Consider the following 57,671-nt stretch of genomic DNA (forward strand, 5'->3'; position numbering starts at 1 on the left):
GCTTATAATCGAGTTTCTGCGTTGCGTCAGGCTCATGGATATAGTAATGAAATATTAAATCGTCATCTTGTTTTTTCTGGAAACCCAGGGACTGGTAAAACAGTAGTTGCTAGGCTTTTTTCAGAAATTTTATACAACAATAAGATAATTCAAGAGAATAAGTTAGTAGAAGTAGGTCGAACGGATCTTGTTGGTGAATATGTTGGCCAAACTGCTCCAAAAGTAAGAAAAGCTTTTGATGATGCAAGGGGAGGGGTGCTCTTTATAGATGAGGCTTATAGTCTTATCCCTAGTAGTGAGAGAGATTTTGGACATGAAGCTATTTCAGCGCTTATACAAGAAATGGAAAATCGTCGGGATGAGGTGTTGGTTATTTTTGCTGGGTATGAAGAATTGATGGCCCAATTCATTGAAACTAACCCGGGACTTTCCTCTAGAATTTCTAGAGAAATAAAATTTTTGGATTATACAATTGAACAACTAATTGCTATTTTGGAATTGATGGTAAATAAGAGATATTATCAATTAACCGATGATTGTAAGATGGTACTACGTCAGCATTTTTCAGAAGTTGTCAATTGTAGAAACTTTGGAAATGCTAGATACGTCCGAAAATTAGTAGATGAGATTGTCTTCAGTCAAGCGCAACGAGTGATTGAAGGTGATAAGAATCAGTTAGAAGATGACACCTTTTTAAATCAAATTACTTTGACCGATATCAATAAGGCTATTGTAGCTATTGAAGCAAAATCATCAAAATCAATATCGTTGATAGGATTCGGAAGATAGAAGGAACCTATAATAGACTTTAAAAGAAAAAATAGGTACTTGTCAAATAGTAGTATCGGTAGAAGATTTGAACTAGGAAATTGATTGAATCTAATCCATTGGAAATGTTATAATATTGTTAAAGGATTTAGGATTATATGAACGACCAAGAACGCTTATTAACTATATTTTTACGATTACAGTCTGGCGCACATTTAGCTAAGACTCAGCTTGCAGATGAATTTGGTGTTAGTGAAAAGACTATACAACGAGATTTTTCTCTCCTGTCCGGTTTCTTAGATACACAACCGATGGTTGCAGCAGAACTTGCCTACGATACGAGGCACCATACTAGGTATCTAAAAGGAAAATCTTTATTTAATAAAAAGGATATTCTTGTAATTTCAAAGATTTTACTAGAAAATCGTTCTTTGAATAAGGAAGAAAACAAGTCATTACTTGATAGTTTATTGGCACTTATTTCAAAAGATGAGCAAAAAGAAGTTTCCAGTATTATTGCAAGTGAGTTGCTAAATTATGAACCATTATCAGACACACAAAATCGTATTGATAAGGTTTGGGAATGGTCTGAACTGATTCGTAAGGAGTTGGTCTTAGACATTGATTATCAATCTCCTTATAATACTAAAAAGAGACATACAATTTTTCCAGTTTCTCTTTACTATGATACTCATTATTTTTACATAGTAGCCTATAATTTACTATTTGATTCTTATATGACTTTAAAATTAGATAGAATACTTGGTTGGGTAGAATCTAAAAAAGAAAAACCTTCTCTTTCATATGGAAGAAAATTTCGCGATGGAGAAATTCGTAATAAACGTGTAGATCCATTCATAGGAAAAGAGTTAAAGATCAGAGTCCTATTCGTCAATGATCCAGCAATTGTTGTTGATCAATTCCCAACAGCAAAAATTATTGAAAAAACATCAAATCGCAATATTATTGAATTTGTGAGTCAAGATACACCAGGGCTGAAGAGGTGGTTGTTGAGTCAAGCGGAATCCCTAACGGTATTGTCTCCTCAATCATTAATCGATGATGTAAAAACTCTTATTAAGAGAATGCAAGAAAATTATATTGACTAGATGTTTGAGAGCGACTAAGAGAAATTGATAACTCGAGAAAAGCAGTAGTTCAAGTGAAATGCAAGAAGGCAAAGGAACTTGACGCTTTAGAATTTAAACAATATGTAGATGAAGGTTATCTAGTATATTTATATGCTCCTAGAGTGATAAATTTAGATAAGATTGAAAATGTAGTTAGCATAGGGGACAACGATTTGTTAGATTTCTATAAGAAGTATAAGCTAATTCTTACAGACCTAAACTATTCATATGTTTAAAAAATACTGATTCAAATTTTATGAAATTAATAAGTAAAATTAGTTCTAAGAAAACGTGGTTTACTCTATCTTTAAAACAACTGTGAACTGTTTTTTCAAAACCAGGCATTAAGAACGATAGTAAAGCATCAAATAATAGAAGAATAAAAACTAATATAAAAAAATCCCATCAGAATATTTCTGGTGGGATTTTTGGTGGGGAACCAATCAATTTTGATTGATTTTTAACCTTTTATAATAACTGAAAATGCTGTTAAATCAACCATTTCACTTCAAATCATGTTTATAAATCATTCCCACTCTACAGTTGCAGGTGGTTTGCTTGTGATATCGTAGACGATGCGGTTGACGTGGTCAACTTCGTTTACGATACGGACTGAGATTTTTTGGAGAACTTCCCATGGAATCTTCGCAAAGTCAGCCGTCATTCCATCGATAGAAGTGATAGCACGAATGGCGATAGTGTAGTCGTAGGTACGGCCGTCACCCATAACACCTACTGAACGAACGCCTGTGTTAACCGTGAAGTATTGCCAAATATCGCGGTCGAGACCTGCTTTAGCGATTTCTTCACGGAGGATAGCATCAGATTCACGAACGGTTTCGAGTTTTTCTTCAGTGATTTCTCCCATAACACGGATGGCAAGACCTGGTCCTGGGAATGGTTGGCGCCATACGATGTGGTCTGGCATACCAAGCTCAGTACCAAGGGCACGAACTTCATCTTTATAAAGAGTATTCAGTGGCTCGATCAGTTCAAACTGCATGTCTTCTGGAAGTCCACCCACATTGTGGTGAGACTTGATGGTTTGAGCAGTATCCGTACCAGACTCGATCACATCAGTGTAGAGAGTTCCTTGCGCCAAGAATTTCACATCTTTGAGTTTACTTGCTTCATCATCAAAGACATAAACAAATTCATTACCGATGATCTTCCGTTTTTTCTCAGGATCAGACACACCAGCCAATTTATCAAGGAAACGTTTAGCAGCATCTGCTTTAACGATGTTCAAACCAAACTTACCACCAAGCATATCCATCACTTGATCAGCTTCGCCTTTACGAAGAAGACCGTGGTCTACAAAGATACAGATCAATTGATCGCCGATGGCTTTTTGAAGGAGAACCCCAACAACGGAAGAGTCAACACCACCTGAAAGACCAAGAAGGACACGTTTGTCTCCGACGGTTTCACGGATTTTTTTGATCTGCATGTCAATGAAGTTGTCCATGGTCCAGTCACCTTTAGCCCCACAGATGTTCAAGGCAAAGTTACGCAAGATGTCATAACCGTGAACAGAGTGACGAACCTCAGGGTGGAATTGGATTCCGTAGATTTTCTTGTCTGGATTTTCAATCGATGCAAATGGACAGTCAGCAGAAGTACCAGTGCGGATAAAGTCAGCCGGAATTTCTGTAACAGCATCCCCGTGGCTCATCAAGACCAATTGTTTGTCTGGTGTGCCGGCAAAAAGAGCAGAAGATTCTGTCAAAGTCAGTTCAGATTGACCATATTCGCGGTTACCAGCATCACCTGCAGGAACGACCTTCCCACCCAATTTATGGGTTAACAATTGCATCCCGTAACAGATTCCAAGGATTGGAATACCGAGTTCAAAAATTTCAGGATCGATATCAAAAGAACCTTCCTCGTATACAGAGTTTGGTCCACCTGAAAGAACGATCCCAACTGGATTGATTGCACGAACTTCATCAGCAGAAATCTTGTGGCTCTTCAACTCTGAGAAGACTCCAATTTCACGAATCCGACGTGAAATAAGCTGATTGTATTGGCTACCGTAGTCAAGCACGATGATTTTTTCAACATCATGCAAATCAGTTGATAGGTTTGTCATCTTATCCCCTTCTTAAAGAAATTTACTTTCCTCTATTCTAACACAAAAGCCTTGTCTTTACCAATCTCTGATTGAAGAATTAGGAATTTTACGCTACAATAGAGATAACACAGAGAAAGAGCAAGGTTATGATTCCAGCTTACATTCAAATTCATGATCAGATTAAGTCTGAGATTGATCAAAAAATATGGAAAATCGGGGAGCGTCTTCCCAGCGAACGCGATCTAGCTGAGAAATTTCAAGTGAGTCGGATGACTCTTAGGCAAGCTATTACCCTTCTGGTCGAAGAAGGAGTGCTTGAAAGACGGGTTGGAAGTGGTACCTTTATCACTAGCACGCGCGTCCAAGAAAAAATGCGGGGGACAACCAGTTTTACAGAAATTATGAAATCGCAAGGCAAGGAACCTTCTAGCCAAGTGATTTCATACCGGAAAACCATTCCTAGCCTCCAAGAAGTGGACAAATTGGGCATTGATAAGACAGAGACCATCATTCGGATGGAGCGGGTCCGGTATGCCGATGGGATCCCTGTCGTTTATGAAGTAGCCTCTATTCCAGAGAAATTTATAAAGAATTTCAATCGCGAAGAGGTTACCAGCCATTTCTTCCAAACCTTAGAACGTCATGGTTATAAGATTGGAAAGTCGCACCAGACCATCTATGCGCGATTGGCCAAGGATAAGATTGCGGACTATTTACAGATTTCAAAAGGGCAGGCTATTTTAGGTCTGACACAGGTTTCCTATTTTGAAGATGGGACGGCTTTTGAGTATGTAAAAAGTCAGTATGTCGGCGAGCGGTTCGAATTTTATTTAGAAAATAACTAAGCTCGCAAATCGTAAAAATAGAAAACTCTTCAAATGTGTGAGAGCTCACTCTCTTTGGCATTTGGGAGCTTTTTTTGGTTGAAATCATTCTTTCTAAATAGTGATAGTACGGTCAAAAATAAAAGATTTAAAAAAATTTTATTTTTTCTTCAATTTTTGATTTTTTTTACGAATTAATAGATAGAAGCAGGTTTTAAAGCTTAATAAGAGATATAAGGCAGGAAAAAATGAAAAAAATTAAAATAGATGTGGTAGCTGTTCCCTTGAGCGGGCATCTGTACCCAACTTTAAATCTCGTTAAACCCTTGTTAGATGATCCTTCGATGGAGATCCGGGTTTTCACAGGACCTCAGAAAAAGGCCGTTGCAGAAAGTCTTGGCTTCACTGTCGTTCCAATTCTAGAGGACAAAGTAGAAGAATTTGAACGCGCGGCGAATAACGATAAGAAACTCAATCTTTTTTCAGCTTATCGGCAATTATCCAAGAGTCTGGATTTGATTAATCATGTATCAGATCAATTGCTAGAGGAGTGGCGTGTCAACCGTCCAGATATTGTCATTGCTGACTTTATCACTCTATCAGCAGGCTTTGTGGCAGAAGAGTTAGAAATTCCTTGGATTACCACCATGGCAACACAATTTGCAATCGAAACTCCTTATGGTCCTCCTTGCTTCTTCGGAGGGATGGGAGTCGCGCGTACGAAGAAGGAAGAGAAGATCCAAGCACTATGCCGTAAACTCACGCGCATTGGAAAATACTGTGGGGCTTTCCTCTTACGCAAACGCTTAAAACGTTACAATTTCAAGTTGTACAATCAAAATGGAGTGGAGACCATCTACTCTCCTTATGCCATCTTTGGAATTGGGATGATGGAGCTAGAGTTGAAGACACACTTCCCTCATCAATATGCGTGGCTTGGCCCTTTGGGGACTTCTCTTGAAAAAGCAGAAGATTATCCTTTAGACATCAGTTCTTACGAGGACAAGACGAAGGTACTCGTGACATGTGGAACCCAGTTGCCTTGGGCAAAGGAGAATTTGCTAGAACAAACCAAGCAGTTGGCCAAAGAGCATCCAGAATGTCACTTTTTCGTCACCTTAGGAGATGGGGCAAAAGACTTTTCTGAAGAAGATGTAGCACCAAATGTGACGCTCGTCTCTTATCTGCCTTACAAAGAATATATTCCGCAGATGGACTATGTCATTCACCATGGAGGAGCTGGAATCTTTTATCAGTGTATCGAATTTAAAAAACCAGCCTTGATCTTGCCACATGATTATGACCAATTTGACTATGCGATTCGAGGAGTAGAAGCAGGAATTGCCTTTCAAGCTCATCGCAATCGCACCGAAGAGATTCAAGCAGGTTTTAATGCCCTATTAGAAAAAGAATCTTGGGAAAAGTTAGAAAGACTAAACAAACTTTCAAAAACCTACAAGCCGTTGGATACCTTGGAGTTTGAAATTCAACGATTATTAAGACGTGGAACGGATGGGAAACTATGAAAATACTTGTAACAGGTGCGACTGGCTTCCTTGGAAAATATGTGATCGATGAGTTGTTGGCTCACGATTATACCATTGTAGCCTTTGGCCGAAATGAAAAAATTGGGAAGACTCTGGAAAATGATCGCGTCCAATTTATCAAAGGGGATTTGAGCGCTATTGAGGAATTAAGACAAGCCTTTCAGTCTGTTGATGCTGTGGTTCACGCTGGAGCTTTATCCACTACCTGGGGACCTTGGAAGGCCTTCTATCAGGCTAATGTAGTTGGCACTAAAAATGTCCTTGACTTGTGCCGTGAATATGCGGTAAAACGCTTGGTTTACGTATCTTCTCCCAGTATTTACGCAGCTGGAAAAGACCAATTAAACATTAAGGAAAGCGATGCTCCAAAAGAAAATCACCTCAACAATTATATCCGAAGCAAATTGGCGTCTGAAAAACTTTTTTCTGACTATCCGGATGTGCCAAGTATCATCTTGCGTCCTAGAGGATTATTTGGTGTGGGGGATACCAGCATTTTGCCTCGTGTCTTACGCCTCAGTCGAAAAATTGGAATTCCTTTGATTCGAGGAGGAGAGCAGCTGATGGATATGACCTGTGTGGAAAATGTTGCCCTAGCCATTCGCTTGGCTCTGGAAGCAAAAGAAGCACACGGACAAGTTTATAATATTACAAATGGAGAACCAAAGACCTTTAAGTATTTGATCGAAACAACATTAAAGGGATTAGGAGAGCCGATTCGCTATCGGAAAATTCCGGCAGGTCTTATAGCAGGTGCGGCCTATAGCCTTGAAGGAGTGTATCGATTATTCCATCTGAAAGCTGAACCTCCATTGACTCGCTATACCTATTATCTCCTTCGATATAGCCAAACCCTCGATATTCAAAAGGCCCAAACCGAACTTGGCTACTATCCAAAAATGACCATTGAAGAAGGGATTGACAACTATGTCCAACATGATCAAGCGCATTGATTATTTTCCAGCAGGCTATTGTAGCAGTCATTCTGGTCTCTTATTTAAAGGGATTCCGAATGAAAAAATGCAATTTCCAGCAGGTGTCTTTTTGATTCATCATCGTGAAAAAGGCTATATTTTGTATGATACCGGCTATCACTTCGAGATTAAGAAAAAAGCACGGTATTTCTGGTACCGTCTAGCCACCCCAATGCAGATGAAAAAAGAAGACCAGATCGATTATTTATTGCAAGAGCGTGGGATTGATCCAGCAGAAATTACTTATGTGATTCTTTCGCATCTGCACCCTGACCATCTCGGCGGAGCAGCACTTTTTCCAAATGCTCATTTCTTTGTTACCCGGGAAGTCTATGAGGTGTACCAAAAACCGAAATTTAAAGATCTGATTTTTAAAGAGTTTTTGCCAGCTGATTTCAAAGATCGGGTGACTTGTCTCAAAGCAGATCAAAGGCATCCTGCTTTCCCCTATCGCCCGACTGCGGATCTTTTTGGTGATGGGAGCATTCTTGTATCGTCTATTGATGGACATGCGAGAGGGCAAGGTTGTCTTTATCTGGATGAGCTCAAACTCTTCATCGGAGCAGATCTTTCTTGGGGAGTAGACCTCTTGCCTTTCACACGGCAAATGCGTCTCATTCCTTCCTTGGTTCAGGATGATAAGAAGGCTTATTTAAAAGGAGCTGATTTGCTGGAAACACTCTTGCAAGATGGCATTCAAGTTGTGGTCAGCCACGACCCGCAAGATCGGATTGAAAGGATTTTAAATGAAAAAAATAGTCTTTCTGAAAACCTTTATTGAAACCAGATGGTGCCACCGATTCCGTTCAAAAGAGGCCTTGAAGCGATATCAATATAAGCAATTGGCGCGCTACCATGCTTTTATCACTTCTCAGTCTCCCTATTTTCAAACCCATTCTCCCGAATCCTTTGGAACCATGGATAAATCGTTTATGATGACACATTTCAATGAACTCAATACCCTAGGGGTGGATCGAGATCAGGCTTTAGAGATGGCGATTCGCGGAGAACAGACGCGAGATTTTACTGAGATGAATGGAGAAGTAGCAGTAGGCTTGTCTTCTGGGACTTCAGGCCACCGAGGAGTTTTTGTCACCACAGAAAAAGAGAGAAGTATGTGGGCTGCAGCGATCTTAGCCAAGATGCTTCCGAAAGGAAAACTATTTGGTCATCGCATTGCCTTTTTCTTACGAGCGGACAATGAACTTTATCAAACCATTAACTCAGGCCTTATCCGCTTGGAATATTTTGATATTTTCAAGGATAGCAAGGAGCATTTAGAGCGTCTCAAAGACTATCAACCAACTATTGTGGTCGCACCAGCTTCAACCTCGATTGAGTTAGCCAACTATGTCAGCAATCAGCAACTTGCGATCCAACCCGTCAAGGTTGTCTCTGTCGCAGAAATCCTAGAGGAACGAGATGCTGAGACAATCGCCAAAGCCTTTCAACTAGACACGGTTGATCAGGTCTACCAAGCGACAGAGGGATTTTTAGCTTGTACCTGTTCAGAAGGCAATCTACATCTTAACGAAGATATTTTGTATGTCGAAAAAGAGTACCTAGATGATAGCCGCTTTTATCCGATTATTACGGATTTCAAACGAACCAGTCAACCGATCTATCGCTACCGCCTCAATGATATTTTGGTAGAAGAAAAATCTCCTTGCCCTTGTGGTTCCGTCTTTACTCGAATCGCAAAGATCGAAGGACGATCAGATGATATCTTCTATTTCAAAAAAGAAGATGGCAGTAGCCAGATGATCTATCCGGATTTTATTCGACGGTGTATTCTCTTTGTCGAAAATATTCAGGACTATCAAGTAACTCAGTTGGCAGATAGATCCATTACCATTGCCTTGAGTCACCGGACAGAGTCTATTGAGCAAGCGATTTTTGCTCAATTCGAACTCTTAGCTCAGCAAAAACAATTCATTCTTCCAAGTATTCAATTTATCGATTACCAATGGGACCCAACACGTAAATTAAAACGTGTTCAACGACTTCAATAAAAGGAGAATCCTATGACTACTGTAAAAAGACATTTGCAAATTAAAGGCTATGGAACAGCGCTTCCAGCTCATACAGTTTCTTTCAAAGACCAGACTCGTTACCGCGTGAAAGAAGGAGAAGAAACACAGATTGATCTTGCAGCCCGTGCGATCGAAGCTGCTTTAAACCATGCGGGTCTTGAAATGGCAGACATCGACTGCCTGGTTTCGGCTAGTGCAGTTGGTGTTCAGCCCATCCCTTGTACAGCTGCTTTGATCCATGAGCGCGTGGCCAAGGGACTGACGATTCCTGCCATGGATATCAATACTACCTGTACCAGTTTTGTATCAGCCTTAAGCACCATTTCTTATCTGATTGAAGGTGGAGAATACCAACGGGTGCTGATTGTATCCAGTGAAGTAGGAAGCCTAGGGCTTAATCCCAAACAAAAAGAAAGCTTTGAACTGTTTAGCGATGGAGCCGCAGCTTTTATTTTTGAAGCAACAAAAGAAGATAAAGGAATCATTGCTAGCATGCAACGTACCTGGTCAGAGGGAGCCCATGACACCGAAATTCGTGGTGGTTTGACAGCGTATCATCCGAAATTGTACTCTGACTCAACAAAGACTGATTTCATGTTTGACATGAAAGGGAAGAAAATCCTTTTGCTTTCTGCCCGTGTTATTCCAGAAATGTTCCAAGAATTCGAAGAGAAATCAGGCGTTTCTAAAGATGCTGTAGACTATATTATTCCTCACCAAGCAAGTCGTGCCTTACCACTCGTCATGGACAAATTGGGCGTTGGCAAAGACAAGTACCTCAATATTGTCAGTGATTATGGAAATATGGTTTCGGTAGCCGTTCCTTTCGGCCTAGCCTATGCACTGGATCATGGCTATGTGAAGGAAGGAGATACCATCTTCTTGATGGGAACTGCAGCAGGGATGACGGTCAATATGTTGGCACTGAAACTCTGATGATGAATCCTCTCATTTCAAGCTCAAAAAGCTTCAAGTCCCGCTAGTCTTTAGCGGGCTTTTTTGATATAATGAAAGGTATGGAAATTGAGAAAACCAACCGAATGAATGCGCTCTTTGAGTTTTATGCAGCGCTCTTGACGGACAAGCAGATGAACTACATCGAGCTCTACTACGCAGATGACTACAGCTTGGCTGAGATTGCAGAAGAGTTTGGAGTGAGCCGTCAAGCGGTCTATGACAATATTAAACGTACAGAAAAGATTTTGGAAGACTACGAAATGAAACTCCATATGTATTCCGATTACATTGTTCGTAGTCAGATTTTGGATCAGATTTCTGAAAAATACCCTGAAGATCCTTTTTTACAGGAACAAATTTCTGTACTTTCCAGTATCGATAATCGAGACTAATGATTAAATACAAGACAGAACTAGGAGAAAGAGTATGGCATTTGAAAGTTTAACCGAACGTTTACAAAACGTCTTTAAAAATCTTCGTAAGAAAGGGAAAATCTCTGAAGCGGATGTCCAAGAGGCAACCAAAGAGATTCGTCTAGCCCTCTTAGAGGCCGACGTTGCCCTTCCTGTTGTAAAAGACTTCATCAAACGGGTCCGCGAGCGGGCTGTAGGTCATGAAGTCATCGAAACCTTGAACCCTGCCCAACAAATCGTGAAGATTGTCGATGAAGAATTGACTGCGATTTTGGGTTCAGAAACAGCAGAAATTATCAAATCTCCAAAGATTCCAACCATTATCATGATGGTCGGTCTTCAAGGGGCTGGTAAAACAACTTTTGCTGGGAAATTAGCTAATAAATTAGTCAAGGAAGAAAAAGCGCGTCCTTTGATGATTGCGGCCGATATTTATCGTCCAGCGGCCATCGACCAGTTGAAGACCCTTGGTCAACAGATCAATGTCCCTGTCTTCTCACTTGGTACAGAAGTCCCTGCAGTAGAGATCGTTCGTCAAGGTTTGGAGCAAGCAAGAGCCAACCACAATGACTATGTCTTGATCGATACGGCTGGTCGTCTTCAAATCGATGAAAAACTCATGGGCGAGTTGCGGGATGTCAAAGCCCTTGCCGAGCCAAATGAAATCCTCTTGGTTGTCGATGCTATGATTGGTCAAGAAGCAGCCAATGTGGCGCGTGAGTTCAATGAACAACTCGAAGTAACCGGGGTCATTTTGACCAAGATCGATGGGGATACCCGTGGTGGTGCAGCCCTTTCTGTCCGTCAGATTACTGGGAAACCAATCAAGTTCACTGGTACTGGTGAAAAAATCACTGATATCGAAACCTTCCACCCAGACCGTATGTCTGGTCGGATCCTCGGTATGGGGGATATGCTGACGCTGATCGAGAAGGCTTCTCAAGAATACGATGAGAAACGCTCTCTTGAACTCGCTGAGAAGATGCGGGAAAATACCTTTGACTTCAACGATTTCATCGATCAGTTAGACCAAGTTCAAAACATGGGACCGATGGAAGATCTGCTCAAGATGCTTCCAGGTATGGCTAACAATCCAGCCATGAAGAACCTCAAGGTCGACGAACGAGAAATTGCTCGGAAACGCGCGATTGTATCTTCTATGACCCCAGCTGAACGCGAAAATCCAGATTTGTTGAACCCTAGCCGTCGCCGTCGGATTGCCGCTGGTTCAGGAAACAGCTTTGTCGAAGTCAACAAATTCATCAAGGACTTTAACCAAGCCAAACAGATGATGCAAGGCGTCCTCTCTGGCGATATGAACAAGATGATGAAGCAAATGGGGCTGAATCCAAATAATATGCCGAAGAATATGCCTGGCGGAATGCCCGATATGTCTGCCCTCGAAGGGATGATGGGACAAGGTGGGATGCCTGACTTATCAGCTCTTGGCGGAGGCGCTGGAATGCCTGATATGAGCCAAATGTTTGGTGGCGGTCTCAAAGGAAAAGCCGGTGAATTTATGATGAAACGGGCGATGAACAAGATGGCCAAACAAATGCGCAAAAATAAGAAAAAACGGAAATAATCGTTTTCTAATAAGGGCCTGGAACACACTGTTCTGGGTTCTTTTAGAAACTACTACTAGAGGAAACATGTTAAAAAAACTATTTCAACAAGTCATTCGTTTCTTTGCAAGATTGTTTTCTTCGCACAGCAAGCCCTTTGAATTTCCTAAAGGGTCGAAGAAACCACCGATCAGACCAATCATCTTTGTCCCCGGGAGTTCAGCAAGTATCCAGCGATTCAATGGAACCATTCGCATGCTCCATCGCTTTTCTAGAAAAAAGCAAAGTCTCTTAAAAATAAAGGTCAATAAAGATGATTCTATAGAGATGGAAGGAAGACTAAATACAAAAGAGCCGAATCCGATGATTGTGATTGGCTTCGAGAACAATCGAGATGGCTACAGCAATATCAAGCAGCAAATCGAATCCCTTAAGATCGCCATCACCTACCTCCTTGATCACTATTATTTTACAGAGTTCAAGGCAGTCGGGCACTCCAATGGTGGACTAGTTTTGACTGGCTTATTGGAAAGTGGCTTTTTAGAAAAGAAAAAACTGACCGTGAGCAAGCTGGTTATTATTGGTAGTCCTTACCAATTCAATCAAGAAATGTTTAACGATTTTCAAAAATGGAAGCACCGCTTAGAAAAAGAAGTAGAAGTTCTTAATTTTGTTGGTAGCTTTGCTGGAAAATCAGATGGCATCGTTCCTCTCTCTAGTGCACAAGCAGCACAATCTATTTTTGAGAAACAAGCCTATACAGAAGTGAATTTAAACGGTCGCAAGGCTCATCATTCAGCTTTACCCACTAATCCAGATCTAGTGAAACAATTAAGTCTATTTTTGAATCTATAGTGAAATTACATAATTTCGGTTATGTAATTTTTATTTGTCTCTTGCAATCCTTAGGTAAATATGGTACATTTTTGGTAGCGATTACACATACCTAAGGAGGATTTTATGAAAGATCCTAAGTTACTAGAGACAATGAAAGTTTACAAGGGATGGGATGATGTTCCCGCAGATTTTGATGCTTTTTGGAATCAAGCCCTAGCAAAGATTACTGAACTGCCAGAATACAAGCTCGAAGAACGAGATTTCAGCATTCCAAATGTGATTTGATATGAATTAACCTTTAAAGGAACACGAGATGGACTCGTTTATGCGCGGGTTGTTCTCCCCAAAACAGATCAAAAAGTTCCCGTTATTTTCCATTTTCATGGCTATATGGGTCGTTGTTGGGATTGGGCTGATATGTTAGCTTATACAGTAGCCGGCTATGGTGTTGTGTCTATGGACGTGAGAGGGCAGTCAGGCTATTCAACAGACGGTGACCGCTCACCACTTGGAAATACGGTAAAAGGACAGATTATCCGTGGAGCCGTGGAAGGCCCTGATGAGCTCTTTTATAAGGATGTCTACTTGGATCTTTACCAGTTAATTGAAATTGTAGCCAGCCTCCCTCAAGTTGACGACAGCAAACTTGCCAGCTACGGAGCCTCACAAGGCGGTGCCTTAGCCCTGGTTGCTGCTGGATTGAATCCCCGAATCCAACGAACGGTAGCCATTTATCCATTCTTATCAGATTTCAGACGAGTATTAGAAATTGGAAACACCAGCGAGGCCTATGACGAGCTTTTCCGTTATTTCAAGTTCCATGATCCATTCCATGAAACGGAAGATCGTTTGATGCAGACTTTAGCCTATATTGATGTGAAAAATTTTGCTCATCGGATCAAAGGACAGGTTCACATGATTACAGGGCTAGATGATGATGTCTGTTATCCTGAAACGCAGTTTGCTATTTATAATCGCTTAGAATGTCCAAAAGAGCATTTAATCATGCCAGAATATGCTCATGAAGCTATGAACGTTCAAGTCAATGATCGAGTCTATAATTGGCTCTGTGGTAGCATGATTCCATTTCGATATGTAGAAAAATAAGTTAGAGAAGAAAATAATCAGTAGATCCATGAGGTTTGCTGATTTTATTGTGTTTAAAAGGAATCTAGTATAGAAAGAGATACAAAACAGTCCTATAGAACCCCTATAACATCTTTCCGAAAAACTATAATTTTCTTGAAAAATATGTCTAGCTATGCTATACTACTAGTATAGAAAGATTTGGAGAAAAACATGAAACGCGAGATCTTATTAGAACGGATTGATAAACTCAAACAAGTCATGCCCTGGTACGTATTGGAGTATTACCAATCGAAACTGGCTGTTCCATACAGTTTTACGACCTTGTACGAATACTTAAAGGAATACGATCGATTTTTTACCTGGGTCTTGGAATCTGGTATATCGGATGCTGATACCATGTCCGAGATCCCTTTAGACGTTCTGGAGCACATGACCAAGAAAGACATGGAATCCTTTATTCTTTACTTACGTGAACGTCCTCTGCTCAATGCCAATACGACAAAAAACGGGGTTTCCCAAACAACCATTAACCGTACCCTTTCTGCACTATCTAGTCTCTATAAGTATTTGACCGAGGAAGTTGAAAACGAGCAAGGGGAACCTTATTTCTACCGTAATGTCATGAAGAAAGTTGCTACCAAGAAAAAGAAAGAAACCTTGGCTGCTCGAGCTGAAAATATCAAGCAAAAACTCTTTTTAGGGGATGAAACAGAAGGTTTTCTTAACTATATCGACCAGGAGTACCCTCAAACACTCTCAAATCGCGCCTTATCCTCCTTTAATAAGAATAAAGAGAGAGATTTAGCCATTATAGCACTCCTTCTTGCCTCTGGCGTCCGTCTCTCTGAAGCCGTTAACCTAGACCTTCGTGACCTCAATCTTAAGATGATGGTCATTGACGTCACTCGAAAAGGTGGAAAACGAGACTCAGTCAATGTTGCTGCCTTTGCTAAGCCTTATCTCGAGCAATATCTTGCTATTCGAGACAAACGTTACAAGACAGAAAAGACTGATACAGCTTTATTCTTAACCTTGTATCGAGGTGTTCCAAACCGTATTGATGCTTCTAGTGTTGAAAAGATGGTCGCCAAGTATTCTGAAGACTTCAAAGTCCGCGTGACACCCCATAAGCTTCGCCATACATTAGCAACACGTCTTTATGATGCAACCAAATCACAGGTTTTGGTCAGTCACCAGCTGGGACATGCTAGCACACAAGTTACTGACTTGTATACGCATATCGTTAATGATGAGCAGAAAAATGCCTTGGATAGTTTATAAAATTACATAACGTAAATTATGTAACAGCTATTCTATTAGAAAAAGAGCGTAAGATTTTTTATGGAATCTTACGCTCTTTTATACTTTCTATAAAAACTCGATCCAATAGTTACGGTGTGGCTCAATAATGACTGGTTTTCCCCAAAATGATTTTAGATAGGCCAAGTTTGCAGCGGTGACCGGTCTTTTTTCACCATTGTACTTCTCTGCACTTTCTTCCGTTAAAAAGCATTTCACTGCTTCATATGGTGTTCCGTCACTCGCTATTCGATCAATTCCTAAATAAGCAATTTCATCACCGGCCTTCGGAAAATCTGTAAATAGTTTACCAATAAAATAAACCGTCTTATCTTTCATTAATTCATAAGCTTTACTATTTTCCAATCTGTTATTCGCTGCAGCGTACATAATACAAAAGCTATCCACTATATCTTTCAAAGGCATTAATTCTTCTTTGCTAACGATTATTTCCTCAGGAGCAAGACCACCAATGATTAAGTTTTCATAATGAGGTTGCTGGATGACGTTATCTAAAGCCATTCCTAATGGTAGTTGGACAGCTTGATAACCTAATGGTTCTAACTCCTGCTTTTTCTGGTCAAGGTGTTCTTGTGTAATACTGACATTCAAATCATAAGGACTTAAAGATTGTTGCTTTCTAAAAAAAGCCACTACTATACGATCTAACTGTTCAAATAGACCAAGATTTTCCACTGGAATTTTCATCATCGAATATAATCCCCTTTTGTGTTCAGATTTCTTCTATATTGTACACTCATGGTATTTAAATATCAAGTTTAAGATAAAAGATATCCATGTTAAATGGATATCCTTTACTTTATTCCACCACCGCTTCAGCAATTTCCTCTGCAGTGATACCTGCAAAATAACGGCCTAGATTAATGGTTTGAAGGGCTTTGAGGACGTCTTCACGTTCGTATTTGACACCACGAAGAACATCTTCTACTGCTGCAACATCTTCGATACCGAAGAAGTCACCGTAGATCTTGATGTCTTGGATTTTGGATTCAATGACATTAGCGAAGATTTCAACCTTACCGCTTGGGAATTTAGTGCCACGACGGATATTGTATTCAGGAGACTTTCCATAGTTCCAATCCCAGGTACCGAACTTGGTTTCCTTGATACGATTGATTTCAGCCAATTCTTCATCCGAGAAAACATATTCTGTCATCTCAGGATATTCTTTCTTCATGTAGTCCAAAAGCAAGTCACGGAACTCTTCAACCGTGATTTTTTCTGGCAATTCATCGATGATATTGGTCACACGTGCACGAACCGATTTAACCCCTTTAGACTCAAACTTGTCTTTAGAGACCTTGAGAGCATTAGCAAGGACTGACAAATCAACGTCAAAAAGAAGGCAACCATGGTGCATGATCCGACCATTGATGTAAGCTTGGGCATTTCCACAGAATTTCTTGCCATCAATCTCTAAGTCGTTACGACCCGTGAATTCAGCCTTAACCCCAAGTTGAGCCAAGGTGTTGATCACAGGAGTTGAGAAGCTCTTGAAGTCAAAGGCCTTGTTTTCATCTTCTTTTGAAATGATAGTATAGTTTAGGTTGTTCAAATCATGGTAAACAGCTCCACCACCACTAATTCGACGGACTACTTCAATACCGTTTTCGCGTACATAGTCACGGTTAATTTCTTCGATGGTATTTTGGTGACGACCTACAATGATAGATGGTTTGTTGATCCAAAGAAGGAAGATTTGATCTTCATCAAGAAGATGCTTAAAAGCATATTCCTCTAAAGCAATATTAAAAGCAGTGTCGTTTGAATGATTGATAATGTATTTCATAAGATACCTTCTAATACGATAGAGACTGGAAAATAATTCCAGTCTAATCTATCTATTCTTATTTCTTCTTAGGTGAATGGATGGCCATTCCAAGTACATCCGCAAAGGCTTCGTACATCACTTCTGAGAAGGTTGGGTGCCCATGGATGGTCTTGAGCATTTCTTCTACAGTGATTTCCATCTCAATGATAGTTGAAGCTTCGTTGATCAATTCAGCTGCTGCTGGACCAATGATGTGAACTCCAAGAACTTCACCATATTTCTTGTCAGCAATGACTTTAACAAATCCTTGAGCCGCATCTGATGCAATGGCACGTCCGTTTGCGGCAAAATTAAATTTACCGATTTGCACATCATATTTCTCACGAGCTTGTTCTTCTGTCAAACCAACAGCCGCAACTTCAGGAAGTGTGTAAATAGCTGCAGGAGTCAAGTTCAATTTAGCAACATGGTGATTTCCTTTAAGGGCATTTTCAGCAGCAACTTCACCCATACGGAAGGCAGCGTGAGCCAACATCTTAGTACCATTGATATCACCTGGCGCATAGATACCTGAAACAGATGTTTCCATGTATTCATTGACCTTGATACGACCACGATCCAATTCAAACTCCACTTCACCGATTCCTTCAAGATCTGGAACACGACCGATTGAAAGAAGAGCTTTGTTTGCAATGATATCGTCTTTTCCTTCAACCTTGATACGGAGTTTGCCATCTTCTTCAATGATTTCTTGCAGTTTAGTATCTGTCAAGATAGTCATACCCTTGCGCTCAAGGATCAAACGAAGGTTCTTAGATACTTCTGCATCCATGGCTGGCACGATGCGGTCCATCATTTCAATAACCGTTACTTTTGAACCAAAGGTCATGAAGGCTTGACCAAGTTCGATACCAACAACCCCACCACCAATGATCACAAGGCTTTCTGGGACTTCATTCATATCCAAGATGTCATCACTGGTCATTACAAGGGATGATTCCATGCCAGGAACGTTAATCTTGCTGACTTTTGAACCACCAGCAAGGATGATTTTCTTAGTTTCAAGTAATTCAGAGCCATTGACCAAGACATTCTTATCCTTCGTAATGGTACCAATCCCCTTATGAACATCAACTCCGTAGCTACGAAGAAGTCCTGCAACACCACCAACCAAAGTATTTACGACCTTGTTCTTAGTTTCAAGAACCTTGTCCATATCCACTGTGAAGCTAGGATTGTCAATGATGATCCCACGGTTTGCCGCATGACCGATATTTTCAATGATTTCAGCATTATGTAGGTAAGTCTTAGTTGGGATACATCCGCGGTTCAAACATGTTCCACCAAGTTCAGATTTCTCAACAAGGGCAACCTTACCACCCAATTGAGCTGCTTTAATGGCAGAAACATAACCAGCAGGTCCACCACCAATAACAACGATATCATAAGCATCATCGCTCTTATTGTCATCATTTGAAGCACTTGCTGCAGCTGGCACTGGACTCGCTTCTGGTGTTGCTGCTCCAGCTGTTGGGATGTTCTCCCCTTCTTCACCAAGATAACCAATCACTTCTGTTACAGGAACAGTCTCGCCATCCCCTTTCAAGATAGCAATCAGGTAGCCATCTTCTTCAGCTTCCAATTCCATGCTGACTTTATCTGTCATGATTTCAAGGAGAATTTCTCCTTCTTTTACAAATTCGCCGACTTTTTTATTCCACTGAACGATTTGTCCTTCGGTCATATCTACGCCGGCTTTTGGCATAATTACTTCTAAGGCCATTTTATTTCCCTCTTTTTTCTTGTTTCTATTCTCTCTCGTTGATTAGACCAACATTGAAATCGGGTCTTCAATCAAGGCTTTCAAGTCTTTCATGAATTTGGCACCAGCCATCCCATCGACAACGCGGTGGTCAATGGTCAAGCCCAAGCTCATGATTGGACGAATGACAATTTCACCATTAACTACAACTGGTTTTTCAACAGTTGCGCTAACCCCAAGAATGGCAGAGTTCGGCTGGTTGATAATCGGTCCAAAAGATTGAACACCAAACATCCCCAAGTTACTGATAGTAAAGGTTGAATTTTGCAATTCGCTTGGTGCTAATTTACCGTCCAAGGTCCGTCCGATAACGTCCTTGAAGGCTACCACCAACTCTGATAAAGTCATCTTTTCTGCGTTATAGACAACCGGTGTCATCAGTCCATTGTCCATCCCAACCGCCATAGCCAAGTTGACATAGTTGTGAGTGATGATGGTTTTGCCATCTTCCGTTAATGACGCGTTAATGTATGGATGTTTCATCAAGGTCTTAACCACTGCAAGTGAAAGCAAATCTGTTACAGTGACTTTCTTGCCAGTTGCCTCCATGATTGGATCCAATACCTTCTTACGAAGGGCCAACATTTGAGACATATCGACGTCATAGTTCAATGTAAAGGTTGGTGCTGTCAAATAAGATTCCACCATCCGTTGAGCAATCACCTTACGCATTGGTGTCATCGGAATTCGCTCGATTTCACCATAAGGTGTTACATTATCTGGAGCTTCCTCCACCTTCTCGATTTCAGCAGGTGACTTAATGGTCTCATTCTCAATATTTTCAGGAAGGAAAGCAAGGACGTCCTTCTTCATGATCTTGCCACGATGACCAGTTCCTTGAATCTCTTGCCAAGCAATATTGTGTTCTAAAGCAATTCGTTTTGCAAGTGGTGAAATGCGAACCACATTTGTGTCTTTATAGGTTTCCACGTCTTCTTTGTGGACACGACCGTTTGCGCCTGAACCAGAAACATCATAGAGGTTGATCCCTAGATCATCCGCTAATTTTCTAGCCGCAGGAGTCGCTCTTAGCTTATCATCAGCCATGACCTCTCCTATTCTATTACAAGATATTAAGGACGTAGAGGACAAAGAAAAAATAGAAGATTGACGCTGTGTTCCATGAACACGAGAAAATCTATCTTTTTTTCACAGTCCTCCGTCCGGATTCAGTTACAAGATGCAAAGGGCGTTTAAAAGCGACCGAAAAATAGGAAATCAACGCAGACTTCGATGAAGTCAAGGAGATTTATCTTTTTTCCTAGCTTTTAGCCCGTGCTCTAATTTAAATGACATTACATAATTTATGTTATGTATTATTCTTTATTGTACGTTTTACGAATAGCATCTTTGATGCTTTCAACTGTTGGAATCATTGCATTTTCAAGGTTTTGTGCGTAAGGCATTGGCACATCTTCCCCCGCACAACGGCGGATTGGTGCATCCAAGTAATCAAATGCTTCTGATTCAGAAATAATAGCTGAAATTTCACCAATATAGCCACTTGTTTTGTGGGCATCATTGACAAGGACTACTTTTCCTGTCTTCTTGACAGAATTAATGATGATCTCTTTATCAAGTGGAACCAAGGTACGTGGGTCTACTACTTCTACTGAGATCCCTTCTTCTGCTAATTCTTCAGCAGCTTGCATCACGCGACGAAGCATTTTTCCGTAGGTTACGACAGTGATGTCAGTTCCTTCACGTTTGATTTCTCCGACACCAAGTGGAATCGTGTAGTCTGGATCAACTGGCACTTCCCCTTTTTGGTTGAATTCTGATTTATATTCAAGAATGATAACGGGGTTGTTGTCGCGAATAGAAGACTTAAGCAGTCCCTTCATATCCGCTGGCGTACCAGGAGCAACAACTTTCAAACCAGGAATATGAGTAAACCATGATTCTAACGATTGGGAGTGTTGGGCTGCAGAACCAACTCCATTCCCAGCAGCACAGCGAATAGTCATCGGCACTTGACCTTTACCACCAAACATGTAGCGAGTTTTAGCAGCTTGGTTGACAATAGCATCCATGGCAATCACTGAGAAATCCATGAAGGTCATATCAACGATTGGGCGAAGTCCGGTCATGGCTGCACCAGCTGCTGCTCCTGAAATCGCAGCCTCAGAAATCGGACAGTCACGAACACGTTCTGGACCGAATTCCTCCAGCATCCCTACAGAAGTACCGAAGTCTCCACCGAACACTCCGACATCTTCTCCCATCAACAATACATTTTCGTCGCGACGCATTTCCTCAGACATAGCAAGGATAATGGTATCGCGGAAAGACATTAATTTAGTTTCCATAATTCTCTACTCCCCCTTAGTCTGCGTAAATATCTTCGAAAGCTGATTCGAGTGGAGGGAATGGGCTTTCTTCCGCAAATTTCACTGAAGCTTCAACTGCTTCTTTTACTTCTTCTTGGATCTGATCCAATTCTTCTGCGCTCGCAATCTCATTTTCAAGGAGATACTTGCGAAGGTTTTCGATTGGATCTTTCTTCTTCCACTCTTCGACTTCTTCACGGGTCCGGTATTTACCAGGGTCTGAAGATGAGTGACCAAGCCAACGATAGGTGACACTCTCGATCAAGACAGGGCCTTTACCAGAGCGGACGTGATCGACTGCCTTCTTAAATCCTTCATAGACATCAATAACGTTGTTCCCATCAGGAATAAACATTCCAGGAATGCCATAAGCAGCACTACGCTCATGAATATGCTGGACATTGGTCATTTTCTTAATGTCAGCAGAGATTCCATAACCGTTATTGATACAGTAGAAAATAACTGGGAGGTTCCAGATGGAAGCCATATTGACCGCTTCGTGGAAGACACCTTCATTGGTTGCACCATCGCCAAAGAAGCAGACGACAATCTTACCAGTCTTTTTCATTTGTTGAGTAAGGGCAGCACCTACTGCAATTCCCATACCACCACCAACGATCCCGTTAGCACCAAGGTTACCAGCATCGAGGTCAGCGATATGCATGGAGCCGCCTTTCCCCTTACAAGTACCCGTATATTTCCCCAGGATTTCAGCCATCATGCCATTCAAATCGATTCCTTTAGCAATGGCTTGTCCGTGTCCACGGTGGTTAGATGTCAGCAAATCATCATTGTTTAAAGCCAACATAGCGCCAACGTTAGCCGCTTCTTCCCCAACAGAAAAGTGCGTCATTCCTGGCACTTTCCCTTTTTTTACTAACTGTGCAATTTTTAAGTCCATGCGACGGATTTCTTCCATTTTACGGAACATTTCCAATAAGAGACTTTTATCTAATGTTGCCATCATTTCGCCTTTCTTAGCATTTATTCATTCTCTTTCATTCTAGCCAAAAATGAAAGCACTGTCAAAAATAATGCTCAAATGATTTCACAAACTTTATTCCTTGGAAGAAGGTTTTATAAGCTTTTTAAAATCCAAATACAATATTTCACAATCTTTTCTCTTCTTCCTTTGCTATACATATAAAAAAACCGATAGGATCCTATCCTACCGGTCGTTATCTTATGATTGGCGTTGACCAAAGTCATGAATCATTTGTTCCATTACTTCACGACTAGGTGTTGTAAGCATATAGAGGTAATCTCCCTGAAGTTCCGCAAAAGCTGCTGGCATGTCTTTCTTGACACGGAATTGATCATGGTATTTAGCCAAAACTTCTTCCTCTGACAGAGCATAGGCCGCATTGGCACGACGAGAAGTTGCCAAGCAATATAAAGGCTCAAACTCAGAAGCTGGGAAAGGTTCTCCAGCTACGATGGCAGCATAGCCACGGTACAAATCAATCGAGTGAGCATAGTTGTAGACGTCGATGGTAAAGCCACCTGCAGGGCGATTATTGTACTCGATCGCAATATAGTCATCCCCATCGCGGAAGAACTCAATGTGGAAGAAACGTTCTTTCATACCAAAGGCTTTGACAATCGCTTCCCCGTATTGACGCAATTTTGGATCCATCTCTTTAAGAACATAATAAGAGTTGTCCATCTTGTAGAGCATCAAATCGAGTGGCGTATAGGCATAGTCGAAGGTCGTTGAAAAAACAATGTTGCCGTCACGATCCACTAGACCATCAAAGGTACAAATCTCGCTAGAAGTGACAAATTTCTCAAAGAAGTACTCTGTGTGGCCATCCCATTCTGCCTTGAAATGGTCCACATCTTCTGGCGTTTCGATCTTGAAGGTCGCTGCTGCTCCTACCCCATTGTCAGGCTTAGCAATCAATGGTAACCCAATCTTCTTCACGGCCTTATCAATGTCTTTTTCTGTTTTAACTACTGCACCAGGTACGACTGGGACTCCAGCCTTCTTGAAGAGTTTCTTCATTTCTGATTTGAACTTGGTTTTCTTCAGATCTTTTGGCTTAGCCCCGAAGACATTGAATTGCTCCCGAAGCGCCGCATCCAATTCCAACCAATACTCATTGTGGGATTCGATACGATCAATTGGGCCATGTTTGTAAAAGAGAAAGGCTACTGCACGCTTCACTTCATCCAGATTTTCCAAGTTTTCAACACGGAAATATTCTGTTAAGCTGTTGCGCAAAGGCTCATCTAACTGTTCATATGGCTCTTGACCAATTCCCAAGACAGTGATCCCTTTATTAGCCAGTTCGATGGTAAATTGTTGGAAGTTTTGTGGGTAATATGGTGAAATAACGATATAATTCATTGAGGTCTCCTCCCTTTTTACTTATAGATACATTTGGCCTAGGAAATATGGCATTTGTTTGCGCCACCATTCCCAATCGTGGGCGACATCATGTCCCCATTCAGCGAACCATGCAGGAATATTTTTGTGATCAAAGGCTTCTTTCAGTTTGTAGAAAGATGGAAGTCCATCTTGTTCCCAAGCCCCTAAACCAGTACAAACAACGATTTCAGCCTGACGGTAACGATCGATAAACCAGCCATCGTTTTGGTTCCAAATATAATCAGATGGCGAGTTTTGGTAAATTGCTTCATCGCCTCCAAAGTCACCAACAAAGAAACGAGCGTCATAGACACCACTCAAGGCAATCACTTTGTTAAAGACATCTGGATGTTGCAAGAAGAAGTTGAGCGCGTGGTAGGCTCCCATAGAGCAACCAGTTGTCATCATCGGATCAAACCAGCCTGTTTTGTGTTTGATAAAAGGAATGGCTTCTTCAATCACATAGCGTTCATAAGCTCGGTGCATTTCTGCTCGATCGTGAGGATTCTTCCAATTACAAAGCCAGCTATCACTATCCACACTCGAAAGGGTAAAGAATTGAACCCGTCCTTCTTCGATAAATTGAGCACAAGCATCAATCATACCAAAGTCATAGTACTCGTTATGGCTGCCACCTGAGGAGGCAAAGACCACAACAGGAATCCCTGCATGTCCATAGCGGTTCAGATACATTTCACGGTTGAGTTGGCCACTCCAGTGGCTTAAATGTTCAATATTCATAAGTTCCCTCTTTCCTTTATTTCTTCAATTTACAGTCTATTAATCCCATTTTTCTGCCAAAAAGCGAAGGCATTCAGGTAAATGTTCAGCCCAAGCTTCTTCGTGGTGAATAGCCCCAGATTGAATCCGAATGGCAATATGATTGAGATCCACCCCTTGTTGAATGACGTCGTGATAATAACGAAGTGATGAATCGATATAGGCTTGCTTGATGTTTCCTGCCATTAGGGTTTTATCCGTATCATCCGCCTCTTCAGTACCTACATAGATGTAGATCCGTTGATCTGCATATAATTTTTTGCGTTCGATATAATGATTGAAGGCATCTTGGTGTAGCCAGTTAGCAGATGAAAAGACACCTAAACAACCAATTTGATCTTGGTACTCTAAGCCCAAGAATTGGGTAATATTCCCACCCAAGGAAGATCCAATCATGGCCGTATGTTCTCGATCAGCAAGAGTCCGGTATTCTTGGTCGATAAAAGGTTTCACCACCTCCATGACAAATTCGCCGTACTCAACTCCCTTGCCACCAAATTGCATGCCAGGAATATTAGATTCCTTGTACTTCCAGGCAGAGTATTCATTCATGCGTTGGAAACCATCATTATCGATCGCAACAACAATCATGCGACTAATATCTGGATTCCGCTTAATGGCTGGAATCACCTTCCAGGAATGACCCGCATAAGCTTCCTTGCTATACAAGACATTTTGCCCATCGTGGAAATAAACAACAGGGTAACGTCTATCTGTATCCGTTTCATAATTCTTAGGTAATAAGACTCGCACACGACGGAGTTTTCCGGTATAAGGCACTTTCAACTCGTGTGTCTTCATATCTAAATAAAAATAGGATTTGTTCATTGTCAGAAAACTCTCTATATTCTAAATTTTATTCATTATACCATTTTTAGAAGAAAAAGTCTGGATTTTCTCCAAACTTTTTCCTTTCTTGGGTTATTTTTCCATAAACTGAGCCAAATCTTGTAAAGAACGTTCGGCAATTTTCTCATAACGTTCCTTTTTATCCCGAATGCGTGGTCCTTCTAGCTCTTTGATAATCCCGAAGTTGACATTCATGGGTTGGAAATGCTTGCTATCTGCATGGGTGATATAGTGAGCCAGGCTTCCGATAGCTGTCGTTTCAGGGAAAATCGCTGCTTCTTCTCCTTTGAAAAGGCGAGCGGCATTGATTCCAGCTACCAAACCTGAGGCCGCTGACTCAACATAGCCTTCTACACCTGTCATTTGACCTGCAAAGAAGAGATTTGGTTGTTTCTTCGAGCGGTAGGTTTGTTCCAGCAGATTTGGAGAATCCATGTAGGAATTGCGGTGCATGACGCCGTATCTGACAAACTCCGCATGTTCCAAACCTGGAATCATTTGGAAGACCCGTTTTTGTTCGCCCCATTTAAGGTGAGTTTGAAAGCCGACGATATTGTAGAGGCTGGCAGCCGCATTGTCTTGGCGCAACTGAACGACTGCGTAGGGTGTCTTAAACTCCCCATCACGTGGCCCTTTGTAATCATCTGGATACTCGAGTCCAACTGGCTTCATAGGACCATAGAGCATGGTTTTGATACCACGTTTGGCCATGACTTCAATGGGCATACAGCCTTCGAAATACTTTTCTTTTTCAAAAGAGTTGAGCGGGGCTTCTTCAGCATTGACCAAGGCCTCGTGGAAGTCCATAAATTCTTGTTTGGTCATTGGGCAGTTGAGATAAGCTGCTTCTCCCTTGTCATAGCGTGACTTGAGATAGACCTTGTTCATATCAACGGTATTGACATCGATAATCGGAGCTGCTGCATCATAGAAATAGAAACCATCGCCACCATTGAGAGCATGGATCTTTTCTGCCAAGGCATCGCTGGTTAGAGGCCCCGTTGCGACCACTGTGATAGCATCTGTCGGCAATTCCGTAATTTCATCACGAATGACTTCAATGAGAGGGTGTTGGGACACCTTCTCCGTCACCCGGCTAGCAAAACCTTCTCGGTCCACAGCCAGTGCTCCACCGGCAGGTACACGAGTCGCTTCCGCTGCTTCAAGGATGACAGAACCCAGACGGCGCATTTCTTCTTTGAGGAGCCCGACAGCATTGGTGAGAGAATCCCCACGAAGAGAGTTGGAACACACTAACTCAGCAAAGTTGTCTGTTTTATGTTGCGGAGTGGATTTGACTCCACGCATTTCATAAAGCTTGACCGGAATTCCCTGTTGGGCAATCTGGTAAGCTGCTTCCGAGCCTGCAAGGCCCGCACCGATCACATTGATATAAGATTGAGACATGACACTAATACCTCTTTGGGTATCAAAACACCTCACTGAACTGTTAGACACCCACAAATCTTTCTAATTTTCTACTTGGTCCATTATACCAAAAAGCCAAGTAAAAAGACAGGGAAGCTTTTCCTTCCTGTCTTAGACTTTACTATTTATTTTCTTATAGACACAACCAAGCTGCTAAGAGGGCAGATAGGATACTGAACAAGGACCCGATCAAGTAATACTCCGCAAAGGCTGGATTCTCCGAAATTTTATTATAGCGGGCGATGGACTTGGCTGTAAATACTAGGCCGATAGAAGCAAATTGCCCATAGACCAGACAGGCACCAATCACCAAACGCTCTAAAAAGCCAATCATAGAACCAGCCCCAGTGATCGTATCCATTTTCTTCTTGCTAGTGGGTTGATACTTGGTAAACAGAATTTTAAAGGCAATATTGCTCGGTTTCCCAACTAGTAGGACATAAAAGATTAGATTTAAAATGTCCAAAGGCAGATAGGTCGAACCATTCTTCGCTCCTAAAAGGACTAGACAGCTAATGATGCAGATATGCAAGACTTGATCCAAGGCAAAGGTCCATGCGGTTGGTAATTTCAATTGCTTCTGCACGATCGGTTTTAAGAAATCTATTCCAGCATGAGTCAGTAAAATGACCAAGCAAATCCACCACAAGTCTAGATGACAGAGAGAAACAATGAACAAAGGCAAAGCCACATATAGAATGTGAAGCCCGAGCACCTTCTTATCCTGATCCTTGCGATCCGCCATCTTTTGACTTTGAAAATAATAATCCGATAACAAATGACAAATCAACAAAAGGATCAAGTATGGATTCGTTACGATACTAGACAATCCGCTCATGGGCCTCTCCTTTCTCTAAGCTTTGAATACAAGCTAGTGCTGCTGCTCGTCCCCGTAAATAAACACGAATACTGCTACTCTTTAAGCGCTTGGACAGGGCACTTGGGTTAAGCCCTAGCGATTGGGCCAAATCTTGCTGACTAAAGTTTTCACTATAGACAGATCTCTTTAGCAGATTGAGCAGGATCTCTTCCTGACTCTCTCTCCAGCTTGAACGTATGGCCTCTCCAGAAGCGATGAGCGCATTCACCACTAAGTCCTGGCTGTCATTACCGCTCAAAAAATAGATCTGGGTATTGCCATAATCATTTTTCTGATGGACCAGATTAATGGCTGCGCGTGCATTCCAATAGGCTGGTCCATCTGCACCGATACTTTGCAGAGGATCAATATCCGTTACAATCTCCCCGAGGCCAATGCCGAAACGAAGTTGAGTCGGTTTTAGTTCTGAACGCAAGGTATCGATAATTTGAAAAACGGGAGCCTCTACTTTCAAAAGCGCCTGAAACTCATCGCCCAAAGTTAAGGTAAAAGCCGATGCTAGGCAGTCTTTAAAAAGCTCATTGATCTTTTGAAGGGTTTTTTCTAACTGTTTTTGCAGGTCAAAACGTTCTTGTACGATTTTGGAATCAATCACATCTGCAATCAAAGCAAGATACATAAGCCCACCTCCTTATGTCTATTATAACGAAAAAAACACAAAATGTCTATTATAACAGACAATTATAAAAATTGCCGTTATAATAGACATTGAATTATTTGAAAGCTTATTTCACTTTTTCTTCTTCGTAGTCGCCATTGCTACATACGACTTGTTTGCCGCCACCACGAACTTTTTTCTCAACTAAGTAGTGGCCACATTTTGGACAATCCCGGCCAATCGTCTTATCCCAAGAGGTAAATTCACACTCTGGATAGCGATTGCATCCATAGAAGATACGGTTGCGCTTGGTTTTACGCTCGATGATTTGTCCCTGATGACAGTTTGGACATTCCACCCCAATTTCTTTGACAATCGCTTGGGTATGGCGACAATCTGGGAAATTACTACAAGCATAGAACTTACCAAAACGTCCTAATTTAATCACCATCGGGCTGCCACAGACTTCACAATCAAAACCAGCTGGTTCATCTTTGATTTGGATTTTTTCCATCTCTTCTTCAGCCTTGGCGACTTCTTTAGAGAATGGTTTGTAGAAGGCATCAATGACTTTTTGCCACTCTTCTTTTCCGAGTTCGACATCATCGAGTTTCCCTTCCATCTCCGCTGTGAAGGTCACATTGACAATATCTGGGAAGAATTCAACGATCAGTTTATTAACGATCTCCCCTAATTCCGTTGGTTCAAAGCGTTTAGCTACCAGCTTCACATAATAGCGTTTTTGAATAGTCTCAATCGTCGGAGCATAGGTTGAAGGGCGACCTACTCCATTTTCCTCCAACGTCTTAATCAAAGTCGCTTCAGAATAACGGGCCGGTGGTTGGGTAAAGTGTTGCTCAGGCTTGCTATTGACCTGCTTGACGATATCGCCTTCTACCATGTCCGGCAACATCTTGTTTTTGTCTGAATCATTATAAATCGCCAAATAACCGTCAAACTTTACCTGACTCCCATTCGCTGTATATTGAACCCCATTTTGACCCAAACGGACATTCATGGTATCAAAGACAGCTGCCGTCATCTGGCTAGCGACAAAACGATTCCAAATCAAGGTGTAGAGTTTCAATTGGTCTTTGTCTAAGTATTTAGCAATGCTCTCAGGAGTATTGAAGACGCTAGACGGACGAATCGCTTCGTGGGCATCTTGGGCACCAGAAGCATTCTTCACACGGCTTCCATGCTTAGAATATTTCTCACCGAAGCGATCCACGATAAAGTTAGCTGCCTCATTTTGCGCAACCGGACTGATCCGTGTGGAGTCGGTACGCATATAGGTAATCAAACCTTGAACACCAGAGCCAATATTGATTCCTTCGTACAATTGCTGAGCGACCATCATGGTCTTGCGTGTACGGAAGTTAATCTTATTGGCTGCATCCATCTGCATAGAAGAGGTGGTGTATGGAAGTGGCGCATTCCGACGACGTTCTTTCTTTTCAACTTTTTCAACGGTAAAATCTTTGCCATCTAAGCGTTCAAGAACTGCTTTCACCTCTTCATTGGTGTTGAGCTTCATCTTCTTGCCATCAATCCCATAGAAGCTAGCTTGGAATTGTTTGGTCCCTTTTTTGAAGACACCATCAATGGTCCAGTATTCTTCCGGCTTGAAATCATTGATTTCATTTTCACGATCAATGATTAATTTGAGGGCAACAGATTGCACGCGCCCTGCAGAAAGTCCTTTTTTGACCTTTTTCCAAAGAATAGGCGAAATGGAATACCCTACAATCCGGTCCAAGACACGACGTGCTTGTTGGGCATCGACCAAGTCCATATCGATTTGGCGCGGTTCTTTAAAGGCATTTTTAACGGCATCCTTGGTGATTTCGTTAAAGACCACACGGTTTTTTTCTTTAGCATCCAAGTTCAAAATATGCGCTAAATGCCAAGAAATAGCTTCTCCTTCTCGGTCCGGGTCACTTGCGAGAAAGACTTGTTTGGCTTTTTTAGCTTCTTTTTTCAAATCATTGATCAAGGGACCTTTCCCGCGAATATTGATATACTCCGGTTCATAGTTATTGTCGAAGTCAATCGACATCGTAGATTTTTTCAGGTCCCGAATATGGCCAACACTAGCCATGACTTTGTAGTTACGACCAAGGTATTTCTCGATTGTTTTGGCCTTAGCAGGAGACTCCACAATCACCAAATTTTTCTTGGTTGTACTGCTTTTCTTTTTTGTTACCACGTTTTATCCCTCTGTATTGTATAAATCTCATTGAGTTTAATACATTTTAAGAAAGATGTCAACTAGGAACTTCTCCTATAGGAAAATCACAATTCGTATTTCAATTCATCAAGAATGTCCTGGCCTGAGGTGACAAGCTTTGCACCTTCTTGAATCAGATGATGGCAGCCTGCAGATTTTCCATCTAAAATATTTCCTGGAATAGCAAAAACGTCTCGTCCTTCTTCCATAGCACGCTCACAAGTAATCAAACTGCCTGAACGGAGTCGAGCTTCTGCCACAATCACTGCCTGACAGAGACCTGCAATGATGCGGTTTCGCTCAGGAAAATGAAACTTAAGTGGTGCCTGACCTGGACCATACTCGCTCAAGATCAGATGGTGTTCCCCCATATGCGCCTGCAGTCTTTGATTGCTCTTAGGATAAAAGACATCCAGTCCCGTTCCTATCACTCCGATGGTCTTGCCACCATTTCGGATACTGGCATAATGAGCGGTCGCATCAATTCCCTTAGCAAGTCCACTAACAATGACCAATTCATTCCCAAGTTCCTTAATAATCTTCTCTACAGAACGAACCCCTTCTCGCGTGGTCTCCCGAGCTCCAACAACTGCGATCTTCGGTCTGGTTAACAGCTCCAAATCCCCTTGGTAAAAAAGGAGTACAGGAGGATTGTAGATCTGTAGCAATTCCTCAGGGTATTCTGGATCAAAAATGGATAGAGATGGGAACCGTTCAAACTCCTTGTGTAAATGGTCTTCATCTAGTTGCCGGTATTTGTCTACAAAATGAAGGATACTGCGACAGCGAGCGATCCTTGCTATCTCTTCTAAGCTTGGTAAGACTTGCTCTTTCCTACAGTAGTCCAAGACTCTCAAGACTTGCTCATTTGATAAACCGGCTTCTTTTAATTTAAAGATTTCAAATTTCTCCATGGTCACCTTCTACTTCCTCTCACTTATTTATTCGAAAAAGAAAAGAAAAAAAGCTCTATTCCTAGAACTTTTTTTAATGTGTCGAAAAATAAAAGTAAGATGCGGCACCAATCAAGTTGCTTTCATTATGGAAGCGAGCCGCTTGGATCGGCAAGGCCTCAAATTGTTTATGACCTTTTTGAGAGAGCAGCTCATGGTATTGTCGACTGATCTCATCGATCAGTAGTGGTTGACCACTAATGCCCCCGCCAATCGTCACCTTTTCAAGCAAGAGCAAAGATTGAAGATTAAAAATCAGAATAGCAATATCATGACAATACTCCTGAAACAAGGATGTCAGCTCCTCGTTGCCCTCTTGATCAAGAGCTTTGAAAACAGCTATACCATCTGCCTTTTCTAGGTTCAAGATGTGACTAGCTTTCTCAACAAATTGAACAGCAGAACCGGTGTTTTCCAAAAGATTGGAAATACCTTGCAAAAAGAGTTCGCGATGAAAGCGGCGATTTTCTGGTGTTCTTTCTGCCTTATCAATAGACCGAATGTATTCTGTCAGTTGCCATCCTCTCAATAGGTCACCATTCGAAAGAAGAGCGAGGCCGACTCCTGTCCCTAAGACCAAGGTCGCACCGCAAGAACAATCTTTTAGATTGCCAAGCCTTGCTTCCGCTAGACCAGCAGCTTCTCCATCATTAAGAACGGTGACGGGTACTTGAAATGTTTGTTGCAATCTACTAGCTAGAGGAATGCCTCGCAAATATGGAATGAGACCACCTCGAAAGACAAAGCCAAGGCTCTTTTGGATCTCACCAGGGCATGAAATGGCGATTCCCTCGATTTCTTCCCGTACAGGAGCAACGATTCCTTCTAATCCTTGCCAAAAGTCCTCAATCGTAGATGGTGTTGGGATCTTGTCTGTACGGATCAATTGATAGTCTGCATCCATCAGACCGTACTTTATAAAGGTCCCTCCGATATCGATGGTAAATAGCATGACCTAATCCTCACACATTGATTTGACGGGTTCAAATGAACGCCGATGGATAGGCGTCACTCCCAGTTGGTCGAGGCCAGCCAGATGCTTAGTAGTCCCATAACCAGCGTTCTGAGCAAAATCATAACCCGGATATTCGCGATCAAACTCTTCCATCATCTGATCCCGAGTCACCTTGGCTACGATAGATGCTGCAGCAATGGATAAGGAGTTGGCATCCCCTTTGATGATACTAGTTTGGGAAATAGGAAGATCTAACCTCATGGCATCAATCAAAAGATGTTGGGGTTGAGGCTCTAGCTGACCAATGGCCTCCATCATGGCTAGCTTCGTAGCTTCATAGATATTAACCTGGTCTATCACTTGATTATCCTTGATGCCGATTCCGATCGCAACGGCGTTTTGGAGCACAGCTTCATAGATTTCCTTGTGTTTGGATTTTGGAATCTTTTTACTATCGTTGAGTCCGGGAATCTTACAAGCTTTCGGCAGAATGACGGCTGCTGCAACAACTGGTCCCGCTAATGGACCACGTCCCACTTCATCCACTCCTGCAATGAGCTGAATCCCTTGAGTATAAAGTTCTTTTTCATAGGCTAGCATTTTTTCCAAACGCAAATCTTCGTCCACTTGTTTTTGGAGTTCGCGTTTTCGTTTGCTGATAGCCGCTTGAACGCCTGCTCGACCATCAAGGATCAACTCTTCAAAGAAGGGATGATCTAGCTCGTCAATCATTGCCAAACGCTCTTTAACTTCTTTAATTGTTGCCATCAATTTCCCCTACACGATCCAGCGTATAGCGTCCCAATTTTCCATCGCGGACGTCTTTAACAAAGAGTTGGTAAAAACGGTCGTAATCTTCACGAAATCCTAATTTCTGGGTCATTTCCATAATGATTTCAGGAGCTTCTTGTTCCAGATCCATTTGTTTAAAACGTTCCTGCAAAACAGCTGGATAATGCTCTTTAAAATAGTTAAGGCCAAAGATGGTCACTTCATCCATTGGAAGCAACTGATCCTTTATCGCTCCTGTTAAGGCGAGCTTTAAAGCCACTTCTTCATCTTCAAACTTTGGCCAGAGAATCCCTGGGGTATCCAAGATTTCAAGGTCTTTATTGGTTTTCAACCATTGTTGCCCCTTGGTCACCCCTGGTTTATTTCCAACAACAGCAATCTTTTTCCCCGCTAAGCGGTTCATCAGAGTTGATTTCCCAGCATTAGGAATCCCGATAATCATGGTCCGAAGAGTTTCAATCTGAATTCCCCGTTCCTTTTGACGGGCAATTTTATCGGCCATCAAACTCTTTGCTGCATCTGTTACTTTTTTAACTGTAGATTGCTCTTTGGAGTTAATAGATAGGGTTTTGATGCCTTGAGATTCAAAATAGTCCTGCCATTCTTTTGTTGCAACAGGATCTGCCAAGTCTACCTTGTTTAAAATCATTAATTTGGGCTTATCACCAACAATTTTTGTTAACATAGGATTTTGGCTTGATAGGGGCAAACGAGCATCTACCAAAACCGTCACAAAATCCACGAATTTTAAATTTTCTTGTACTTGTCTTCTAGCTTTGGACATGTGTCCAGGAAACCATTGTATAGTTGCCATGTTCTCCATTCCTTTCCAGTTCAATCTCTTCTATTATACCATGTTTTCTTGAATTCTCAGTGATTAATAAAAATACTAAAAAGAAGCTACCGAAGTAACTTCAATTTTATATTTTAGCGAATTTGCTCAAAATGCAAATGCACAGCGATGTGGTCTCCATAACCACTTCGTTCCAAATCACGTTGCAAGCGATAAGAAATATAGTGTTCAGCAATGGTAATATAACCAGCACCAAGTAAACGGTGCTCAACCATTGACTGGATCATGCTGATCGTCGCACGTTCCACTTTAGCTTCTTCCAAATCCATCACAACTTTCTTGGTCACTTGCGCCAAGTTTTGGCGAAGATCATCCGTCAAGACATAAACTGTTTGTGCTGCCTTCAAAACAGCTTGATAGATTTTATCTGGGTCAAATTCTACAACTTCACCACTACGTTTAATGACTTCCATCTTATTCTCCTTGATCATCAATATACTTCTATTATCTTAATAAATAGGGGATTTGTCAAGAATCTAAGACATCAATAATCCGGACGAAGGACTCCCGTAATGATCTCTTTAGTAGCATGGTAATCCCCATCTACTACAACCTTGATGATACGTTTCGCTTCTTCTGCCGGTGCTGGCACCAATGGCAAACGAGTTGGCCCTGCTTCAAAGCCCATATAGTTTAAGACAGCTTTGACAGGAGCTGGACTCGGATATGAGAAGAGAGCATTGACTTTAGGGATAAATTGACGTTGGATAGCCGCAGCCTTTTTAATATCGTTGTGTTCAATGGCTTGGAACATCTCATGCATTTCATCTCCATTTGTATGAGAAGCCACTGAGATCACTCCATCAGCCCCAAGGTTCATCGCATGGAAAGCATCTCCATCTTCCCCTGTATAGACGAGAAATTCTTCTGGCTTGTGTTCAATCAAGTAGGCCATATTAGCCAGGGTTGTACACTCTTTTACCCCAATGATATTTGGGTGTTCTGCCAAACGAAGCATGGTTTCTGGTGTCATTTCGACAACCACTCGCCCTGGAATATTGTAGATAATAATCGGAAGATTAGATGCATCCGCAATCGCTTTAAAGTGTTGATACATTCCTTCTTGGGATGGTTTGTTGTAGTAAGGGACGATAGCCAATCCTGCTGCAAAGCCACCAAAAGCATCCACTTCTTTAACGAACTCAATCGAGTCGCGGGTTTCATTGGTTCCGACACCAGCGATCAAAGGAACTCGACCATTGACAATCTTTTGAACAGCCGCAAAGAGTTGCAATTCCTCATCGTGGGTCAGAGTTGGACTTTCCGCAGTCGTTCCAGCTAAGAGAATCCCGTCTGTATGATGAGCCAAGAGGTGCTCGACCAAGTCAGGAAGAGCGTCAAAATTAATGGTTCCATCTTCATGGAAGGGGGTGATAAATGCAGTGATGATTTTACAATCTTTTAAATCATTATAAGACATAGAAAAACCTTTCTCTATATAAGAAAGAGGCTGGGGCTTGCTTGCCTTTGCCTCATGATCTGTTCATAAAACAAGTTGATTCGTTAGAAAGCTGAGGAAGAAATCAAACTCTTCGAGTTGCAGATTTCTGAATCGTGACGCAGTGGTTGATTGGAACTACTCATGTTTGCAACATTCGTACTTCCTAATCAACTGTGCGGGGGAAAAACTACGAAATCAAACTCTTCGAGTTACTGATTTCTGTTTTTCTCCCTATTTCAATTCAAACTTCAATTCAGCTGTTGGACGTACGAGTCCACGTTCGTGAAGGGTTTCTGCGATTTGGACTGAGTTCCAAGCAGCTCCTTTAAGGAGGTTATCTGAAACAACCCACATGTGGATTCCTTTTTCAGCATCCAAGTCTCTACGAATCCGTCCAACGAAGGTATCACGTGAACCTACAGCATTGACTGCTTGAGGATAGATTTGGTGAGCAACATCATCTTCAAGGACTGCACCTGGAAATTCTGCAATAGCAGCTTTCACTTCGTCAATTGGTGCCACTTCTTTTGTTTCAATGTAGACTGACTCTGAGTGAGCTGACAAGACTGGAATCCGCACACAAGTTGCTGAAACAGCAATGCTATCGTCTTCCATAATTTTCTTAGTCTCGTTTGTCATCTTCATTTCTTCGTATGTGTAGTCATTATCTGTGAAGACATCAATTTGTGGAAGAGCGTTGAAGGCGATTGGATAGTGTTTCTTATCTCCACCTGAAGGTAAGATTTCTGCTTTAACATCACGTGGATTAACTCCATCATTTAAGACTTCTTTCAACTCACGTTGGGTTTCAAGAATAGCTCCCATACCAGCACCTGAAACAGCTTGGTAAGTAGACACGATGATACGGTCCAAGCCCCATTTTTGACGAACTGGCTCAAGAGCTACCATCATTTGAATGGTTGAACAGTTTGGACAAGAGATGATTCCGTTGTGAGCATCAAGAGCATGGGCATTCACTTCAGGAACAACCAATGGGACATCCGGATTTTGACGGAAATAAGAAGTGTTATCAACCACTACTGCGCCTGCTTTTACCGCATAAGGTGCATATTTGGCAGATGTTGAACCACCAGCTGAGAAGAGAGCAATATCAACCCCTTCAAAAGCATCTTCAGTCGTTTCCTCGATGGTCACGTCTTGCCCTTTAAATTGCAAGACTTTTCCTGCAGAACGTGCTGACGCAAGGTAGCGAATTTTATCGATTGGAAGAGTAGATTCTTCCAACATTTTGATCATTTGAGCACCAACGGCACCTGTAGCACCGACAACAGCAACTGTGTATCCCATAGTAAATCCTCTTTCAAAATTTTCTAAAAATTGAGTATTTGTACCATTATACAATTTTTTGGCATAAATGAAAAGTACCAACAGTAGGAAAAAATCCCGATTCTAAGACCAGGATTGTTGATGGTTATTTATCATAAATAGCTCGTTAGTTCAGGTCATAGTTCAAGTCACTTAAATCTTTCTTACCTTGTGTTTCTTCAGCAAGAAATGGAACTTGATGGATCCCCTTTACACCTGCTACGATAGACGCCGGAAATGAAACAATTTCTTGATTGATGTGGCTGACATTACTGTTAACAATTCGCTTCGCTGCAGCAAGATCTTCATTTTCGTCAGCAATTTCCTTTTGCAAGGCCAAGAATTGGTTAGAAGACAAGAGCTCTGGATAGTTTTCACCGACTGCACGAATTTGTGCCAAGACATCATTTTGATTGGTAATGACTTGGTTGGATTCTTGAATAGTCGCTCCTTGGCGTAAAGCAACTAAATCAGTAAAAATCTCTTGCTCGTGTTTGGCATAGGCTTTGGCTACTTTTAGCATTTCCGAAATGGTATCATAGCGTTTTACGAGAACGATATCAACCGTTCTCTTTGATTCTTCGATGGTTACTAGATAACGATTGAGGCGATTTCCTACACTAATAAACCAAATGGCCAATAGGGCAAGAAATAATAGGATGATTCCAATAATGAGATTCATGATGCTTCTCCTTCAAAAATTGCTGTTATTTCCTTAATTAAAGCTAGTTCTTTGCATAATTTATGATATTCAGATACCAAAGATAGTTGATTAATATCTTCCGGTTTTTGGGGCGTCGGAAAGATATAGCGATCGGTATACAAAGAAATAAATAGTTTCTTGTCTTTCAAAAATACACACATGACATTTTGAGAAATTTGTCGATCAAACCATTCCAACATCTTAGGGGTGAGAAATTTACGGGCAGACAGTTCATCCGTGCAGTAAATATTGTAATTCTCGTTATTGCGAATATCCTCGGTTTCAATCTGAACTTCATCTCCTCTGGCTCCAGGATAAACCCCATTCACCTCCCTCTTAAAAAGAAAGGATTTCTTGGTTGGCACAACTCGAAGATGACCTGAGAAATTGATCGGTAGATGTAAAGAGAACACTTGTCCAAGGAAATCTGTAACTTCCACATGTTCCGTCCTCGTATGACCATTAGATGTCCGGTAACGAGTCTCCGTATGATGGGCATAGAGATTTGACACTGTCAGCTCTTTGTCATCATGAAATGATAGCTCTTTGAAACATAGAAAATCAGTCGACCGAGGACATAAATGCGAGAGAGCTTCAGAAGGGATGGAACCGTCCTCTTTGATCGAAGCTCGAGGAAAAACTTCCTTTAATACAGGCGAAAGGATATCATCAAGATAGATCTCATCGTTCGAACGAATTCGATCCCCAAACAAGGCTTTTCGTTTTTTATATTGTGGCCAATAATACAAACCAACAACTAAAAGGATCAAAGGAATAGCTGCAAAACGCAATAAAATGAGAGACAGTATGGCGCAAATAATACCAAAGGATCGCAAAACATTCCACTGAAGATTGTTCTTCATCTGTTCTCGGATCAATCCGATGGCATCCTGAAATTGTTTGGAGTTTTCAAGCTCTTCAATTTTCTGCGAATAGTCTGTAGATGCTGAATCATTAGAATGATAGAAATCTCCCAATCAACTCCACTCCTTTCTGACCTAGGCACTTTACTATATTATAACACCAACATAACTTTGTAGCAAATGTATTATAATAGTTTTGGACCTTTGAAGACACAAAAAAATCCTGATCCGAAGACCAGGATTTGAGGCACCTTTCGGTGAGAACAGCCGGTTCACACAACTGTTCAAGGTCCGCTCCTGCGTTACAATTGAATGTAGACCTCCTCAGCGCAAAAGGCTCCTAAGAGCCAATCGACTCATCGCATAAATCTAGTTTACCATGAACATCCACAAACTGTCAAGAAGGTAGGTACTTGCTTCCTTCTCGAATACTCAAAGGAGATAACTGCTCTCGATAGCGGTCGATAAAGGCCCCTACCCAATCCGGATTAACCTTGGAATAATTGCGTAAACTCCAGCCGATTGCCTTATTTATAAAGAACTCGCTTTGACCTAGATTATTGAGGATCACTTTTTCTAACAAATCCGTATCTGTTTTTTCTTTCCTCATAAGCTGGTGATCAATGGCAATCCGCCTCAACCAAAAGTCCTGATCCTTACTCCAATCTAGCATAACCTGCTTGGTTTCTGGATAGTGAAAAGTAATCTCTCCGATGATAAGGTCCAATTGATCTATACTGTCCCACCATGATTTGGTTTGAGCCAATTCCTTTAGCTTTGGAAAATCTTCAGGTCTAAGCTCCTTCTTCTTTTTATCCAGATAATCCATAGCAATATATTGGAACTCACGGTAAGGTTGCTGCCAACACTCTTCCACAAAAGTCCAATCAATTGGATCCTTTATGAAGGGTTTAAAAAACTCTCTTTCAATCTTTTTGAGAATTGGTTTTTGAACGCCAAGAAAGCTGAATTTATTTTTCATATAAGCTTCCATTGCTGAGACTTTCGCTGGATCAGCTTGGTTTTCTAACAATTTCAAAAGAATTTTTGTATCCATATGATTCCTCCTTTTTTACATCAAAGGTCCAATCAAAGAAAAGAGAAAGCCACCTAGACGATGAGCCATAGGCATTTTTGACAAACTTTCCAGAGTAACTTCCTCTGAGAGGGCTTGGGTTTTCTCAAAATCTTGTTCAATCTTAAGTACTTCGAGATTTTTGTAGATATACACCCCGTTTTCAAAATTTTGATAGAGACTTCGATAGTCTGTATTAATGGTTCCTACCACAGCTTGTTGGCTATCAGAAACATAAATTTTAGCATGGACAAAGCCTGGGGTATAACGGAAAATACGGACGCCAGCATCTAAGAGGGCTTTAAAATAGGTCGTCGCAATATCAAAGGCATACTGTTTATCTGGAATCCCTGGCATAATGATCCGAACATCTACTCCTCGTTTGGCCGCAAAAGTCATAGCTCTAACCAATTCGTCATCCAATATCAGATACGGCGTCATGATGTGAACATAATCGGTCGATGTATTCAGTAAATGAAGATAAACATCCTCAGCCACCTTATGATAAGTCAACGGTGAATTGCCATAAGGGAGTACAAAGCCCTGACTCTTTCTTTGTTGAGGTTTTTCTTGTAGATAGTACTCCACATCCCTTTTATCCTCTATTCCAGTCACTGTCCACATGGTCAAAAAGAGAGCTTTTAGCGTTTGAACTGCTGAACCATCTAATCGAAGGGCTGTGTCCTTCCAATGACCAAAGCGTTCTCGTTTATTGACATACTCATCAGCAATATTAACGCCACCAGTGTAAGCAACTTGACCATCAATCACTGTAATCTTTCGATGGTCTCGGTAATTGTAATAGGTTGATAGAATGGGCTTGACTGGTGAGAAGGTCTGAGCTTTTATCCCAACCTTGTGCAAGCGCTCAATATAATCATAGGACAAGGTAGTCATCTCATTCATTCCATCAAACATGACACGAACGTCCAGACCTGCCTTGGCCTTCTCCTCCAAAATAGCTAAAATCTCACCCCACATGATCCCTTCGTCAATGATGAAATATTCCATGAAGATATAACGCTCGGCCTTTTTCAAATCCTCCAACAAGGCTGGAAGCATGTCATCTCCAAGTGGAAAATAGGTAACCTCTGTGTCTCTGTAGATAGGAAACTGTGCTGGACTATGCTCCAAAAAATAAGCTAATTTCTGTAATTGGCGATCACTTTGGGATAAATAATCAGCAACTTCTGGATCGGTGCTTAAATGGTCGGATGCCTGCACTGTAGCATCCTCAAGCCGCTTCTTCAAGCGTCTCACACCCAAATCAGCTAACGAAAAGTAAAGCAGAGCCGTCCCAAAAATTGGAAAGAGGGCAATGATAATTATCCAGGACAGTTTGGAACGAGAATCCATGGAACGATTGAGCAAGTAAAAGAAGGTAAAGACACTCAACAAGTGTTCCCATAAGATAATGGATGGGAAATGCTCTTGTAGGCTGAGATATGAAAAGACAAGAAAGGCCAATTCCAGTAAGAAGAACAGGAGAATGGGAACCTTTCGGTTAAGTAGAATTTTGGTCCATCTGGAGGGCTTTTGAGGTAACAGTCTAGCACTTTGTTCTTGAGTCATAAAAACCTCTTTCATATAAAAACATCTTCTATGCTGAATAATTTATGGATTGTTTCAAGTGATATGGAGTTTTCATTTCATTTAGCTACTACTCCTTAACAGCTCTTACTTGATTTTTCTCACCGGCCCTTCGATCGTCTTTTGCATCCAGACGATATCATGCCATTTGTTAAACTTATAGCCAATCTTTGGGAAATGAGCCACTTGGACATAGCCCCGCTTTTCATGCATGGAAATGCTCGCTTCGTTCGGGACTGCGATACAGGCCAGAAAGCGTAAGTAGCCTCGTGCTTGTAGCTCTTCTTCTAAGGCCGTATAAAGGGCCGATCCAATCCCTTGTCCACGCGCTTCTTTTGCTACATAAATAGATAATTCAGTGGTCCAATCATAGGCAGCGCGTGCATAATAGGTCGAGGCATAGGCATACCCCACAACTTTCCCATCCACTTCTGCGACCAAATAAGGAAATTGGGTCAGCGTTTTTGCGATGCGGCTTTCAAATTCCTGGACAGTCGGCACATCAACCTCAAAGGTAATGGCTGTCTCTGTCACATAAGGTTGGTAAATCGCTCGGATAGCTGCTGCATCGCTGAGCTGAACGGGTCGAATCATCATGGTGGCCTCCTAATTAGATTATAGCTAGTATACCGATAAGCCTTCTCACTGTCAATGAAGGACCAGTAGCAAGCAAAAAATCCTGGAATTGTATCCAGGATTTCCATCCTTCTTAAACCGTTTGACTTAACCCCATCATCCGGTAAAGGAATAAAGCACTCGGAGCCTTCAAAAAGCTCTTTTGCTTAGAATTTGTTGCTTTTAAGACATAGTTAGGTTTGACTGTTTTAGTAACTGTCTTTGCTTGTTTAAGATTCAGACCGGTTTGTTTTTTAGACGGTTGAACTTTCGAAGGTTGAAGGGAAGCCTTCACTGCGCTTGCTTGAAGGGGTTTTTCTTTCACCTTCAAGGCTTGTCCAATTGGTTTTGAAGCAGGAGCAGATAGTCCTGCTTGAGCTGAATGAGAGAGTTGACTCATGGTTTGATTGTTTCTGACTTCGACATGGTTTAGGATACCTCCATTTGGATTGAGGTGATCAGTCACACCTGTATCAAATGGCGCTACAAATACATTGTCCTCAATGGTGACATTTTTAATATCTCCATAGCGCGTTTCAACATCAATCGATCCACGATGCTTGTTGTAGATATCGCTCTTCGTCCCTGTACGCTCCAAGAGATTGTGGTGAACCCGAATCCCTTCTTCATTCAAATCAAAGTTATGGCCTTTAAAGACAGTCGTCAAGCGAATTCCGGCATCCCCGATATTGTCTTTAATCCGATTGTAGGCGATCTCATGGCCTTTCCCACCAAAGATTCCCACACCTCCAGCGCGCCAACCGAGTTCAATCGTATTGTGCAAGAATTTATTATTTTCTGCTACTGCTGATTCTGTTCCATCCGCAATACTTGACCAGCTGGCAAGTCCGTCATCTCCATTCCCACGGATACTAGAATTGCGGACAATCGAATTCTTAGTCCCTTGGGCAAAGTTGACTCCGTCAGCTAAATTGTTTCGCAAACGGACATTTTCAACTACTAGACCATCTGTGTACTTCATATCGTTTTTGCCAGCATAATCGCCAATCCACATGCCGACTTCAAAGTGTTCGGCCCAAATATCATGAATATGAGAATTCTTCCCTGGCGTTCCAGAAATGGCCTTGTACTGAGCATTTTCACCATAGCGTGAACGAAGGTTAGAGGACAGATAGACTTCGCTAAATTCAACATGGTTGTCTTGGTGAAGGAAGTCAAAACCACCGCCACCAGCTTGGTCACTAGTGAAATGCAGTTGGGTATGCCAGATACCGGCCCCTGAAATCTTCATATCGGAAGCATCGATACCGACTTTTCGATTGAGATTAAATCGCCCAGCTGGGATATAGACATTCTTTCCGGTTTGTTTGGCTTCATAAATCGCATCATAGAGGGCCTGGCTATCATCGGTATCATCATTTGGTGTAGCTCCTTTTGAAACAATATTGATAGCATTGTCCCCTTGAGCAATAGGGTCTGGAGCTTGCTCGAATTCCACAAAGTCAAGGCCGTAATGGACGTCGTCTGACCTGTTTTTCACTAGTGAAACCACATCTCCTTTTTGAAGTTGAATGTCTGGAAGGAGGCTATGCACTTCATCAAATTGGAAGCGGGCACGTGTATCTGCCTGTGCACTATCGTGTACACCTTTGTCATTCAAGTACTGCCAGTTTGATGAGGACGAAAGATCCAATTGTTGAACACTATGACCATTCACCTGTACATCGAGTTGTCCACTTGCGCCATCTGGTACCGTGTAGCGTACGGTTAAAGCATTGGCTGGTTCATTGACCTTAAAGGAAACACCATCTCCCTTTTCTTTTAAAGCGACATAAGTCTGATCAGAAGCTTCAATAGCTGTTGAGTGACTGTCTTGAGACTGCTCTACCTCTGCCTTTCCAAGGAGGTTTCCTTTGTCTGCTTCATAACGGGTGTAAGGCATAGATGCTCCATATTGGCTGGTATCTACTTGAGAGCTTGCGGGATCCGAAGTTGTCGCTTCTTGCCCTTGTGTTTGGACTTGTGCTTGCTCTCCAACTTGATCAGCTGCCACAGATTGTCCAGTCAAAAAACAAGCCCCCATGATCGCAATCACGACAGAAAAGACTCCAAGCTTAGACTTGCGAATGCCAAAAACGATATCTTTGTTTAAATGATTCATCACACATTTCTCCTTTTATTTTTTACAACGATTCTATCCTAATAAAAATTATCATGACAAACAAGGTGAATTGTGTGAATATTCTGTATCAATTTGTTGCAGAAATGTTAACCTTTTTATGTAGTAATAAAAGTGAGTAAGAAAAAAGAGGATGAGAATGCTTTCTCAAACCTCTTTTGATGACACGCGCTTATTCCGCTTTTTTATTTGAAAATTGGCTATTGTAGAGCTCATAGTAGAACCCTTTGTCTGCTAACAAGGATTGGTGATTTCCTTGCTCGATGATTTGGCCATCTTTGAGGACAAGGATTTTATCTGCTTCTTGAATGGTAGACAGGCGGTGAGCAATGACAAAGCTAGTCCGGCCTTTCATCAAATTCTTCATCGCTTTTTGAATCAAGAGCTCTAAACGCGTATCGACAGAAGACGTCGCTTCATCCAAAATCAAGATTTTAGGATCAGCCAGGAGCGCACGCGCAATGGTTAGGAGTTGCTTTTGACCTAGAGAAATATTGCTAGACTCCTGGTTCATTTCCATATTGTAACCACCAGGAAGCGTCCGGATAAAGTGATCGACATTGGCTGCCTTTGCGGCTTCAACAATTTCTTCATCCGTTGCTTCGAGATTACCAAAGCGAAGGTTTTCTTTGATAGTTCCCTCATACAACCAAGCATCCTGCAACACCATTCCAAATTGTTTGCGGTAATCTTGGCGAGATAGATGACGAATATCATGTCCATCCACCGTAATCGATCCCGCAGTCACATCGTAAAAGCGCATCAACAAATTAATCAAGGTTGTTTTTCCTGCTCCGGTCGGTCCGACAATGGCCACCATTTCACCTGGTTTGACTTCTAAGTTGAAATCACGAATCAAGGGTTTGTCTGCTACATATTGGAAATCCACGTTTTTAAAGCTGACTTGCCCTGTCAAATCTCCAGAGAGAGTTTCTGTCACATCTGCTACTTCATCTGGTTCATCCATGACTTGGAAAATCCGATCTAGAGACGACTTAGCACTTTGTAGCTGCCCTGCCAATTGGGTTAAGTTTTGAATCGGTTGGTTGATCTGCCAAACATATTGAACAAAGGCCTGCATATTCCCGACAGTCAAACGACCTGCTATCACTTGCAAGCCACCAAACAAAGCGATAATGAGATAAGTCAAATCTGAAATCCCATTTAAAATCGGCATCATTAAGCCGGAAATGAAATTAGCCTTGAATCCTACCTTTTGAAGGTGATGGGTAATATCATGAAACTCTTCCTGGGAAGATTTTTCCCGGACATAGAGCTTAAGGACATTAAAACCTGTTAAATTTTCTTGCACAAAGCCGTTCATTGCTCCCAAAACATCGGCCTGCTCTTTAAAGTAAGGCTGAGATTTTTTCATGATAAATCGAGCACTGAAATAAGTGATCGGAATGGACAAGATGACTACTAGCCCCAGCTGGATGTTTAAGTATAAGACCATGCTGATGACAAAGAGCAAGGTAAAGATGGCGTTAACGATTTGTAAGAAGGACTGTTGCAAGGCGTTCGAGACGGTTTCGACATCGCTAGTAAAACGTCCTAGTAAATCTCCAAACTGATGCCGGTCAAAATAAGAAACGGGAATGTGGTTGATTTTATGAGACAAATCATTTCGCATGTCCTGAACGGTCTTTTGAACAGCATTGGTCATGAAATAGTTGGAATAATAAGATCCCAACTCATAGAGGACCCCACGGAATAGATAGAGCGTCATAATGATCGCGATATAGGATGTATTAAGACCAGCCCCTGGAAGGCCTTTTGCCATATCCATGAGATTTTTTGTCAACTCCGTAATGGCAAGTCCCAAAACAAAGGGTTCGACAACACTCATGACGACACTCAGGATTTTTAAGAAAATGGACAAGCAAACTTCCAAGCGATAGGCTCTCAAGTAAGTCCATAGTCTACTAAAACTGTTTTGTTCTTGTTTCATCTGCTTCTCCTTTCTATTCCTCTGTCAATGATGGACTATCGAGCTGCGAATTAGCGATCTCACGATAGATCTCATTACTTTCCATCAATTCATCGTGGGTTCCTCTACCAACGATCTCTCCATGGTCCAAGACAATAATTTGATCCGCATCCATAATGGTTCCCACACGTTGCGCTACAATCAAGACAGTCGCATCTCCTGTGACTTCTTTGAGACGCTTCCGTAAAGTGGCATCCGTCTTGTAGTCCAAGGCAGAGAAGGAATCATCAAAAATAAAGACATCTGGATCTTTGACAACAGCACGAGCAATGGACAAGCGTTGTTTTTGACCACCTGAAAGGTTGCTTCCACCTTCTGCCAAATGCGTATCAAAGCCTTCCTCGCGACTGTCAATAAATTCCTTAGCTTGGGAAATATCTGCTGCTTGTTCTAGCTCTTGTACAGATGCGTCTTCTTTCCCATAACGAAGGTTTTCAGCAATGGTTCCAGTAAAGAGTAAGGCCTTTTGCGGAATAAAACCGATCTTTTGGCGAAGGGCCTTGAGATTGTAGTCACGTACATCCACGCCGTCGACCAAAATCTTTCCAAGTGTTACATCATAGAATCGAGGAATCAACTGCACAAGTGAAGATTTCCCAGAACCTGTCGATCCGATAAAGGCGATTGTTTCGCCAGGTTTGGCCTGAAAGGAAATGTTGTGAAGAACTGGACTCTCCGTCTCACCTGGATAAGCAAAGGTGACATTGTCAAATTCCAAATAGCCACGAGATGCTGTCTCTGTTACACCATTCTCATTCGGATCAATCGAAATGGGCATGTCCATGATTTCCTTGAGACGACGGCTAGAAACCGCAGTACGAGGATACATGGTAAAGAGATTGGCTAAAAAGAGGAAAGACAAGAGCGCGTGGAAGCTATACTCAATAAAAGCAACCAGATCCCCAATTTTCAAACTACCGTCATGAAGAGGATCCAAAGCAAACCAGACAATCGCCACAATCATAGCAATAATGATCTGCACAAATAAGGGCTCTGTCAAACCAGTTAGTTTGAACAATTTATTCGAGTTTTCTGCGTAGACTTCATTTTCAGCCGCAAATTTCTCTTCCTGGAATTCTTCACGGGCAAAGGCACGAATCACACGAAGTCCTGTCAAATTTTCACGCGCAAACTGGTTAAGATGGTCGAGTGTCTTTTGTTGCTTCTCGGAAAGTGGACGTGTCTTGACTGCTACATACCAGACGACGACAGCAAGAAATGGTACAGAAACCGCTACAATCCACGCTAAAGAAGGACTGGTTGTCAGAATCAAGAGAACACTGGAAACCATCATCAAGGGTGTGATGACCCCCATCTTCAACATAGAATCCGCAAACTGCATCAAAACAAAGGCATCCGAAGTCAAGCGAGTGACCAATGACGATACCCCAATTTGCTCATACTCGCGATGCGAGTACTCCTGTAACTTGGCATAGAGGTCATTTCGCATATCGCGCACCATGGTGGTCGTTAGTTGACCAACCGCGTAAGACAAGATAATCCGTCCCACAATCCCAAGTAAAATAATCGCAAACATGACCCAGCCCCAGAAATACAGCCGGTCCACATCACGCGGGTTAATCCCCTCATCAATCATGCGAGCTAGAATCGTTGGCAATCCCAAATTGACAATAACAAACAGGACCGCCGAAAATAGATTCAGGGCTAGCCACTTGGGATACTTTTTCAAGTAAGACCAAATATAAAGCATAGATGATTCTCCTTTTCCATAAATAATAACCTTGATCACACAGAAAAGAGGGAGCGAGACGAAATCATTTTCAAAGAAAATCATTCCTGCCCCAGTCCCATCTGTAGTCTCATTCATTATACCAAACCAGTCATAAAAGTAAAGCAAAAGAGCAGGTTTCCCCGCTCTTCAGTCGCTTTATTTTGTGCGTTTAAGTTTAGCGTTTTTAAGAATCATAAGATCCCCTTGGTTGCTATTACTTAACTTAGAAAGATCAAATGTCAAATAGTCACCATCGACCTTATATGTAATCTTTTCTCCACTACCATCATTTGACGAGATTGTTTTCTCTTTTTGATTGATTTTGACATCATAAGATCGCTCATTCTTTTGACCAGCGACTTCACCCGCGATGCTGAGGGTTCCTTTAGAATCTTTGATCTTAATAGAAACTTCAAAATTAATAACGTCTCCAATAGACTCTAATTGACTACCTGATAAGCCCTGCTCTTCAAGAATCTTCTTGAGTTCAGTTTTTGTTGGTTTGTAGACATAAGTCCCGTTATCACTTTTGGCACCACATGCCACCAAGAGGACTGCTGCAAAAACTGCAACAAAAGCTAAAAGAATCCGTTTAATATTTTTCATAATCAATCTCCTAATGTATTTTATAATCAGATTTTACCACTATTTTAATACCGATTCAAGATGTTTTAAAGAAGAAAAAGAGCAGATACTCTCTGCCCTTCTCTTGTATTATTTTGTACGTTTGAATTTAGCGTTTTTGAACATTTCCAAAGCGGCTTCATGACCTGAACTCTTTTCACCAGATAAATCAAAAGTGAACACATCGCCTGAAACTTTGTATTTAACCTTTTCACCTTCACCTGTTTTAGATTGAAGAGTTTTCTTTTGTTGGTCAACTTTCATATCAAATGATTGGTCTGTTTTTTGTCCCATCATTTCACCTTTAATTTTAAGGCTACCTGTTTTATCTTTAATGGTCACTGAAACTTCCAATTTAACATTGTCGATCAATGCATCTACACTTGAACTTGGAGCACCTTGTTCTTCAAGGATTTCCTTCACTTCAGTTTTTGATGGTTTGTAGACATAAGTCCCGTTATCACTTTTGGCACCACATGCCACCAAGAGGACTGCTGCAAAAACAGCTACTACAGCCAAAAGAATACGTTTAAAGTTTTTCATAACTTCTCCTTTTTAGTTAGATTCACCCTATTATATCAACAATTCAGACACACGGCAATGAAAGTTTATAAATGTCATATTCTTGTAATATTTCTTGTATCAACAAAGAAATAGAATAAGGCGGAATTTAAATCCCGCCATGATTGCTTATTTAACTTTTTTGAACTTAGCAATTTTCATGTAGTTATTAAACATGTCTGTGTCACCCATCAAAGAATTCTTCACATCCTTAATCGTTAACACATTTCCTGAAACTTGATAAGTAATTTCCGCTTTCCCATACTCATTTTCTGAGACAAGAGTTTTAGCTTTTTGGTCTACTTCCAAATCAATCACTTGATTTACATTTTGACCACCTGCATTGGTGTCTACTTTCATCTCACCTTTCTTATCATTGATTGTAATCGAAATAGTGAATGAGTAATTATCACCTATCAAAGATTGAAATTCACTTGGCATAATATCTTTGATCTCATCCTTAGTAGGCTCAAACACGTAAGTCCCATTATCGCTTTTAGCGCCACAAGCTACCAAAAGGACAGCTGCAAAGACAGCTACAACAGCTAACAAAAGACGTTTAAAATTTTTCATCATCTTCTCCTTTATGATATGATTTATAGCCATTATAGCAACAAATTAGCAACATCTCAAGGGAATATAGCAAATGTAAAATCATTGTAACATCATTAAAACTGCACTATTTAGTAGGTTTAGAGAAAATAAAGAGAGCTACACATGTTAGCTTTATAAAAGCCCTCTATTCACATTCTATCATCATTATTTTCAACGACAAAAAAACCGAGGTCTAAACCTCGGTTTTCATTTTGATTGGAAACTCTATTATTTAAGAGTAATAATTTGCAAATCCTATTTTCTCCCAGTATTAGTGGGTTAATTCCTCAATTTTCAACTCTGGCAGGAATTTGGTAGGTAAATTGATAATCCAAGATTATCTAAACTGCTTGTAATCTCTTCTGAAATTGTTGAATCACCTGAATAATACCAATGACTATATGTATTCAACGTGGTTGACTTATCAGCATGTCCTAATCGATATGAAACATATAAAGTATCCTTATGTAACACATTTATAAGATAAGATGCATGACTATGTCTTAATCCTTTCCCCGTAATTTCTGGTACACCAGTAATCTTAGCATGCCTTTTTATTATCCTAGAAATTGTAGACTTACACAAGGGGGCACCAAAACGTGATATTACATAATCTTTATCATTATTCTTGATTTGAACTTCTCGCCATTTTTTAAGTATTGTAATCGTAAAATCATCTAAATCAATTTTACGATTCCCTGCTACTGTCTTTGTTTGTTGTTTAGCATACCATACACCGTTTTTATCTTTCTCAATCGTCGAATGAACATGAATCCATTTACGTTTAAAATCAATATCTTCCCATTTAAGAGCAATACCCTCACTAACTCTTAAACCAGTCATAAAATATAACCAGATCGTCATGTAATTATGGAGTCCCTCATACTCACTAATATCAAAAGAGTTTATTACCTTCTTAAATTCATCAAATGTCCAAAATTTTGTATCAGGGTGCTTTCCTCTAGGATTATCTAATCCTTTAAAAGGAACTCTATCAATATAACCCAATCTTTCTGCATAGCCCAGACATGCTTTAAATCTAGACCACATATTTTTAGCATAGTTACTAGAATACTTGTCTATAATAGCTAAGCGAAATCTTTCACAGTCAATAGTACTAATATCTGATAATTTTTTACTACCAAATTGCTTAATAAATAACTGATGATGTGGTAAAGCGGTTTGATAAGTTACAAATTGAACTTTTTGTTGATAATATTTTAAATAAATCTCTTCCATAAACTCTCTAAAAGTTAGAAAACTATTATTAATAGTAGAGTTCACAAATTCATGTTTTAAACGAAGTATCTCTTCATATGCTTCCTTAAAAGAATTAAACGGTAGTCCCTGTTGATTTTTCCTTCCTTTCTTTTGAATTCTTTTCCCAGTTATTGGATCAACTCCTAATTCAATTTGAAAATAAATTTTTCCTTTTGAATCTTTGTATACACCTTTATATTTCTTTGTCTTTGATATAACCATTTTTCTCACCTTCTATATCTGAAAAAGAAATACCAATTAAATTTTCTACAATATTTTTAGGAGCAATGCCTAACCTTTTATTATCGAAAGGTGAACATCCTAATTGTACCGCATTCTTATCATTTTTTCTAGCTTCTTCAAACTTTTTTACCGCAATCTTTTTTGCTTGTCTAATAATATTTCTCGATGTGTGCTCTGGAAAACCAATCGCAACTAAATCTTTATAGTTTACTGTTTCCATGATTTTACTACTTCCTTTCTTAGATTTTTTCACCTCCATGGCATGACTGATGAAGTCATCATAAGAATTTCACTTGCTGCTCTTTTACGGTGGCAGCCTGAACGGTCAGAAGTATCATTGTATATCATTTGTATCATGGCATATAAAGTATCGCTCTATTTTATTGATGGTTTTAATATCGCTCTTATCATGGCGAGCCATTCAAAACTGCTCCACAAATGAGGAAAGTACCATTTTGGACTATTCAATTGTCAATGTGCTTTCTTAACCTAATACTTTTTGGAGTAATGGTCTTCTTTATTATCCACTCGACCTACAAGGTAATCTAAACTTACATTATAAAAATCTGCAAGTTTGATAAGGTCATCTATAGAGATTAATCTGGTACCTGATTCCATTTTAGAATATGCTGATCTTGTACAATTTAAGATTGTTTTTGCAACATACTCTTGTGTCAAATCAGTATCCTCGCGTAAATCTCTAATCCTTTTCAACATCTAATGTCTCCTAAAATAAGTATAGTATAGTTGATTTCTTATTTTATGAAATGTGACAAATTGGCACACGAAAGTCTTTTATACATACTTATTAGGAAAGTATTTACTCTATATGTATCTCTTTTTCCTTGTTAGATTTCATATTTTGTTTTTTCTTATATTTCTTTATTGTTTTATTAAACATTTCAAATAAATTTATTGCTTCTCTGTGTTGTTCCTTCAGTGTTTCAATCTTTCCTTTATATATGCATAAATCCTTCTCTATTGTATCTACTGAACTTTTACCTTGAATACTATTTTCTAAATTGCTAGAACTATTTGTCGTATTATTCAACAATACTTCCTCTAAATTAGTTAAATCATCAATTTTATTTTGGACTTGTTCAATCATATTCTCTAGATATGATATTTGGGCAATGAAATCATTTGTTATATCTTCAAAATCATTCGAACTATTTTCCGCAGATATAAGAAAATCTAATTGTTCTATTTTTTCTTTAATTTTGCTAAGAGAAATTCTTCTATACATATACTGCGTTTCATACTGAAGATTAAATTGTCTAATCAAAGTTTTACCTTTCATAAAGCGATTTTTTTCTGCTGAATCTTTATGATATACATAGTAAGAACTAGTTTCTCTGAGAAATACTTTAACTTTTTCTTCTTCCATAGTGATTTGAATATTTGGTACAAAAATAAGTCCTTCTTGTCGGATACCAAACTGTACCTTAATGTAAATTCCATCGTCTACTACTTCTTCTATTTGATTAAGATTCAACTCTACTTCAAACTCATGAACAGCATCCCTATTTCTCTTGAAATCTTGATAGGATTTCCATACCACCTCTTCTGTCGGCAACTTTTTTTCTTTAATTAGCTTTTCTTCATTGTAAAGCTCAACTAAATTGTTATTATCTAAGACAAAAGTTTCATTTTTGTTATTAAAATAGTCTTGAAAATAACTAACACTATACTGATTCGATTTTACCAATTCCTGCTCTGAAAGCTTAATCCCATCAAACTCAAATAGTACATGTTTTGCTTTCGGAATTATTTTTAAGCCAAAAAATTCTGCTTGTTGAATCAATTCATTCATATTCTTCATTTTTGGAAGCAAAAATTCTAAGATGTTTATGATTTCCCTTTGAACAAACTTTTTCTTAAAATATGTTTCATTATAAGGTTGTTTTCTATTCAATTTATTATCACGTACGACTTGTTTCATATTTGAATCAGTCATAAAAAAAGTAACATGCTTGTGTCTAAAATCAATTTTTAAATGTAAAGCTTTTGCTTTTTTCTTGAAATCTTCAAAATTTTTCGAGTTCTCGATTAGAAAATATACTCGTTGTTTTATTTCATATTTGTAATTTGTTTTGCGATAAACTTCATACTGATGATGAGAATAACGATTTTCTATAATTTTTGCGCCTACAATTTTTGAAAGACGATCTGAAACCATTCTTAGATTACGTTCTGCTTTATAATCCCATAGAAATTTTTTATCAGAATTCTGATCAATTGAATTTAGGATGATATGATTGTGGATATGATCTTTATCGACATGAGTTGCTACAATAAAACGAAATCTACCTGCTGTCAACTCTTTAGCTGTCTCATAACCAATTCGATTGATTTGTTCAGGAGTGAGATGGTCATCTGGAGAAAAGGACTGAATGATGTGATGAGAATGAATTTTTCGTTGATTTACTTCATGCCTATCATGACGAAATTCATAAAGAGTATCATTACTTAAAAAATTATCATTGTACATCTTCACTAGTTCTTTATAACTAGGAAAATCTAAATAATTTCTTATACCAAAATCTGAAACTAGTGTTAGATTTTTTGTTTTACTTGGATTCAAAATATATTTGATTAGTTTACTACGATAATTTTTTCCATGAATCGCAAAGTGTTTAGTGATGACCATAAAATTTCCTCAATTTTTCAGATCGAATAAGAAAATCTTTCTCCACTTCTACTATTAACTCTTCTATACCTTTTCTCAACTCATTTAATTCAACTTCCGTTATTAAATTCGAATAATTTATGCTTCTAGCTATTTGATTAATATTATTTCCGATTCGTTTTAATTCAAAAATCAAATCTTGATAACTATTTGTATCAATGGTGATAAAATTTATACCAGGATCTAGTAGAGTTCGTCTAGCATATTCTGAGAATGATAAGCAGTTACTTTTTGAGATATTTTCATTTAATTTGACTAATTCTAGGTCAGATAAAAAGACTTTTTTTAAATTTGTTCTATATCGGTGCTCCACTCTACTACCTCATGTATTTGTTACGAAAATCTTCACTAAGAGAACCTGTTTTTTCTACCTCTTTAATTAATTCCTGAATACAAGTTAACAAAATAGAAACATGTTCGTGAGTAACCTGATGATTTGTTTTAGCAATTATGAATACTTCATGAACATCACGGCTAATTTGTTCCAACTTTTGTTTTTTCCAAAGGTTGAACCATTTTTCTATCTGTTTTTGTCCATTAGACAATAGTAAGCTTTTACGGAGAAAATCAGAAAAATTATCCTCTCCTTTCTCTCTCATTAAATCTAGTATTTGTTTTTCTTCCGTTTCTGTTAAGCGAAATTGTTTCCGAATACTACGTATATCTCTTTTCATATGATTTTTCCTCCTTCATTGATACCTGTACTGACAATGTAAGCTTACAGACACTGTCAGTACGTTTTACAAAATAGATTCAACATTTTTGTAAGGCTTTGCGAGCTCAGATATTGTGTCCACAATATCCCAAATATCATATCGCCTGCCATTTCAAACCTCACGGTTCAAAAAAACAAACGATATGACAATGTGGTGGCACGCCCCCAAACCCCCAAGATAAATCTAAATTAAAAAAAAGTATAACAAATACTTTTTGATAAAATTATCACAGAAAAAGAGCCCTGTCGGACTCTTACAAATTAAAACAATGTCTCTGATATTCATACTGTCTAATGCCACTACTGTCTTTGTTCATCTTGATAGAAAAAACAAAGTAATGATCACGACCGTCTAAAGATTTGCTTTTATTAAGTTTAAAATAATGTTTTTGAGACATAGCCATTGTGCGTAAAATGTCATCAGTGATAAATGTTAATGGTATATCTAAAGCTGAATACTTGTAAAAATCTGATTCAAACCGTAAATAAGAATCCGAAAAATAATCTAGTTGCAATTTATCATCATATAATTCTTTCCGATTCATCTAGACTCTCTCCTTCTATCTGAATATCGAGTATATCTTCCCATTTTAATCGTAGAAAACCAGTGTCTGTTTTAATAGATATAGACTCTTTTCTAATTTCTTTTACAATACCTGATACTACTTTTCTTCTATTTGAATGCTTAAAAACAAAAGTTGCAGGGAATACATTCGTATAAAGTTGACGAACAAATAGAACTTTCTCTTCCATTGATAGGGAAATGGAGATATCATCTTTATTTTTTTCTTCCCAAAGAGAACTTGAATGCTCTGACAAAAAGAATCCCATCCACTTAGCCATTCCACGATCTTGATACTCTCTTGCAGACAAAAAAGGTAAATAAGAACGATTTATCATTTTAGCCCATCTAATCCTCCAGCTGAATGTCCTCCGATGAGTTTACTCCTTGCAATTGTTCTAGAAGCCTGGTCTAGGGCATTTCCTTTCAATAATGAAGTAAAACCAAATTCTGTTCGAATAGCATCGATTGCGGACTGGAGCCTTTCTTCTTTTTCTATTTTCTCAATATCATCAAACAATGAAATCAATCCAAAAGATCCGTCTACTAAACCTGAATAGTTAACTGCAACATTTCTGATAGCACCTGAAGTATATTTAGTATGAAATAACTTTAAAACGTAGTTTGTCAGTTGTGCTGTTTGATTGGTCGGCTCAATCTTCATTTGAGTATGAATAGATCTCTTCTGTTCCACTTTAGAATACCCTAAGTGTATAGAAACGACTGTTGCTTTTTTACCTGCTCTTCTCAATCTAACCGCAACTTGTTCTGCCATTTCACGAAGTATAATTTCAATATCTCTTTGCTTTACATAATCTCTAGGTAAAACTTGCGAGTTCCCTATCCCTTTTGACTTCGGCTTATATGGTTTATGAACATTGCTTTCGTCAATCCCATTGGCATGAAACCATAACTCTAGACCCATAATGCCAAGCTCTTTTTTTATCAAGTCTGGATTAGCCTGTGCCAATTCTTTAATCGAAAAGATACTTAGATTATGTAATCTCTTCTCCATTCGATTTCCAATTCCCCAGAAATCTGTCATTTTAGGAATAGTCCATACTTTCTTTTCAACATCTTCATAGGACCAATTGGCTCTCATTGTCGGAGTTCTTTTAGCTTCATTATCAAGTGCCAACTTAGCTAATAAGGGATTGGCATTAGACATACCTACCGTTGAATAGATTCCTGTTTTTCTCCAGATCTTTTTTTGCATTGCAGCTGAAATGATATCTAACTTATCTTTCCGTCCAATACTTTTATCTGACACAAAATAATTTAATGAACTGGTTAAATCAATAAATCCTTCATCAATTGAATAGGGATAAATATCGTCTGGTGCCGCAAAATCTTGAAAGATTTTTTGAATATCCATATTGACTTCAATATAAGTATCCATTCTCGGAGGAACAATCACAGTTGATTTTGCCCATTCCTCAATATAACGGACATAATCTATCGTTGTCGGTAAGCCTTGTTTTCTAGCATTATAGTAAGAAAATTTTCGAGTCTTTATATCAAATGGTAAATCATAGGAACGTCCAACATTTGATTTCCCAAATACCTTTTTAAACATAGGAGAGGAAGCAAGGATTAAACCAGCAGAATTATCTGCACGGCTCATAACACAAAGCGAAGTCTTAAGTGGGTGTAATCCTCTATCTACACATTCTACACTTGCGTAAAAAGATTTCATATCAATAAAGGCAATGTCACTTTTAGGTTCGAGACTATAATCAAACCAACTCATACTTAGTCCTCTAAAGGCATAAAGTTCCCAACGATTTTCCCTATAATGCGAGGATTCTCATCATATGGCGCAAACTTATCTGAATAGTTCCGATTGAGTGAAACTAAACGAAGCCCATTTTCTTCACGATAAACTTTCTTTATATAAGTTTGACCATCCCAATCTATCGCATAAATAGCTCCGTCATAATCAAATCCTGTTTGCTTAATAAGAGCAACTGAACCATTTTCATATGTCGGTTCCATTGAATTACCAAACACCCATGATGCAAAGTCATAATCAAATTGATGATTGAAGTAAACTGTATCGTAATTACCATCATCAAAATAAGTTGTTCCTGTACCAGCTGATAATTTTTCATAGACCTTATAAGCAAATCGTTCAGAAACTTCTAAAACTTTGAAGTTTTGATTGTTCAGCAGTTCTTTAGCATAATGAAGTGTTGCTTCTTGATTCCTTTCCGTTAGTTTGAGATAGGTTTCTACTATTTCATACTCTGATTCAAAATATCGAGGGTCTACATTCAAAATCTCACTCAATTTGCTTAGATTATTTTGATTCGGTTTTGTTTTACCTGATTCCCAATTAAAGTACGAAGCTCTACTAATTCCCAAACTGGATGCAAGTTGAGATTGAGATAATCCTTGACTTTCTCTTTTTTCTTTTAATTTAGTAGGTGAAAACATTTGTTCTCCTTTTGTAAGTTTATTAACTAACAAAAGGATACCATAGCTTGTTGAAAAAATCAAGAGTTTAATAACCCCCAAGATTTAAAATAATCATAAACTGTGCTTAATTTGTACTTACATTGTTAGGAAACCATCACTTAAGAAAGTTATAACTTTTGAAAAAGATAAAGAACCAGAAAAAATAGAAAATAAAAAAAGGATCGTTATTTTTTTAATGACGATCCAATAGACTATATTTTAAAACTCATGATCTAACAACCATTTCGATTAGTTAAATCTTTCAATCTTTCTTCTCCTAATTTAAGCATATTCTTCTCTACTTGATTCCATTCTCCAAATAGTAAGTCTTGAAGAATATCTGCTGCT

The 57,671-nt window shown here is 40.0% G+C and carries 55 protein-coding genes and 1 pseudogene (2 of these 56 cut by a window edge); 13 read left to right on the forward strand and 43 right to left on the reverse strand.

What is annotated here, in order from left to right:
* Both WKT08_RS10450 and WKT08_RS00295 read left to right on the forward strand, forming a co-directional pair.
* Positions 1-789: the 3' portion of an AAA family ATPase gene (locus WKT08_RS10450; RefSeq protein WP_445330255.1), read on the forward strand. It extends 282 nt beyond the left edge of the window; the window shows 789 of its 1,071 coding nt (coding positions 283-1,071); its start codon lies off the left edge, out of view; its stop codon occupies positions 787-789.
* A 137-nt stretch (positions 790-926) separates the two neighbouring features.
* Positions 927-1,877 (forward strand): helix-turn-helix transcriptional regulator, encoded by a 951-nt coding sequence (locus WKT08_RS00295; RefSeq protein WP_340279481.1) that lies wholly within the window; start codon positions 927-929, stop codon positions 1,875-1,877.
* A gap of 547 nt (positions 1,878-2,424) precedes the next feature.
* On the opposite strand, the gene guaA is transcribed toward WKT08_RS00295, so the two are convergent.
* Positions 2,425-3,990: a glutamine-hydrolyzing GMP synthase gene (guaA, locus tag WKT08_RS00300; RefSeq protein WP_003012033.1), complete on the reverse strand. Its 1,566-nt coding sequence runs from the start codon at positions 3,988-3,990 to the stop codon at positions 2,425-2,427.
* A gap of 128 nt (positions 3,991-4,118) precedes the next feature.
* Between guaA and WKT08_RS00305 the strand changes: the two genes are divergently transcribed.
* The 11 genes and pseudogenes from WKT08_RS00305 (at position 4,119) to xerS (ending at position 15,492) form a co-directional block, all read left to right on the forward strand.
* A complete protein-coding gene (locus tag WKT08_RS00305) occupies positions 4,119-4,817 on the forward strand; it encodes a GntR family transcriptional regulator (RefSeq protein WP_003016564.1) in 699 nt (232 codons plus the stop codon).
* A gap of 227 nt (positions 4,818-5,044) precedes the next feature.
* The gene (locus WKT08_RS00310) at positions 5,045-6,322 is read left to right on the forward strand and encodes a glycosyltransferase (RefSeq protein ID WP_340279482.1); all 1,278 of its coding nucleotides are present in this window, start codon (positions 5,045-5,047) and stop codon (positions 6,320-6,322) included.
* Positions 6,319-7,296 (forward strand): NAD-dependent epimerase/dehydratase family protein, encoded by a 978-nt coding sequence (locus WKT08_RS00315; protein WP_340279483.1) that lies wholly within the window; start codon positions 6,319-6,321, stop codon positions 7,294-7,296. Before WKT08_RS00310 ends, WKT08_RS00315 begins: the two co-directional genes overlap by 4 nt.
* A complete protein-coding gene (locus tag WKT08_RS00320; RefSeq protein WP_023918122.1) occupies positions 7,271-8,098 on the forward strand; it encodes an MBL fold metallo-hydrolase in 828 nt (275 codons plus the stop codon). Before WKT08_RS00315 ends, WKT08_RS00320 begins: the two co-directional genes overlap by 26 nt.
* Positions 8,064-9,329, forward strand: a complete 1,266-nt coding sequence (locus tag WKT08_RS00325; RefSeq protein ID WP_340279484.1) for a F390 synthetase-related protein — start codon at positions 8,064-8,066, stop codon at positions 9,327-9,329. Before WKT08_RS00320 ends, WKT08_RS00325 begins: the two co-directional genes overlap by 35 nt.
* A gap of 12 nt (positions 9,330-9,341) precedes the next feature.
* On the forward strand, positions 9,342-10,286 hold the full coding sequence (locus WKT08_RS00330) for a 3-oxoacyl-[acyl-carrier-protein] synthase III C-terminal domain-containing protein (RefSeq protein ID WP_049473213.1): 945 nt from the start codon (positions 9,342-9,344) through the stop codon (positions 10,284-10,286).
* A gap of 80 nt (positions 10,287-10,366) precedes the next feature.
* Positions 10,367-10,699, forward strand: a complete 333-nt coding sequence (locus WKT08_RS00335; protein ID WP_003016592.1) for a putative DNA-binding protein — start codon at positions 10,367-10,369, stop codon at positions 10,697-10,699.
* A gap of 34 nt (positions 10,700-10,733) precedes the next feature.
* Positions 10,734-12,305: a signal recognition particle protein gene (gene ffh / locus WKT08_RS00340; RefSeq protein WP_201089168.1), complete on the forward strand. Its 1,572-nt coding sequence runs from the start codon at positions 10,734-10,736 to the stop codon at positions 12,303-12,305.
* Positions 12,306-12,372: 67 nt separating this feature from the next.
* Positions 12,373-13,140, forward strand: a complete 768-nt coding sequence (locus WKT08_RS00345; RefSeq protein WP_340279485.1) for an alpha/beta hydrolase — start codon at positions 12,373-12,375, stop codon at positions 13,138-13,140.
* Between the two features lie 105 nt (positions 13,141-13,245).
* Positions 13,246-14,229: pseudogene (locus WKT08_RS00350) on the forward strand (acetylxylan esterase).
* Positions 14,230-14,421: 192 nt separating this feature from the next.
* A complete protein-coding gene (xerS, locus tag WKT08_RS00355) occupies positions 14,422-15,492 on the forward strand; it encodes a tyrosine recombinase XerS (protein WP_118095161.1) in 1,071 nt (356 codons plus the stop codon).
* Between the two features lie 87 nt (positions 15,493-15,579).
* On the opposite strand, the gene WKT08_RS00360 is transcribed toward xerS, so the two are convergent.
* The 42 genes from WKT08_RS00360 to pezT form a co-directional block, all read right to left on the reverse strand.
* A complete protein-coding gene (locus WKT08_RS00360; RefSeq protein ID WP_340279486.1) occupies positions 15,580-16,221 on the reverse strand; it encodes a hypothetical protein in 642 nt (213 codons plus the stop codon).
* Between the two features lie 109 nt (positions 16,222-16,330).
* A complete protein-coding gene (locus WKT08_RS00365) occupies positions 16,331-17,320 on the reverse strand; it encodes a lipoate--protein ligase (RefSeq protein WP_340279487.1) in 990 nt (329 codons plus the stop codon).
* Between the two features lie 58 nt (positions 17,321-17,378).
* Complete coding sequence (gene lpdA, locus WKT08_RS00370; RefSeq protein WP_031573220.1) at positions 17,379-19,085, reverse strand: dihydrolipoyl dehydrogenase; 1,707 nt, start codon at positions 19,083-19,085, stop codon at positions 17,379-17,381.
* 42 nt (positions 19,086-19,127) lie between these two features.
* Entirely contained in the window at positions 19,128-20,171 is a 1,044-nt protein-coding gene (locus WKT08_RS00375; protein WP_070665775.1) for a dihydrolipoamide acetyltransferase, read from the reverse strand.
* A gap of 269 nt (positions 20,172-20,440) precedes the next feature.
* Positions 20,441-21,433 carry an alpha-ketoacid dehydrogenase subunit beta gene (locus WKT08_RS00380; RefSeq protein ID WP_070588982.1) on the reverse strand — a complete coding sequence of 331 codons (993 nt, stop codon included), beginning with the start codon at positions 21,431-21,433 and terminating at the stop codon, positions 20,441-20,443.
* Positions 21,434-21,449: 16 nt separating this feature from the next.
* Positions 21,450-22,418, reverse strand: a complete 969-nt coding sequence (locus tag WKT08_RS00385; RefSeq protein WP_298619820.1) for a thiamine pyrophosphate-dependent dehydrogenase E1 component subunit alpha — start codon at positions 22,416-22,418, stop codon at positions 21,450-21,452.
* A gap of 219 nt (positions 22,419-22,637) precedes the next feature.
* Positions 22,638-23,804 (reverse strand): ATP-grasp domain-containing protein, encoded by a 1,167-nt coding sequence (locus WKT08_RS00390; RefSeq protein ID WP_340279489.1) that lies wholly within the window; start codon positions 23,802-23,804, stop codon positions 22,638-22,640.
* A gap of 21 nt (positions 23,805-23,825) precedes the next feature.
* Complete coding sequence (locus WKT08_RS00395) at positions 23,826-24,566, reverse strand: esterase family protein (RefSeq protein ID WP_003010966.1); 741 nt, start codon at positions 24,564-24,566, stop codon at positions 23,826-23,828.
* 39 nt (positions 24,567-24,605) lie between these two features.
* Complete coding sequence (locus WKT08_RS00400; RefSeq protein WP_340279491.1) at positions 24,606-25,433, reverse strand: alpha/beta hydrolase; 828 nt, start codon at positions 25,431-25,433, stop codon at positions 24,606-24,608.
* A 93-nt stretch (positions 25,434-25,526) separates the two neighbouring features.
* Entirely contained in the window at positions 25,527-26,861 is a 1,335-nt protein-coding gene (gene trmFO, locus WKT08_RS00405; protein ID WP_031573201.1) for a methylenetetrahydrofolate--tRNA-(uracil(54)-C(5))-methyltransferase (FADH(2)-oxidizing) TrmFO, read from the reverse strand.
* Between the two features lie 154 nt (positions 26,862-27,015).
* Complete coding sequence (locus WKT08_RS00410) at positions 27,016-27,720, reverse strand: DUF3307 domain-containing protein (RefSeq protein WP_340279493.1); 705 nt, start codon at positions 27,718-27,720, stop codon at positions 27,016-27,018.
* Positions 27,704-28,381, reverse strand: a complete 678-nt coding sequence (locus WKT08_RS00415; RefSeq protein WP_340279494.1) for a SatD family protein — start codon at positions 28,379-28,381, stop codon at positions 27,704-27,706. The genes WKT08_RS00410 and WKT08_RS00415 overlap by 17 nt, the downstream gene beginning before the upstream one ends.
* Positions 28,382-28,487: 106 nt before the next feature.
* The gene (topA, locus tag WKT08_RS00420; protein WP_340279495.1) at positions 28,488-30,569 is read right to left on the reverse strand and encodes a type I DNA topoisomerase; all 2,082 of its coding nucleotides are present in this window, start codon (positions 30,567-30,569) and stop codon (positions 28,488-28,490) included.
* A gap of 86 nt (positions 30,570-30,655) precedes the next feature.
* Entirely contained in the window at positions 30,656-31,504 is an 849-nt protein-coding gene (gene dprA, locus WKT08_RS00425) for a DNA-processing protein DprA (RefSeq protein WP_150906117.1), read from the reverse strand.
* Between the two features lie 73 nt (positions 31,505-31,577).
* Positions 31,578-32,495 carry an ROK family protein gene (locus WKT08_RS00430; protein WP_340279496.1) on the reverse strand — a complete coding sequence of 306 codons (918 nt, stop codon included), beginning with the start codon at positions 32,493-32,495 and terminating at the stop codon, positions 31,578-31,580.
* A 3-nt stretch (positions 32,496-32,498) separates the two neighbouring features.
* Positions 32,499-33,266 (reverse strand): ribonuclease HII, encoded by a 768-nt coding sequence (locus WKT08_RS00435; protein ID WP_340279497.1) that lies wholly within the window; start codon positions 33,264-33,266, stop codon positions 32,499-32,501.
* Positions 33,253-34,104: a ribosome biogenesis GTPase YlqF gene (gene ylqF / locus WKT08_RS00440; RefSeq protein WP_340279498.1), complete on the reverse strand. Its 852-nt coding sequence runs from the start codon at positions 34,102-34,104 to the stop codon at positions 33,253-33,255. Before ylqF ends, WKT08_RS00435 begins: the two co-directional genes overlap by 14 nt.
* 113 nt (positions 34,105-34,217) lie before the next feature.
* Positions 34,218-34,556, reverse strand: a complete 339-nt coding sequence (locus WKT08_RS00445) for an ATP cone domain-containing protein (protein ID WP_006597242.1) — start codon at positions 34,554-34,556, stop codon at positions 34,218-34,220.
* Between the two features lie 71 nt (positions 34,557-34,627).
* Positions 34,628-35,563 carry a 4-hydroxy-tetrahydrodipicolinate synthase gene (gene dapA, locus WKT08_RS00450; protein WP_340279499.1) on the reverse strand — a complete coding sequence of 312 codons (936 nt, stop codon included), beginning with the start codon at positions 35,561-35,563 and terminating at the stop codon, positions 34,628-34,630.
* 252 nt (positions 35,564-35,815) lie between these two features.
* On the reverse strand, positions 35,816-36,892 hold the full coding sequence (locus WKT08_RS00455; protein ID WP_036757608.1) for an aspartate-semialdehyde dehydrogenase: 1,077 nt from the start codon (positions 36,890-36,892) through the stop codon (positions 35,816-35,818).
* Positions 36,893-37,037: 145 nt separating this feature from the next.
* Positions 37,038-37,592, reverse strand: a complete 555-nt coding sequence (locus WKT08_RS00460; protein ID WP_150906131.1) for a LemA family protein — start codon at positions 37,590-37,592, stop codon at positions 37,038-37,040.
* Positions 37,589-38,590: a DUF3137 domain-containing protein gene (locus WKT08_RS00465; protein WP_340279500.1), complete on the reverse strand. Its 1,002-nt coding sequence runs from the start codon at positions 38,588-38,590 to the stop codon at positions 37,589-37,591. The genes WKT08_RS00460 and WKT08_RS00465 overlap by 4 nt, the downstream gene beginning before the upstream one ends.
* Before the next feature lie 283 nt (positions 38,591-38,873).
* On the reverse strand, positions 38,874-39,533 hold the full coding sequence (locus WKT08_RS00470; RefSeq protein WP_340279501.1) for a DNA alkylation repair protein: 660 nt from the start codon (positions 39,531-39,533) through the stop codon (positions 38,874-38,876).
* Between the two features lie 15 nt (positions 39,534-39,548).
* The gene (gene cls, locus WKT08_RS00475; RefSeq protein WP_041826318.1) at positions 39,549-41,123 is read right to left on the reverse strand and encodes a cardiolipin synthase; all 1,575 of its coding nucleotides are present in this window, start codon (positions 41,121-41,123) and stop codon (positions 39,549-39,551) included.
* 105 nt (positions 41,124-41,228) lie between these two features.
* Positions 41,229-41,738: a GNAT family N-acetyltransferase gene (locus WKT08_RS00480; protein WP_150906137.1), complete on the reverse strand. Its 510-nt coding sequence runs from the start codon at positions 41,736-41,738 to the stop codon at positions 41,229-41,231.
* Between the two features lie 112 nt (positions 41,739-41,850).
* Positions 41,851-43,878, reverse strand: a complete 2,028-nt coding sequence (locus WKT08_RS00485; RefSeq protein WP_340279503.1) for a right-handed parallel beta-helix repeat-containing protein — start codon at positions 43,876-43,878, stop codon at positions 41,851-41,853.
* Positions 43,879-44,068: 190 nt separating this feature from the next.
* Positions 44,069-45,847 (reverse strand): ABC transporter ATP-binding protein, encoded by a 1,779-nt coding sequence (locus WKT08_RS00490; RefSeq protein ID WP_201089133.1) that lies wholly within the window; start codon positions 45,845-45,847, stop codon positions 44,069-44,071.
* Positions 45,848-45,860: 13 nt separating this feature from the next.
* Complete coding sequence (locus tag WKT08_RS00495; RefSeq protein WP_041826319.1) at positions 45,861-47,597, reverse strand: ABC transporter ATP-binding protein; 1,737 nt, start codon at positions 47,595-47,597, stop codon at positions 45,861-45,863.
* 177 nt (positions 47,598-47,774) lie between these two features.
* Positions 47,775-48,224, reverse strand: coding sequence for a hypothetical protein (locus WKT08_RS00500; protein ID WP_003007430.1), 450 nt, complete (start codon positions 48,222-48,224; stop codon positions 47,775-47,777).
* A 108-nt stretch (positions 48,225-48,332) separates the two neighbouring features.
* Positions 48,333-48,785, reverse strand: a complete 453-nt coding sequence (locus WKT08_RS00505; protein ID WP_003007432.1) for a hypothetical protein — start codon at positions 48,783-48,785, stop codon at positions 48,333-48,335.
* A 147-nt stretch (positions 48,786-48,932) separates the two neighbouring features.
* Positions 48,933-49,379: a hypothetical protein gene (locus WKT08_RS00510; RefSeq protein WP_340279504.1), complete on the reverse strand. Its 447-nt coding sequence runs from the start codon at positions 49,377-49,379 to the stop codon at positions 48,933-48,935.
* A gap of 312 nt (positions 49,380-49,691) precedes the next feature.
* On the reverse strand, positions 49,692-50,879 hold the full coding sequence (locus WKT08_RS00515) for a tyrosine-type recombinase/integrase (protein ID WP_340279505.1): 1,188 nt from the start codon (positions 50,877-50,879) through the stop codon (positions 49,692-49,694).
* A complete protein-coding gene (locus WKT08_RS00520) occupies positions 50,851-51,120 on the reverse strand; it encodes a DUF3173 family protein (protein ID WP_000450956.1) in 270 nt (89 codons plus the stop codon). The genes WKT08_RS00515 and WKT08_RS00520 overlap by 29 nt, the downstream gene beginning before the upstream one ends.
* A 269-nt stretch (positions 51,121-51,389) precedes the next feature.
* Entirely contained in the window at positions 51,390-51,617 is a 228-nt protein-coding gene (locus WKT08_RS00525; protein ID WP_037606785.1) for a helix-turn-helix domain-containing protein, read from the reverse strand.
* 103 nt (positions 51,618-51,720) lie between these two features.
* Positions 51,721-53,550, reverse strand: a complete 1,830-nt coding sequence (locus WKT08_RS00530; RefSeq protein ID WP_340279506.1) for an SAG1250 family conjugative relaxase — start codon at positions 53,548-53,550, stop codon at positions 51,721-51,723.
* On the reverse strand, positions 53,537-53,902 hold the full coding sequence (locus WKT08_RS00535) for a MobC family plasmid mobilization relaxosome protein (protein ID WP_037606789.1): 366 nt from the start codon (positions 53,900-53,902) through the stop codon (positions 53,537-53,539). Before WKT08_RS00535 ends, WKT08_RS00530 begins: the two co-directional genes overlap by 14 nt.
* A 4-nt stretch (positions 53,903-53,906) precedes the next feature.
* The gene (locus WKT08_RS00540) at positions 53,907-54,263 is read right to left on the reverse strand and encodes an SAG1252 family conjugative relaxosome accessory protein (RefSeq protein ID WP_037606791.1); all 357 of its coding nucleotides are present in this window, start codon (positions 54,261-54,263) and stop codon (positions 53,907-53,909) included.
* Between the two features lie 295 nt (positions 54,264-54,558).
* Positions 54,559-54,849, reverse strand: a complete 291-nt coding sequence (locus WKT08_RS00545) for a DUF5960 family protein (RefSeq protein ID WP_037606793.1) — start codon at positions 54,847-54,849, stop codon at positions 54,559-54,561.
* The gene (locus WKT08_RS00550; RefSeq protein ID WP_037606795.1) at positions 54,827-55,204 is read right to left on the reverse strand and encodes a hypothetical protein; all 378 of its coding nucleotides are present in this window, start codon (positions 55,202-55,204) and stop codon (positions 54,827-54,829) included. Before WKT08_RS00550 ends, WKT08_RS00545 begins: the two co-directional genes overlap by 23 nt.
* On the reverse strand, positions 55,201-56,616 hold the full coding sequence (locus WKT08_RS00555; RefSeq protein WP_075567441.1) for a Y-family DNA polymerase: 1,416 nt from the start codon (positions 56,614-56,616) through the stop codon (positions 55,201-55,203). Before WKT08_RS00555 ends, WKT08_RS00550 begins: the two co-directional genes overlap by 4 nt.
* 2 nt (positions 56,617-56,618) lie before the next feature.
* Positions 56,619-57,302 carry a LexA family transcriptional regulator gene (locus WKT08_RS00560; RefSeq protein WP_340279507.1) on the reverse strand — a complete coding sequence of 228 codons (684 nt, stop codon included), beginning with the start codon at positions 57,300-57,302 and terminating at the stop codon, positions 56,619-56,621.
* 254 nt (positions 57,303-57,556) lie between these two features.
* Positions 57,557-57,671, reverse strand: the 3' end of a protein-coding gene (gene pezT / locus WKT08_RS00565; protein WP_037606801.1) for a type II toxin-antitoxin system toxin PezT. Its footprint extends 656 nt past the window's final position; only the last 115 of its 771 coding nucleotides appear in the window; the start codon falls outside the window, past its right edge — the gene reads right to left on this strand; it ends in the stop codon at positions 57,557-57,559.

Origin of the sequence: Streptococcus sp. HCA-5024 (genome assembly GCF_037890265.1) — a bacterium.
GTDB classification, from domain to species: domain Bacteria; phylum Bacillota; class Bacilli; order Lactobacillales; family Streptococcaceae; genus Streptococcus; species Streptococcus lingualis.

Bases quoted from the DNA above. Each gene is read 5' to 3' on its own strand.
- WKT08_RS00295 (WP_340279481.1), top strand. From the start codon at position 927: ATGAACGACCAAGAACGCTTATTAACTATATTTTTACGATTACAGTCT.
- guaA (WP_003012033.1), bottom strand. From the start codon at position 3,990: ATGACAAACCTATCAACTGATTTGCATGATGTTGAAAAAATCATCGTG.
- WKT08_RS00305 (WP_003016564.1), top strand. From the start codon at position 4,119: ATGATTCCAGCTTACATTCAAATTCATGATCAGATTAAGTCTGAGATT.
- WKT08_RS00310 (WP_340279482.1), top strand. From the start codon at position 5,045: ATGAAAAAAATTAAAATAGATGTGGTAGCTGTTCCCTTGAGCGGGCAT.
- WKT08_RS00315 (WP_340279483.1), top strand. From the start codon at position 6,319: ATGAAAATACTTGTAACAGGTGCGACTGGCTTCCTTGGAAAATATGTG.
- WKT08_RS00320 (WP_023918122.1), top strand. From the start codon at position 7,271: ATGTCCAACATGATCAAGCGCATTGATTATTTTCCAGCAGGCTATTGT.
- WKT08_RS00325 (WP_340279484.1), top strand. From the start codon at position 8,064: ATGAAAAAAATAGTCTTTCTGAAAACCTTTATTGAAACCAGATGGTGC.
- WKT08_RS00330 (WP_049473213.1), top strand. From the start codon at position 9,342: ATGACTACTGTAAAAAGACATTTGCAAATTAAAGGCTATGGAACAGCG.
- WKT08_RS00335 (WP_003016592.1), top strand. From the start codon at position 10,367: ATGGAAATTGAGAAAACCAACCGAATGAATGCGCTCTTTGAGTTTTAT.
- ffh (WP_201089168.1), top strand. From the start codon at position 10,734: ATGGCATTTGAAAGTTTAACCGAACGTTTACAAAACGTCTTTAAAAAT.
- WKT08_RS00345 (WP_340279485.1), top strand. From the start codon at position 12,373: ATGTTAAAAAAACTATTTCAACAAGTCATTCGTTTCTTTGCAAGATTG.
- xerS (WP_118095161.1), top strand. From the start codon at position 14,422: ATGAAACGCGAGATCTTATTAGAACGGATTGATAAACTCAAACAAGTC.
- WKT08_RS00360 (WP_340279486.1), bottom strand. From the start codon at position 16,221: ATGATGAAAATTCCAGTGGAAAATCTTGGTCTATTTGAACAGTTAGAT.
- WKT08_RS00365 (WP_340279487.1), bottom strand. From the start codon at position 17,320: ATGAAATACATTATCAATCATTCAAACGACACTGCTTTTAATATTGCT.
- lpdA (WP_031573220.1), bottom strand. From the start codon at position 19,085: ATGGCCTTAGAAGTAATTATGCCAAAAGCCGGCGTAGATATGACCGAA.
- WKT08_RS00375 (WP_070665775.1), bottom strand. From the start codon at position 20,171: ATGGCTGATGATAAGCTAAGAGCGACTCCTGCGGCTAGAAAATTAGCG.
- WKT08_RS00380 (WP_070588982.1), bottom strand. From the start codon at position 21,433: ATGGAAACTAAATTAATGTCTTTCCGCGATACCATTATCCTTGCTATG.
- WKT08_RS00385 (WP_298619820.1), bottom strand. From the start codon at position 22,418: ATGGCAACATTAGATAAAAGTCTCTTATTGGAAATGTTCCGTAAAATG.
- WKT08_RS00390 (WP_340279489.1), bottom strand. From the start codon at position 23,804: ATGAATTATATCGTTATTTCACCATATTACCCACAAAACTTCCAACAA.
- WKT08_RS00395 (WP_003010966.1), bottom strand. From the start codon at position 24,566: ATGAATATTGAACATTTAAGCCACTGGAGTGGCCAACTCAACCGTGAA.
- WKT08_RS00400 (WP_340279491.1), bottom strand. From the start codon at position 25,433: ATGAACAAATCCTATTTTTATTTAGATATGAAGACACACGAGTTGAAA.
- trmFO (WP_031573201.1), bottom strand. From the start codon at position 26,861: ATGTCTCAATCTTATATCAATGTGATCGGTGCGGGCCTTGCAGGCTCG.
- WKT08_RS00410 (WP_340279493.1), bottom strand. From the start codon at position 27,720: ATGAGCGGATTGTCTAGTATCGTAACGAATCCATACTTGATCCTTTTG.
- WKT08_RS00415 (WP_340279494.1), bottom strand. From the start codon at position 28,381: ATGTATCTTGCTTTGATTGCAGATGTGATTGATTCCAAAATCGTACAA.
- dprA (WP_150906117.1), bottom strand. From the start codon at position 31,504: ATGGAGAAATTTGAAATCTTTAAATTAAAAGAAGCCGGTTTATCAAAT.
- WKT08_RS00430 (WP_340279496.1), bottom strand. From the start codon at position 32,495: ATGCTATTTACCATCGATATCGGAGGGACCTTTATAAAGTACGGTCTG.
- WKT08_RS00435 (WP_340279497.1), bottom strand. From the start codon at position 33,266: ATGGCAACAATTAAAGAAGTTAAAGAGCGTTTGGCAATGATTGACGAG.
- ylqF (WP_340279498.1), bottom strand. From the start codon at position 34,104: ATGGCAACTATACAATGGTTTCCTGGACACATGTCCAAAGCTAGAAGA.
- WKT08_RS00445 (WP_006597242.1), bottom strand. From the start codon at position 34,556: ATGGAAGTCATTAAACGTAGTGGTGAAGTTGTAGAATTTGACCCAGAT.
- dapA (WP_340279499.1), bottom strand. From the start codon at position 35,563: ATGTCTTATAATGATTTAAAAGATTGTAAAATCATCACTGCATTTATC.
- WKT08_RS00455 (WP_036757608.1), bottom strand. From the start codon at position 36,892: ATGGGATACACAGTTGCTGTTGTCGGTGCTACAGGTGCCGTTGGTGCT.
- WKT08_RS00460 (WP_150906131.1), bottom strand. From the start codon at position 37,592: ATGAATCTCATTATTGGAATCATCCTATTATTTCTTGCCCTATTGGCC.
- WKT08_RS00470 (WP_340279501.1), bottom strand. From the start codon at position 39,533: ATGGATACAAAAATTCTTTTGAAATTGTTAGAAAACCAAGCTGATCCA.
- cls (WP_041826318.1), bottom strand. From the start codon at position 41,123: ATGACTCAAGAACAAAGTGCTAGACTGTTACCTCAAAAGCCCTCCAGA.
- WKT08_RS00480 (WP_150906137.1), bottom strand. From the start codon at position 41,738: ATGATGATTCGACCCGTTCAGCTCAGCGATGCAGCAGCTATCCGAGCG.
- WKT08_RS00485 (WP_340279503.1), bottom strand. From the start codon at position 43,878: ATGAATCATTTAAACAAAGATATCGTTTTTGGCATTCGCAAGTCTAAG.
- WKT08_RS00490 (WP_201089133.1), bottom strand. From the start codon at position 45,847: ATGAAACAAGAACAAAACAGTTTTAGTAGACTATGGACTTACTTGAGA.
- WKT08_RS00495 (WP_041826319.1), bottom strand. From the start codon at position 47,597: ATGCTTTATATTTGGTCTTACTTGAAAAAGTATCCCAAGTGGCTAGCC.
- WKT08_RS00500 (WP_003007430.1), bottom strand. From the start codon at position 48,224: ATGAAAAATATTAAACGGATTCTTTTAGCTTTTGTTGCAGTTTTTGCA.
- WKT08_RS00505 (WP_003007432.1), bottom strand. From the start codon at position 48,785: ATGAAAAACTTTAAACGTATTCTTTTGGCTGTAGTAGCTGTTTTTGCA.
- WKT08_RS00510 (WP_340279504.1), bottom strand. From the start codon at position 49,379: ATGATGAAAAATTTTAAACGTCTTTTGTTAGCTGTTGTAGCTGTCTTT.
- WKT08_RS00515 (WP_340279505.1), bottom strand. From the start codon at position 50,879: ATGGTTATATCAAAGACAAAGAAATATAAAGGTGTATACAAAGATTCA.
- WKT08_RS00520 (WP_000450956.1), bottom strand. From the start codon at position 51,120: ATGGAAACAGTAAACTATAAAGATTTAGTTGCGATTGGTTTTCCAGAG.
- WKT08_RS00525 (WP_037606785.1), bottom strand. From the start codon at position 51,617: ATGTTGAAAAGGATTAGAGATTTACGCGAGGATACTGATTTGACACAA.
- WKT08_RS00530 (WP_340279506.1), bottom strand. From the start codon at position 53,550: ATGGTCATCACTAAACACTTTGCGATTCATGGAAAAAATTATCGTAGT.
- WKT08_RS00540 (WP_037606791.1), bottom strand. From the start codon at position 54,263: ATGAAAAGAGATATACGTAGTATTCGGAAACAATTTCGCTTAACAGAA.
- WKT08_RS00545 (WP_037606793.1), bottom strand. From the start codon at position 54,849: ATGAATCGGAAAGAATTATATGATGATAAATTGCAACTAGATTATTTT.
- WKT08_RS00550 (WP_037606795.1), bottom strand. From the start codon at position 55,204: ATGATAAATCGTTCTTATTTACCTTTTTTGTCTGCAAGAGAGTATCAA.
- WKT08_RS00555 (WP_075567441.1), bottom strand. From the start codon at position 56,616: ATGAGTTGGTTTGATTATAGTCTCGAACCTAAAAGTGACATTGCCTTT.
- WKT08_RS00560 (WP_340279507.1), bottom strand. From the start codon at position 57,302: ATGTTTTCACCTACTAAATTAAAAGAAAAAAGAGAAAGTCAAGGATTA.